This window comes from Paludibaculum fermentans (assembly GCF_015277775.1).
GTDB classification, from domain to species: domain Bacteria; phylum Acidobacteriota; class Terriglobia; order Bryobacterales; family Bryobacteraceae; genus Paludibaculum; species Paludibaculum fermentans.
Genome location: NZ_CP063849.1, coordinates 7,919,074 through 7,976,088 on the forward strand (window position 1 = coordinate 7,919,074; position 57,015 = coordinate 7,976,088).

Annotated in this window: 50 protein-coding genes (2 of these 50 cut by a window edge); 25 read left to right on the plus strand and 25 right to left on the minus strand. The window is 63.1% G+C overall.

Annotated features, from left to right (window positions below; translation table 11 throughout):
* The 6 genes from IRI77_RS31410 to IRI77_RS31435 form a co-directional block, all read right to left on the minus strand.
* A protein-coding gene (locus IRI77_RS31410) for a pyrroloquinoline quinone-dependent dehydrogenase (RefSeq protein ID WP_194448900.1) crosses the window boundary here: on the minus strand, positions 1-1,404 show its 5' portion. 471 nt of this gene lie to the left of the window's left edge; 1,404 of the gene's 1,875 nt are visible here — the first part of the coding sequence; it begins with the start codon at positions 1,402-1,404; its stop codon lies beyond the left edge, outside the window.
* A 31-nt stretch (positions 1,405-1,435) separates the two neighbouring features.
* Entirely contained in the window at positions 1,436-1,912 is a 477-nt protein-coding gene (locus IRI77_RS31415; RefSeq protein WP_194448901.1) for a hypothetical protein, read from the minus strand.
* A 15-nt stretch (positions 1,913-1,927) separates the two neighbouring features.
* A complete protein-coding gene (locus tag IRI77_RS31420) occupies positions 1,928-2,701 on the minus strand; it encodes a hypothetical protein (protein WP_194448902.1) in 774 nt (257 codons plus the stop codon).
* Positions 2,702-2,793: 92 nt separating this feature from the next.
* Positions 2,794-3,996 (minus strand): ATP-grasp domain-containing protein, encoded by a 1,203-nt coding sequence (locus IRI77_RS31425; RefSeq protein ID WP_194448903.1) that lies wholly within the window; start codon positions 3,994-3,996, stop codon positions 2,794-2,796.
* A gap of 5 nt (positions 3,997-4,001) precedes the next feature.
* Positions 4,002-4,229: a hypothetical protein gene (locus IRI77_RS31430; protein WP_194448904.1), complete on the minus strand. Its 228-nt coding sequence runs from the start codon at positions 4,227-4,229 to the stop codon at positions 4,002-4,004.
* Positions 4,226-5,416, minus strand: a complete 1,191-nt coding sequence (locus tag IRI77_RS31435; protein ID WP_194448905.1) for an ArsA family ATPase — start codon at positions 5,414-5,416, stop codon at positions 4,226-4,228. The genes IRI77_RS31430 and IRI77_RS31435 overlap by 4 nt, the downstream gene beginning before the upstream one ends.
* Before the next feature lie 86 nt (positions 5,417-5,502).
* On the opposite strand from IRI77_RS31435, the gene IRI77_RS31440 reads away from it, so the two are divergent.
* Complete coding sequence (locus IRI77_RS31440) at positions 5,503-7,170, plus strand: amidase (protein ID WP_194448906.1); 1,668 nt, start codon at positions 5,503-5,505, stop codon at positions 7,168-7,170.
* Between the two features lie 14 nt (positions 7,171-7,184).
* Complete coding sequence (locus IRI77_RS31445; RefSeq protein WP_194448907.1) at positions 7,185-8,597, plus strand: glycosyltransferase; 1,413 nt, start codon at positions 7,185-7,187, stop codon at positions 8,595-8,597.
* 16 nt (positions 8,598-8,613) lie between these two features.
* Here the strand turns inward: IRI77_RS31445 and dnaJ are convergent, their stop codons facing one another.
* The 3 genes from dnaJ to hrcA are packed head-to-tail and all read right to left on the minus strand — an operon-like array spanning position 8,614 to position 11,338.
* Positions 8,614-9,732: a molecular chaperone DnaJ gene (gene dnaJ, locus IRI77_RS31450; RefSeq protein WP_194448908.1), complete on the minus strand. Its 1,119-nt coding sequence runs from the start codon at positions 9,730-9,732 to the stop codon at positions 8,614-8,616.
* Positions 9,733-9,734: 2 nt separating this feature from the next.
* On the minus strand, positions 9,735-10,277 hold the full coding sequence (gene grpE / locus IRI77_RS31455) for a nucleotide exchange factor GrpE (RefSeq protein WP_194448909.1): 543 nt from the start codon (positions 10,275-10,277) through the stop codon (positions 9,735-9,737).
* 38 nt (positions 10,278-10,315) lie between these two features.
* Positions 10,316-11,338: a heat-inducible transcriptional repressor HrcA gene (gene hrcA / locus IRI77_RS31460; RefSeq protein WP_194448910.1), complete on the minus strand. Its 1,023-nt coding sequence runs from the start codon at positions 11,336-11,338 to the stop codon at positions 10,316-10,318.
* A gap of 29 nt (positions 11,339-11,367) precedes the next feature.
* Between hrcA and IRI77_RS31465 the strand changes: the two genes are divergently transcribed.
* Positions 11,368-12,861, plus strand: coding sequence for a sulfatase family protein (locus tag IRI77_RS31465; RefSeq protein WP_194448911.1), 1,494 nt, complete (start codon positions 11,368-11,370; stop codon positions 12,859-12,861).
* Here the strand turns inward: IRI77_RS31465 and IRI77_RS31470 are convergent.
* Positions 12,833-13,231, minus strand: a complete 399-nt coding sequence (locus tag IRI77_RS31470; protein ID WP_194448912.1) for a hypothetical protein — start codon at positions 13,229-13,231, stop codon at positions 12,833-12,835. The genes IRI77_RS31465 and IRI77_RS31470 overlap by 29 nt on opposite strands.
* 321 nt (positions 13,232-13,552) lie before the next feature.
* On the opposite strand from IRI77_RS31470, the gene IRI77_RS31475 reads away from it, so the two are divergent.
* The 4 genes from IRI77_RS31475 (at position 13,553) to IRI77_RS31490 (ending at position 21,496) form a co-directional block, all read left to right on the plus strand.
* Complete coding sequence (locus IRI77_RS31475) at positions 13,553-15,163, plus strand: glycosyltransferase (RefSeq protein WP_194448913.1); 1,611 nt, start codon at positions 13,553-13,555, stop codon at positions 15,161-15,163.
* Between the two features lie 373 nt (positions 15,164-15,536).
* Positions 15,537-18,998 (plus strand): outer membrane beta-barrel protein, encoded by a 3,462-nt coding sequence (locus IRI77_RS31480; RefSeq protein ID WP_194448914.1) that lies wholly within the window; start codon positions 15,537-15,539, stop codon positions 18,996-18,998.
* 68 nt (positions 18,999-19,066) lie between these two features.
* Positions 19,067-20,212 (plus strand): pyridoxal phosphate-dependent aminotransferase, encoded by a 1,146-nt coding sequence (locus IRI77_RS31485; RefSeq protein WP_194448915.1) that lies wholly within the window; start codon positions 19,067-19,069, stop codon positions 20,210-20,212.
* 3 nt (positions 20,213-20,215) lie between these two features.
* The gene (locus IRI77_RS31490) at positions 20,216-21,496 is read left to right on the plus strand and encodes a SulP family inorganic anion transporter (protein WP_194448916.1); all 1,281 of its coding nucleotides are present in this window, start codon (positions 20,216-20,218) and stop codon (positions 21,494-21,496) included.
* 23 nt (positions 21,497-21,519) lie between these two features.
* Here the strand turns inward: IRI77_RS31490 and IRI77_RS31495 are convergent, their stop codons facing one another.
* The 3 genes from IRI77_RS31495 to IRI77_RS31505 form a co-directional block, all read right to left on the minus strand.
* Positions 21,520-22,137, minus strand: coding sequence for a hypothetical protein (locus IRI77_RS31495; RefSeq protein WP_194448917.1), 618 nt, complete (start codon positions 22,135-22,137; stop codon positions 21,520-21,522).
* 231 nt (positions 22,138-22,368) lie between these two features.
* The gene (locus tag IRI77_RS31500; RefSeq protein ID WP_194448918.1) at positions 22,369-23,793 is read right to left on the minus strand and encodes a DASS family sodium-coupled anion symporter; all 1,425 of its coding nucleotides are present in this window, start codon (positions 23,791-23,793) and stop codon (positions 22,369-22,371) included.
* A gap of 94 nt (positions 23,794-23,887) precedes the next feature.
* On the minus strand, positions 23,888-24,577 hold the full coding sequence (locus IRI77_RS31505) for a metal-dependent transcriptional regulator (RefSeq protein ID WP_194448919.1): 690 nt from the start codon (positions 24,575-24,577) through the stop codon (positions 23,888-23,890).
* 180 nt (positions 24,578-24,757) lie between these two features.
* Between IRI77_RS31505 and IRI77_RS31510 the strand changes: the two genes are divergently transcribed.
* From IRI77_RS31510 to pdxA, 3 genes are read left to right on the plus strand one after another with little or no spacing between them, the layout of a single operon-like run.
* A complete protein-coding gene (locus IRI77_RS31510; protein WP_194448920.1) occupies positions 24,758-27,160 on the plus strand; it encodes a TonB-dependent receptor in 2,403 nt (800 codons plus the stop codon).
* A 32-nt stretch (positions 27,161-27,192) separates the two neighbouring features.
* Positions 27,193-28,173 (plus strand): four-carbon acid sugar kinase family protein, encoded by a 981-nt coding sequence (locus IRI77_RS31515; protein ID WP_194448921.1) that lies wholly within the window; start codon positions 27,193-27,195, stop codon positions 28,171-28,173.
* Positions 28,155-29,117 (plus strand): 4-hydroxythreonine-4-phosphate dehydrogenase PdxA, encoded by a 963-nt coding sequence (pdxA, locus tag IRI77_RS31520; protein WP_194448922.1) that lies wholly within the window; start codon positions 28,155-28,157, stop codon positions 29,115-29,117. Before IRI77_RS31515 ends, pdxA begins: the two co-directional genes overlap by 19 nt.
* Here the strand turns inward: pdxA and IRI77_RS31525 are convergent.
* On the minus strand, positions 29,107-30,195 hold the full coding sequence (locus IRI77_RS31525; RefSeq protein WP_323745247.1) for an acyltransferase family protein: 1,089 nt from the start codon (positions 30,193-30,195) through the stop codon (positions 29,107-29,109). The genes pdxA and IRI77_RS31525 overlap by 11 nt on opposite strands.
* Positions 30,196-30,221: 26 nt before the next feature.
* Between IRI77_RS31525 and IRI77_RS31530 the strand changes: the two genes are divergently transcribed.
* Together IRI77_RS31530 and IRI77_RS31535 are read left to right on the plus strand one after the other, a co-directional pair.
* Positions 30,222-30,536 (plus strand): hypothetical protein, encoded by a 315-nt coding sequence (locus tag IRI77_RS31530; protein WP_194448924.1) that lies wholly within the window; start codon positions 30,222-30,224, stop codon positions 30,534-30,536.
* Entirely contained in the window at positions 30,533-32,185 is a 1,653-nt protein-coding gene (locus tag IRI77_RS31535; RefSeq protein ID WP_228486419.1) for a M1 family metallopeptidase, read from the plus strand. Before IRI77_RS31530 ends, IRI77_RS31535 begins: the two co-directional genes overlap by 4 nt.
* A gap of 24 nt (positions 32,186-32,209) precedes the next feature.
* Here the strand turns inward: IRI77_RS31535 and IRI77_RS31540 are convergent, their stop codons facing one another.
* Together IRI77_RS31540 and IRI77_RS31545 are read right to left on the minus strand one after the other, a co-directional pair.
* A complete protein-coding gene (locus IRI77_RS31540; RefSeq protein ID WP_194448925.1) occupies positions 32,210-33,757 on the minus strand; it encodes an ADP-ribosylglycohydrolase family protein in 1,548 nt (515 codons plus the stop codon).
* Positions 33,758-33,821: 64 nt separating this feature from the next.
* Positions 33,822-34,223: a hypothetical protein gene (locus IRI77_RS31545; RefSeq protein WP_194448926.1), complete on the minus strand. Its 402-nt coding sequence runs from the start codon at positions 34,221-34,223 to the stop codon at positions 33,822-33,824.
* Between the two features lie 105 nt (positions 34,224-34,328).
* Between IRI77_RS31545 and IRI77_RS31550 the strand changes: the two genes are divergently transcribed.
* On the plus strand, positions 34,329-35,057 hold the full coding sequence (locus tag IRI77_RS31550; RefSeq protein ID WP_194448927.1) for a DUF542 domain-containing protein: 729 nt from the start codon (positions 34,329-34,331) through the stop codon (positions 35,055-35,057).
* Positions 35,058-35,060: 3 nt separating this feature from the next.
* Here the strand turns inward: IRI77_RS31550 and garD are convergent, their stop codons facing one another.
* Complete coding sequence (gene garD, locus IRI77_RS31555) at positions 35,061-36,596, minus strand: galactarate dehydratase (RefSeq protein WP_194448928.1); 1,536 nt, start codon at positions 36,594-36,596, stop codon at positions 35,061-35,063.
* Positions 36,597-36,608: 12 nt separating this feature from the next.
* Positions 36,609-37,499, minus strand: a complete 891-nt coding sequence (garR, locus tag IRI77_RS31560; RefSeq protein WP_194448929.1) for a 2-hydroxy-3-oxopropionate reductase — start codon at positions 37,497-37,499, stop codon at positions 36,609-36,611.
* A 114-nt stretch (positions 37,500-37,613) separates the two neighbouring features.
* Here garR and IRI77_RS31565 point away from each other — a divergent pair, with 114 nt between their 5' ends.
* Positions 37,614-38,573, plus strand: coding sequence for an aldo/keto reductase (locus IRI77_RS31565; protein ID WP_194448930.1), 960 nt, complete (start codon positions 37,614-37,616; stop codon positions 38,571-38,573).
* Here the strand turns inward: IRI77_RS31565 and IRI77_RS31570 are convergent.
* The 3 genes from IRI77_RS31570 to bshC are packed head-to-tail and all read right to left on the minus strand — an operon-like array spanning position 38,570 to position 41,483.
* A complete protein-coding gene (locus IRI77_RS31570) occupies positions 38,570-39,190 on the minus strand; it encodes a class I SAM-dependent methyltransferase (protein ID WP_194448931.1) in 621 nt (206 codons plus the stop codon). The genes IRI77_RS31565 and IRI77_RS31570 overlap by 4 nt on opposite strands.
* Positions 39,187-39,951 carry an HpcH/HpaI aldolase family protein gene (locus tag IRI77_RS31575; RefSeq protein ID WP_194448932.1) on the minus strand — a complete coding sequence of 255 codons (765 nt, stop codon included), beginning with the start codon at positions 39,949-39,951 and terminating at the stop codon, positions 39,187-39,189. Before IRI77_RS31575 ends, IRI77_RS31570 begins: the two co-directional genes overlap by 4 nt.
* Positions 39,948-41,483: a bacillithiol biosynthesis protein BshC gene (gene bshC / locus IRI77_RS31580; protein ID WP_194448933.1), complete on the minus strand. Its 1,536-nt coding sequence runs from the start codon at positions 41,481-41,483 to the stop codon at positions 39,948-39,950. Before bshC ends, IRI77_RS31575 begins: the two co-directional genes overlap by 4 nt.
* Positions 41,484-41,581: 98 nt before the next feature.
* On the opposite strand from bshC, the gene cyaY reads away from it, so the two are divergent.
* The 10 genes from cyaY to IRI77_RS31630 all read left to right on the plus strand — a co-directional run bounded on the left by cyaY (position 41,582) and on the right by IRI77_RS31630 (position 51,433).
* A complete protein-coding gene (gene cyaY, locus IRI77_RS31585; protein WP_228486420.1) occupies positions 41,582-41,911 on the plus strand; it encodes an iron donor protein CyaY in 330 nt (109 codons plus the stop codon).
* Positions 41,911-42,996, plus strand: a complete 1,086-nt coding sequence (gene hemW / locus IRI77_RS31590) for a radical SAM family heme chaperone HemW (protein ID WP_194448934.1) — start codon at positions 41,911-41,913, stop codon at positions 42,994-42,996. Before cyaY ends, hemW begins: the two co-directional genes overlap by 1 nt.
* Positions 42,989-44,026, plus strand: a complete 1,038-nt coding sequence (locus IRI77_RS31595; protein WP_228486421.1) for a threonine aldolase family protein — start codon at positions 42,989-42,991, stop codon at positions 44,024-44,026. The genes hemW and IRI77_RS31595 overlap by 8 nt, the downstream gene beginning before the upstream one ends.
* Positions 44,027-44,208: 182 nt before the next feature.
* A complete protein-coding gene (locus tag IRI77_RS31600; RefSeq protein WP_194448935.1) occupies positions 44,209-44,790 on the plus strand; it encodes a DUF3341 domain-containing protein in 582 nt (193 codons plus the stop codon).
* A 129-nt stretch (positions 44,791-44,919) separates the two neighbouring features.
* Positions 44,920-45,264: an STAS domain-containing protein gene (locus tag IRI77_RS31605; protein ID WP_194448936.1), complete on the plus strand. Its 345-nt coding sequence runs from the start codon at positions 44,920-44,922 to the stop codon at positions 45,262-45,264.
* 73 nt (positions 45,265-45,337) lie between these two features.
* Entirely contained in the window at positions 45,338-45,949 is a 612-nt protein-coding gene (locus IRI77_RS31610) for a TetR/AcrR family transcriptional regulator (protein WP_194448937.1), read from the plus strand.
* Entirely contained in the window at positions 45,946-48,105 is a 2,160-nt protein-coding gene (locus IRI77_RS31615; protein WP_194448938.1) for a 3-hydroxyacyl-CoA dehydrogenase/enoyl-CoA hydratase family protein, read from the plus strand. Before IRI77_RS31610 ends, IRI77_RS31615 begins: the two co-directional genes overlap by 4 nt.
* A gap of 9 nt (positions 48,106-48,114) precedes the next feature.
* On the plus strand, positions 48,115-49,245 hold the full coding sequence (locus tag IRI77_RS31620; protein WP_194448939.1) for a thiolase family protein: 1,131 nt from the start codon (positions 48,115-48,117) through the stop codon (positions 49,243-49,245).
* On the plus strand, positions 49,242-50,966 hold the full coding sequence (locus tag IRI77_RS31625; protein WP_194448940.1) for an acyl-CoA dehydrogenase family protein: 1,725 nt from the start codon (positions 49,242-49,244) through the stop codon (positions 50,964-50,966). Before IRI77_RS31620 ends, IRI77_RS31625 begins: the two co-directional genes overlap by 4 nt.
* Positions 50,966-51,433 (plus strand): AAA family ATPase, encoded by a 468-nt coding sequence (locus IRI77_RS31630; protein ID WP_194448941.1) that lies wholly within the window; start codon positions 50,966-50,968, stop codon positions 51,431-51,433. The genes IRI77_RS31625 and IRI77_RS31630 overlap by 1 nt, the downstream gene beginning before the upstream one ends.
* On the opposite strand, the gene IRI77_RS31635 is transcribed toward IRI77_RS31630, so the two are convergent.
* Together IRI77_RS31635 and trpS are read right to left on the minus strand one after the other, a co-directional pair.
* Positions 51,384-52,694: an MFS transporter gene (locus IRI77_RS31635; protein WP_194448942.1), complete on the minus strand. Its 1,311-nt coding sequence runs from the start codon at positions 52,692-52,694 to the stop codon at positions 51,384-51,386. The genes IRI77_RS31630 and IRI77_RS31635 overlap by 50 nt on opposite strands.
* Positions 52,695-52,701: 7 nt before the next feature.
* Positions 52,702-53,688, minus strand: coding sequence for a tryptophan--tRNA ligase (gene trpS / locus IRI77_RS31640; protein WP_194448943.1), 987 nt, complete (start codon positions 53,686-53,688; stop codon positions 52,702-52,704).
* 44 nt (positions 53,689-53,732) lie between these two features.
* Between trpS and IRI77_RS31645 the strand changes: the two genes are divergently transcribed.
* Complete coding sequence (locus IRI77_RS31645) at positions 53,733-54,932, plus strand: class I SAM-dependent RNA methyltransferase (RefSeq protein WP_228486422.1); 1,200 nt, start codon at positions 53,733-53,735, stop codon at positions 54,930-54,932.
* A 54-nt stretch (positions 54,933-54,986) separates the two neighbouring features.
* Here IRI77_RS31645 and IRI77_RS31650 read toward each other — a convergent pair whose 3' ends face one another.
* Together IRI77_RS31650 and IRI77_RS31655 are read right to left on the minus strand one after the other, a co-directional pair.
* A complete protein-coding gene (locus tag IRI77_RS31650) occupies positions 54,987-55,883 on the minus strand; it encodes a hypothetical protein (protein ID WP_194448944.1) in 897 nt (298 codons plus the stop codon).
* A gap of 21 nt (positions 55,884-55,904) precedes the next feature.
* Positions 55,905-57,015: the 3' end of a TonB-dependent receptor gene (locus tag IRI77_RS31655; RefSeq protein WP_194448945.1), read on the minus strand. The gene runs 1,880 nt beyond the window's last position; the window shows 1,111 of its 2,991 coding nt (coding positions 1,881-2,991); the start codon falls outside the window, past its right edge — the gene reads right to left on this strand; it ends in the stop codon at positions 55,905-55,907.

Below are 57,015 nucleotides of genomic sequence, written 5' to 3' on the forward strand. Positions count from 1 at the left end.
CGCCTCTTTAAAGTCGGCGGCCGGAATGAGCTTGATGACGGCGGCGAGGTTATTGATGGGCACGATGAGGGTGTTGTGATCGCGATCCCAGGCGAGTCCGCCCCACTGCATGCCGCCGACGTTGCCGGGGATGATGAGGGAGCCCTGGAGGCTGGGCGGCGTGAAGATGCCCTCGTTGCGGAGGGCGGCGATCTGGTCGCGGCACCAGGTTTTGTCGGTCTCATTCAGGCCGAAGGCTTCCTCGGCCGGGAGACTCTGGCGCGTCCAGGCTTTGGGCATCAGCGGCACGGGCTGGGTGGGCGAGGACTGCTCTCCGGGTATGTCGCTGGCGGGGACTTTGCGCTCCTCAACGTCGAAGAGGGGCGCGCCGGTGGTGCGGTCGAGCAGGAAGAGGTGGCCGGTTTTGGAGCCAAAGGCCACGGCGGGGATGCTCTGGCCGCGGCGCTGGAACGTGAAGAGAGTGGGCTGGTTGGCGACGTCGTAATCCCAGATGTCGTGATGGACGGTCTGGAAGCCCCAGATGCGTTTGCCAGTGGCGGCGTCGAGGGCGACGACGGAGTTGGCGTCGCGGTTGTCGCCGGGGCGGAGGCCGCCGTAGTAGTCGGGACTGGAGCTGCCGGTGGGGATGAAGACGAGGTTGCGCTTGGGGTCGGTGGAGAGGATGGACCAGGCGTTGGCGGCTCCGGTGTTGGCGGTGTCGATGGGGTGCCAGGTCCACTTCAAGGCACCGGTGCGGGCATCGAAGGCGCGGACCTCGCCCGAGACGCTTCTGGCGCGGTGGTTGTCGGCGATGGCGGAGCCGACGATGACCAGGCCGTTGATGACGGCTGGCGGGGAGGTCTCTTCGTACTCGCCTTTGTACTCCGGACCGCGCTTAAGGCCGGTTTCCAGGTTGATCTCGCCTTTGCCGGCGAAGTCCGCACAGGGGGCGCCGGTGGCGGCGTCGAGGGCGGTGAGGCGGGCGTCGATGCTGGAGAAGAAGATGCGTTGGCGGCAGGGGGCGCCTGCTTTGGCCTTGGGGTCGGACCAAAAGGTGACACCGCGGTTGGCGAAGTCGCCGTAGTCGCCCGGGATGATTTTGGCGTCGTAGGACCACTTCTGCTTGCCGGTGGCGGCATCGAGGGCGAACACGTGGCCGTAGGGCGTGCCGATGTACATGACGCCGTCGATCACGATGGGGGTGGCTTCGAAGGCGGGCGCCCTGCCCCGGCCGGGCGGCGTGAGGGGTTCACCGGTGGAGAAGGTCCAGGCGACCTTGAGTGAGGTGACGTTGCCGCGATGGATCTGTTTGAGTGGGGAGTATTTCGAGCCACCCTCGTCGCCGCCGTAGACGGGCCAGTTGGTGTCGCCTGCGGAGAGGATGGAGCACACAAGGAGGGCGGCCCAGCGCCAGTGGGTAGACATGAAGGCAGTGTCGCAGGTCTGTTGGTGGGGCTCAACCGCGGAGGAAGAGATCTTTGGTGGCCTCGATCCCCTCCCAGCCAGTGAGGAGGAGCGCTCCGGCGGCCCAGAGGTAGTGGCCAATGGCGGGCTCGATCTTCTCCTGCACAAAGAAGATCCAGGTGAAGATCAGGCAGAGAATGACCGGGTACAGCAGGAAGCCGCGCGATCCGCGCAATGAGCGGGTGAGGCGGGCTCCGAGATAGAAGACCGCCACGATGTTGAGGTAGCCGCTACTGAACGCCAGGAAGTTGAACTTCTCAGGCTCGCTGATGCTGGAAAGAGTGACGGCCGCACAGAGCCAGCCGGGGATGCCGGTGCCGCCTATGCGCACTGCCGGCAGAATGAAGCTCAAAACGAAGATGGCGGAGCCGATTGCCAGGCAGGCAGTAGAGCCGGCGCTGGGACCTGAATCCTGCGGTAAACCGTGGTCCGCCGGCGGCGGGGCGCCTTCGTCAGGTTCGGTGTCCATCGTCGTGACGCACGATCAGAGGGCGAGCTTGCCTTCGAACATCATGTCCTTCAGCTTGAACTTCCGTTTGATCGACAGTTCTCCGAGCTTGGTGGCGAACTCGACTTCCTTGTCTTCCAGCTCGATGAGGTGCGTGCGCGGGAAGCTGAAGCTGAAGGCGAACGAGTTGGTTTGTGAGACCTGGACGACCAGGGGCTGCAGCTTGTCGTGGGCCTTCCAACTGAGGCTGGTGGCTTCCTTGATCTCGGCTTCCACCCTAGGTGTGAGCTGACGAGGGCGTTCGGTGGCGGCTTCGTTCTTCCTGGGCGGGCCGGAGACGTTGATGACGTAGAACTGGTCTTCCTTTTCGAGGAAAGCCTTGGCTTGGGGTGACGTTGCGGCCTCCGCGCCCATCTTTGAGTAGACGAGAGCCATCTTCATGGGCAAGGCGCTCATCCAGCGAACGGTGTAGATGACGCTGGGGGCGGCCACTGGGCCGTCATTCGTTACGCCACGGCCGCCGCCGCCCGATTCCGTGGGCGCGCCGCCGGCGTCCGCTGTGGGCGTGGCTCCACCACCACCGCCGCGCCCGCCACGGCCACGGCCGCCGCCACCGCCGGACGGCATGGTGGAGCCTACTGTAACGGAGACTGGCTTGGCCCAGGGAGAATCGCTGAGGATGTGCTGGAGCTCCTTCTCATTCCATTCCGCGGGCTTTTTGGCCGCCCAGGGTTCCTCCGCCCAAGTAGGGATGGGCCAAGCGGCGGCGCCAAGCAGGCAGAGGGCATCACGACGATTCCAACCGGGCATACAGGACCTCCTGAGTACGATTCACTCAGAAGCATACACCAAGGCTGGCAGTCCCGCCAGCGGAGCAGCGGGTCCGATTGTCTCCGCTGCAATTATTCCGTGGGCGTGGACTTGGCGGGCGCGTAGGCCCAGAAGTCCTGCTGGACGCGGTCCTGCATCTCGCCGAGGATACCCTGCACTTTGCTGTGCGATTCATCCTTCACGATGAAGCCGACGTGGTGCTGCTTGTCCATGCGCCAGACGATCTCGGGGTATTGATAGGCGGAGGTATCGGGGCGTTCCTGTTTGGCTAGGGAGACGAGCAGGCCGGCGTAGTCGTTGCGCGCCGCGGGTACGTTGTATTCGCTTTTGCCGCCGGCGACTTCGATGCGGGCCCATTCGGCCCAGAGGTTGATGCCGGTGGCGGCCTCGACGAGTTCGGCGATGTGGGCGCCGCCGACGCGGGCCGCGGTCTCGAGGAAGTACACTTTGCCGTCGAGCTTGCCGATGATGTACTCGGTGTGGGAGACGCCGCGCACCAGGCCCAGGGATTTGAGCAGGTGCTGGTTGAGTTCGAGAAGTTCCTTCTCCTGCTCGCTGCCGCGTTCCAGCAGGCGGGTGGTGAAGATGCCGCCGCCCTGGGCGACGTCGAGGGGCGGGCGTCCGTAGCCGCTGGCCACGGCGAAGAGGATCTCGCGGTCGTTCACGATGGAATCGACGTGGAAGATGTCGCCGGGGACGTAGCGCTCCAGCAGGTAGTTGGGCGCGTTGTCGCCGAGTTCGTGGATGAGCGACCAGAGTTCATCGGCGGTTTCGACCTTGCGGATGCCGATGGAACCGGCAAAGCTGCGTGGTTTGAGAACCCAGGGGGCAGGGGTGCGTTCGACGAAGCGGCGGATGCGCTCGTGGTTCAGGATGTGGACGAACTCAGGCACGGCGATGGCGGCTTCGTTGGCGCACATGCGCATGGCGAGCTTGTCGCGGAAGCGGCGCACGGTGGTTTCGCCCATGCCCGGGATGCGGAGGTGTTCGCGCAGGGAGGCGGCGAGTTCGAGGTCGAAGTCGTCGAGGGGGACGATGCGGTCGAGGTGCTCAGTGCGGGCGAGGAAGGCGACGGCCTTGAATGTGTCCTCGCGGTTCCACACTTTGTTCTCGTCGGGCATGTAGAAGACTTCGTCGACGGCATCGCGCGGCCATTGGTCTTTGAGGCTGAGCGAGGTGAGGAGCAGGACGCGGGCGCCTTCGGCCTTGGCCTTGTAAAGGAAGGCATGGCCCTTCTGGTAGCTGGCGATAGCCAGGATCGTGGGTGGACGCATAAGGACTACTCGACCGGGACTTTCGTGCCCTTGGTTTCGGGCTGGGAGAGATTCTCGATGCGAGCGTCGATGAGCGCGCGAATGCCTTTCAGGAACTCGATACGCGCGGTGTCGAAGTGTTGTTTAGCGCCTTCGGGCGGGCCGATCTTGCGCAGGAACTCACTCATGGCTGGTCCGGCGCCGCCGCAGAAGCAACTGCCGCAATTTGCCGAATTGGTCTTGTCATCGATCATGGGCGCTCCTCCATCCTGACACTCAGGATGCCACCATCCAGCTTCGCGCGCACGGGGGTGAGCGCCATCATGGAGGCGGGCAGCCCGATGTGGCGGCGGATGGTTCCAATTTCGACGACGAGTTCGTCGCCTTTTTTGAAGAGACCCACCTCGCCTTTTTCGGTGAACGGGACGCGGAGGTGGACCTGATAATAGCCCTCGTGTTTGGTGAAGTCGTAGGGGCGTTCGGTGCGGGTTACAGCGGCCGGGTCGGCTTGGCCGTCGTAGAGGACGCGGGCCAGTTCCGTGATGCGGGGCAGGCCGAGCACCTCGTGGGGGAAGAGGGGAACCTGCGACACGGGGACTGGGGCGAAGTAGGTCACTACCTCGCCCAGGAAGTGCTGCTGGGAGGCGCGCCACTCCAGGAAATAGGCGTCGGTGATGGTGTCGGGCAGGACGCGATTGACGATGACCTGGTCGACGGTGAGGCCGTGCAGGGAGAAGTAGACGAAGGCGCGCTGGGTTTCGCGGATCACCATCTTCTCGACGTTGGTGACGAGGCGGACGCTGGTGATGTTGGGGTCCTCCATCAGGGTGTCAATGCCTTCAATTTTGTTGAAGAGCTCCTTGACGTTGGCGAAGTAGGAGTCGGGCGGCAGTTCGACGGGCGAGACGCGGTTGGCGAGGGGCCGGACGGCGCGCAGGATGCCGCGCTGCAGGGGGAAGATGTGCTTCATGTACCAGTCGAGCGTGGTCGGCATGGAGACGAAGCGGAGGCTCTCGGCGGTGGGGGCGCAGTCGAGCACGACGACGTCGTAGCGCGATTCGCGGCGGTACTGGTTGACGTACATCATGGCGCTGAGTTCTTCCATGCCGGGGAAGATCGCCATCTCTTCGGCCTCGACGTCGTTGAGGCCGGAGGTGCGCAGGACGCCGGTGATGTAGCCGGCGATTTCGGCCCAGTGGCGTTTGATCTCCTTCTGGATGTTGACTTCGTGGATGGAGAGGTTGGGGGCGATTTCCAGGGGTTCCGAAGTTTTGGCCTGGAAGAGGCCGGACTCCAGGTCGAAGGAGTCGGCCAGGGAATGGGCCGGGTCGACGCTCATCACCAGGGTGCGGTAGCCCAGTTCCGCCAGGCGGACGCCGGTGGCGGCGGCGACACTGGTTTTGCCAACCCCGCCTTTGCCGCTGTAGAGAAGAATGCGCATCTGCCTCTATGATGCGCCCGGAGAGCGCGGAGTGGGATTTTCCGCAGCGGATGGCGGGCGGGGGTGGTGGATTACCATGGACATTCATGGAGCGTCGCCAGTGGTTTCAGTTGATGGCCGTACTTTCGGCCGCGCAAGCCGTGCCGGCTCAACCGCCTGAGCGGCCGCCTGCGCCGAAATTCACGCCGGAGCAGGTGACGGCCGCCCTGAAGTTGCTGGGGCTGGAGTTCACGGAGGCCCAGGTGGATGCGATGCTGCCGGGGCTGGGGCGCGCGGCGCTGGATTATGAGCGGCTGCGCAAGATCGACGTGCCGCTGGAGACGGAGCCGGGGATCAGCTTCCATCCCGGGCTGCCGGGTAAACAGCCCAAGGGCGGGGTGTCGCGTTTCGCACCGCTGGTGAAGGCCGCACCGGTGAAGAAGACGTGGTCGTCGGTGGAGGAGCTGGCGTTTGCTCCGGTTACGGAGCTGTCGGCCCTGCTGCGAGCGCGGCTGGTGAGTTCGACTGAGCTGACCAGGATGTACCTGGAGCGGCTGAAGCGGTTCGGGCCGAAGCTTTTGTGTGTCATTACCCTGACGGAAGAGTTGGCCTTGCAGCAGGCGAAGGCGGCGGATGCGGAGATCCGGGCCGGGCGGTATCGGGGGCCGCTGCATGGAGTTCCTTACGGGTTGAAGGACCTTTTTGCCACGAAGGGTATCAAGACCACGTGGGGCGCGGAGCCTTTTCAGGACCAGGTGCCGGATTACGACTGCACGGTCTACACGCGGTTGAAGAAGGCGGGCGCCGTACTGTTGGGCAAGCTCTCGATGGGGGCGCTGGCGCAGGGCGGATTGTGGTTTGGCGGGATGACGAAGACGCCGTGGAACCTGGAGCAGACCTCCAGCGGGTCGTCGGCCGGTTCCGCCGCGTCGACTGGAGCCGGGCTGGTGGGGTTCGCGATCGGCACGGAGACGCGGGGATCGATTATCTCGCCGAGTATCCGTTGCGGCACGGTGGGGCTGCGGCCGACCTATGGCCGGGTGCCTCGCACGGGGGCGATGGGGTTGAGCTGGACGATGGACAAGGTGGGGCCGATTTGCCGCTCCGTCGAAGACTGTGCCCTGGTGCTGAATGCGCTGTATGGGCCTGACGGGCACGACCGCACGGTGACGGCGGCGCCGTTCCATTGGGAGCCGCGGCTGCCGCTGGCGCAACTGCGCATCGGGATCGCACAGAAGTCGTTCGACCAGATGGCGGCCGGCGAGTCGAAAGACGTCTACCTGAAGGCGATTGGGGATTTGAAGGCGGCCGGGGTGAAGATGACCGCGGTGGAAGTGCCGGATTCCATGGCCGGGGCGTTGGGGCTGATTCTGACGGCGGAAGCGGCGACGGCCTTTGACGACATCACGCGGGACGGGCGGGTGGGGCAGTTGAAAGGGCAAGGTGCGGGCGACTGGCCGAATACGTTCCGGACGGCCCGGCTGATTCCGGCGGTGGAGTATTTGCGAGCCCAGCGCGCCCGCACGCTGCTGATGGAGCAGATGGAGAAGTTCTTCCTGGATTGGGACGTGGTGGTGTGTCCGCCGTTCTCGAGCCTGGGGTCGACCAACCTGACCGGGCATCCGCAAGTGGTGGTGCCCTGTGGATTTTTGAAGGGCATGCCTCAAGGATTGAGCTTCCTGGGCCGATTGTGGGAAGAGGGGGCTCCGCTGCGGGTGGCTCTGGCCTATGAGCAGGCCACGAAATGGCACCTGCAACGGCCGCCGCTGGGTTAGGTTACAGAAGAACAATGCCTTTACTGTCCATCATCGTGCCCGTCTACAACGAGGAGGAGTTTCTCGGCGCCCTGCTGGGCCGGGTGCTGGCCGCAGCGTTGCCGGAGGGGTTGGAGCGGGAGATTGTTGTGGTGGATGACGGCTCGGACGACGGGTCGTGGGAGATCGCGACGCGGTATGCGAAGGATCATCCCGAACAGGTGCGCGCGTTCCGGCACGAGAAGAATCGGGGCAAAGGCGCGGCGATCCGGACGGGCCTGGAGCAGGTGAAGGGCGAATATACGGTAATCCAGGATGCTGATCTGGAGTACGATCCACGCGAGTATCCGAAGCTGCTGGCGCCGCTGCTGGTGGGCAAGGCGGATGTAGTCTACGGTACGCGGTTCGCGGTGGGGAACGAGCGCCGGGTGCTGTACTTCTGGCATTCGCTGGCGAACTGGTTCCTGACGAATACGGTCAATCTGTTCAGCGACCTGAACCTGACCGACGTGTGGACCTGCTACAAGGTTTTCCGGACCTCCCTGATCCAGAGTATTCCGCTGCGCAGCGACGGATTTGGGTTTGAACCGGAAGTGACGATCAAGCTGTCCCAGCGGCAGGTGCACATCTACGAGACGCCGATCAGCTACCACGGGCGCACCTACGAAGAGGGCAAGAAGATCGGCAAGTGGGATGCGCTGCTGGCGCTGCTGACGGTGCTGCGCTTCGCGTTCCTGCGGGACATCTACAAAGAGTCCGGTCCGGAGATCCTGGATACGCTCTCGGGCGCGATGCGGTTCAACCGGTGGATGGCCGACACGATCCGGCCTTATGTGGGGCAGCGTGTCCTGGAGATCGGTGCGGGGATCGGGAATCTGTCGCGGTGCCTGGCTCCGCGGCGGGAGTTGTACCTGGCGTCGGACATCGACGAGGAGCACCTGGCGCGGCTGCGGTCGCGGTTGTCGCACCGGCCGAATTTTCGCGCGGTGACGTGCAATCTGAGTCATCCGCCGGATTTCGACGAACTGGAGAACCAGGTGGATACGATTGTCTGCCTGAACGTGCTGGAGCATGTGGAGGCCGACCGGACGGGCCTGCAGAATATGTACCGGGCGCTGACGCCTGGCGGGCGGGCGATCGTGCTGGTGCCCGAAGGCATGTCGGTGTACGGCGAACTGGACCGCGTGTTGGGCCACTGCCGGCGCTACTCGGAAGCCGAATTGCGCGAGAAGGTGCTGACCGCGGGGTTCGAGATCGAGACGCTATTCGGGTTCAACCGGCCGACACGTCCGGGCTGGTGGTTCAATGGGCGCATCCTGCGCAAGCGCAGCTTTTCACGGTTCCAACTGGCGGTGTTCGACCGCATGGTGTGGCTGTGGAAGCGGATCGACGGCTGGCTGCCCTGGTCGCCCACGTCGCTGATTGTGATTGCGCGGAAGCCGCGGTAGGGCGCGGCTCCGGCGGCTACATCAGGTAGTCTTTGAGCTTGTCGAGGATGCTTTTCTCCTCGGGTTCGTTCTCGGCGGGCAGGGTTTCGCGGAGCTGTTCCATGAGTTTCCGCTGTTCCCGCGTGAGTTTGCGGGGGGTGCGGACCTCGACATGAACGATGAGGTCGCCGCGGCCGCCGCCATTGACGAACGGGACACCTTTGCCGCGCAGGCGTAGGGTTTCGCCGCTCTGCACTCCTTCGGGCACCTTCATGCTTTCCAGGCCCTCAAAGGTGAGGACGTGGATTTCCGTACCCAAGGCCGCTTGCGCGAAGTTGACGGGCACGATGCAGTGGAGGTCGTACTCCTTGCGTTCGAAAACCGGATGGGCTTTCACGCTGAGGAAGACATAGAGGTCGCCCGACGGGCCGCCATTGGCTCCGGGTTGGCCTTCTCCGGTGACGCGCATCTTCATGCCGGTGTCGACGCCGGCGGGGATCTTGACCTTCAGCTTTTTGGAGGTCTGGATGTAGGCCTCGCCCTTGCATTGGCGGCAGGGGCGCCGCAGGATCTTGCCGGACCCGCCGCATTGGCCGCAGGTCTTTCGGATCGAGAGAAAGCCCTGCTGATAGAAGACCTCGCCGCGGCCGCGGCAGACGCTGCAGGAAGTCCAGCCGTCTTCGCTCTCGGCGCCGGTGCCTTTGCAGGACTGGCAGGCTTCGAGGCGCGGGACCTGGATTTCCGCTTCCAGGCCGCGGATGGAGTCTTCGAACGAGATCTCGAGGTCGTAGCGGACATCGTCGCCGCGCTGGGCACGACTGCGGCGGCGTCCACCGCCTCCGCCGAAGAGGTCGCCAAAGCCGAAGAAATCGCCGAAGATGTCGGCGAAATCCGAGAATGCGTCGGGGTTGAAGCCCTGCTGGCCGGCGCCGCTGACGCCCTGGTGGCCGTAGGTGTCGTAGGTGCGCTTCTTTTCGGGATCGCTGAGGACGCTGTAGGCTTCGGCGGCTTCCTTGAATTTCTCTTCCGCCTCGCCATTCCCCGGATTGCGGTCGGGATGGTATTTCAGCGCAAGCTTCCGGTAGGCGCTTTTCAGCTCCTGATCGCCGGCACTCCGCTCGATGCCCAAAACCTCGTAATAATCGCGCTTGCTCACGTTCAACCCTTCACCGCGACTTTCACCATGGCCGCGCGCAGCAGGCGGCTCTTGAAGATGTAGCCACGCTGATACTCAGCAACGACGGTGTCGACGTCGACATCGGGGGATTCGCAGCGGTCGATGGCGAAGTGAATATTGGGGTCGAATGGCTTGCCTTCGGACTCAATGGGTTCCAGGCCCAGTTTGCGCATCGCTTCCGCCATCCGCTGGTAGATGAGCGCCATGCCGCGCGCATACTCCGAGTCGGCGACTTCCATCTTCTGGGCGCGTTCGAAATCGTCGAGCACGGGCAGCAGCGCCTTGAGGGCGTCGTAAGAGCCATACTCAATCGCTTCCGCTTTTTCCCGCTCCGTACGCTTGCGGAAGTTGTCGAATTCCGCCGCCAGCCGAAGCAGGCGGGCGTTCAATTCGGCTTTTTCCTTTTCCAGTTGATCGCGCTGGGCAACCAGAGCCTCAAGCTGCGCGGAGGCATCGCTAATGGCGGCCACATCCTCTCCATCGAGTGTGGGCAGAGCCTCGGCGTTGGTTGTATCTTTCTCCATCTTTTCTTCCAAGTTTCAGGGTATCAGGCGTCTAACGTCTATTGTGGCAGAGTTTTTAAAACAAGCCCGACGTGCGTGACAGCCGCCAGCACGCGGGGGTAGTTCATCCGCATGGGACCCAGAACGGCCATTTTGGTCTGCAGGCCGCCCGGCATCTCCACGGTAATTCCGATGAGTGAGAAGTCGCGCATGGCCGGGTGGGCGTCGCCCAAGCCGATCTGGACTTGAATCCCGTCGGAGCTGTCGGCGAGGAACTGGTCCAGCAGTTCCATCAGCCGTTTCTTCTCCTCGAGTGCGCGGAAAAGGTCGCGCAGCCGCTCCTTGGTGAGGTGCAGGTCGATGCCGACCAGATTGGAGGCGCCTTCGAGGTAGATTTGCGGCACCATCCCGACCTGAAGCAGGCCTTGCGAGTACAGAATGGTGAGCTTGCGCAGCAGCGAGTCGTAGGTGGCGCGCTCTTCCAGCAAGCGGCGGCCGAGTTCGCGGCGGATGTCCTGCAGGCTCCAGCCGCCAAACTCCTGGTTCACATAGTTGCGGATGGAGTTGAGTTCGTCGGGCGAGACGGGTTCCGTCAGATGCGCGACCTGGTTGCGAACGAAGCCATCGCTGGTGACGACGACCATCAGGACCCGCAGTTCCGAGAGGGGCACCAGTTCCAGGTGATCGAGGCACTGGCTGATGGCGGGGATGGCGGCAACAATCCCTACGTTCCGGGTAAGTTCGGTGAGCAGGTGCGAGCTGTGCTCGGCGCGCTCCTCCAGGCTATTGCGCTGGACGAGTTCCTCGCGCAGGCGGTCGAGATTGGCGCCGGGTACACGGGAAGTGGCGATCCCCTGGGCGAAGTGCTTGAACGCCTTGGGTGTAGGGACGCGGCCGGCGGAGGTGTGGGGCTGGTCGAGATAGCCGAGGTCCGCCAGGTCGGCCATGATGTTGCGGATGGTGGCGGCGCTGAGGTTGTCTTTACGCAGACGGGCGATGCTGCGCGACGCAACAGGTTCTCCGGTCTCGATGTACATCTGCACTATGGAGTGCAGCACTTCGATGGTTCGAGGAGACAACATACCCCTATCACCAGATTATAATCACGACTGTGCTGACGCGACGTGCCTTTGCGGCGGGAATCGCTCCGGCGGTGATCACCCGGGGCCAGTCGAAGAGGCGGCCCAACCTGCTGTTTCTGATGGCGGACGACCACGCAGCCTATGTCATGGGGTGCGATGGGAACCGGCAGGCGCTGACTCCGAACCTGGATCAACTGGCCGCCGAGGGGGTCCGCTTCGCGGCCCACCACTGCAATTCTCCTGTGTGTACGCCGTCGCGGCAATCGCTGTTGACGGGGCAGATGCCGCATGCCGCCGGAGTGACGGTGCTGAGTACACCATTGTCGACGGATAAGCCTACCCTGGCCAAGCAGTTACGCACGGCGGGCTACCAGACGGCGGTGTTCGGAAAGATGCACTTCAACCGGGCGGCCGAGCCGGGGTTGCATGGCTTCGACGTGGTCTCGACCGAGGATGTCATCGGACGCGAGTGGCAGCGTGCCGTGAGACCGGCGGCGGTGCCGGACGGGATGCGGACGAAGGCTTTACCGTGGCGTCCATTCCAGACTCCAGCGCGGGAGTGGCTGAATGCCGCGAAGCTCCCCTATCCCTGCCGGGATGCGGAGATGAAGGGAACTTTCATCATCAATCAGGCCATGCGGTACCTGGAAGAGAACGCGAACAGGCAGTTTGCCTGCTGGGTGAGCCTGATGGAGCCGCATTCGCCGTTCGACTTTCCGATCGAGGACGCGGGCGCAATGGATGCGTCCCGATTCCATGTTCCGGAGGTGGGGCCGCGGGATGGGAGCCAGATTCCGCTGATCTTCCGGGACCTCTCGTCGGCGGAGAAGCAGGGGATCGCCGCGGCCTACTACACTTCGGCGCACTTCCTGGACCGGAACATGGGCCGGGTGCTGAAGAAACTGAAGGACTTGCGGCTGGACGAGAACACCCTGGTGGTCTATACGGCGGATCACGGGTACGACTTGGGCCAGCACGGCCGGTTCGAGAAGCATTGCGGGTACGATCCGGCGCTGCGCGTGCCGCTGATCCTGAGGCATCCGGGGAAGATCCGGCCCCGGGTGGTGAGAGAGTTCACGGAGCATTTGGACCTGGCGCCCACGCTGCTGGAGCATCTGGACGCTCCGCCTTTGCCGGTGCAGCACGGGCAGTCGCTATACAAGGGCCGGAAGTTGATTGTCAGCGAGTATCTGGAGAATGAGGAAGTCTTTGTACGGACGGAGCGCTGGAAGCTGTTGTACGGCAGCGGCCGGCGAGCCCGGACGGACGGGTATGTGACTGATAATCCGACCCAGGGACGCAGTACTCGTTTGTTTGACCTGGCGGCGGACCCTGGCGAATTCCAGGATGTCGCCGCGGCGCAGCCGAAGCCGGTGGAAGCATTGAAGAAAGCAGCGTTGCAGCGGTTTCGCGATACGCATCCGGAGGCGGCGCGGGAGCCTTCGCAGGGTGGGGTGGACGATCTGCTGGACTTCTACCTGGTGCCCCGGGACGCTAAGCCTGTACCACCGCGGCCTGCTTGAACATTGCCTCGGTCTCCGGTTTGAGCAGGACCCAGAAGCTGTAGAGTGAGACGGCGGTGCCCAGTGGGAAGTGCAGCAGGTTGATGGCGGCCAGGACCAAGCCCAGGATGCGCGCCCAGGGGCGCACGTAGTAGAGGCCAAATCCTAACACCAGGCAAGGCAAGGACATCACGAGGATCAACGTGATGACGATGGTGGACACCACCTGGATCAATTCGACGGGGATGGCTGCGGCTTCGTCGACTACGTTGGCCAGGAAGACGTGGAGGAATGAGGCTCCGGCGAAGGTGAACACGGCGGCGAGTACGCCGATGCCGCCCAACACGATATTGAACCAGGCGAGTATCCTAACGTGTGTTGCTAAGGGCATGGCGGTTCCTCCTCGGAGACTACACTGTCCATCTTACGACCGGAGAGGCCCAGTCGTTCCCCGAATGTATGCCCTAAAACGGCGGGATAAATGTAGCAGCGGCCGGAGGCGGCGGCATGGGCTAGGACATCCGGACCAGCCGGGTAAGGACAATTCTGAAAGAACAGAATGACATCCTTTGATGTAAAATGTTGGAGTTGCGAGTAATTGCAGAATCGTCCAGACCGTGCCGTCCGCAGGTGCAGTGCACGTATCGCCAGCACCGGCGTCCTCCGATGAGTCGCAACGGCAATCGCGGTTAACGGGAGCGGGCGTAAACCTATGGATTTAATTGGTTCGCTGGCACTTTTCCTGGCCCCTTCGAAGGTCGATCGCTGGACTCGGGCGCTGACTGACAACACGTTTTCCGGCATCCACCAACTGGGTTGGTTTGACTGGCTGCTGCTGGTGCCGTACTTCGTCCTGCTGACGATCCTGGCCATCTATGGGGCGCACCGGTATGCGGTTGTCCGCGGCTATCTAAAGTACAAGCACCGTGTTCCGCTGGTGCCCGAGACCAAGTTTGCAGCACTACCCCGCGTGACGGTCCAACTGCCGCTCTTCAACGAACGGAACGTGGTGGATCAGTTGCTGGAGTCGGTGCTGAAGCTGCGGTACCCCAAGGAACTGCTGGAGATCCAGGTTCTGGACGACTCGACCGACGACACGCATCCTTATACGGAAGCGCTGGTGGCCCGGTTGAAGGCGCAGGGGCATCCGATTGAGTACATTCACCGGACGGATCGGACCGGATTCAAGGCGGGCGCGCTGCAGGCCGGGATGGCGCAGGCAAAGGGTGAGTTCATGGCCGTGTTTGACGCCGACTTCATCCCGCCGGAAGACTTTCTGGAGAAGACGATCCACTTCTTCTCCGATCCGAACATCGGAGTGGTGCAGACCCGATGGACGTATCTCAACCGTGATTTCAGCCTGCTGACGGAAGTGCAGGCGCTGATGCTGGACGGGCATTTCGCGCTCGAGCATGTGGCGCGCTTCGGGCAGGGTTTGTTCTTTAATTTCAACGGGACGGCCGGGATTCTGCGCCGGGTCATGATCAACGATGCCGGCGGCTGGCAGCACGACACGCTGACCGAAGACTCGGACCTGAGCTACCGGGCGCAATTGAAGGGCTGGCGGTTCATCTACCTACCGTGGATTGAATGCCCCAGTGAGCTGCCGGTGGACACGTATGGTTTCCAGGTGCAGCAGCAGCGCTGGGCCAAGGGCCTGACTCAGGTGGCTTTGAAGTTGCTGCCGGCCATCTTCCGCGCGAAGATCGGCTGGCGGGAGAAGGCCGAGGCGTGGTTCCACCTGACGCCGAACCTGAGCTACCCGCTGATGGTGATCGTCTCGGCGCTGATGCTGCCGGTGATGATTGTACGGTTCTATATTGGTTGGGGCCAGATGCTGCTGATCGACGCGCCACTGATCGTTTGTTCGTTCTGGTCTGTCGTCACCTTCTATCTTTTGGCTGAGCACGAGCTGTACCCGAACAATTGGAAAAGGGCGATCTTCATTCTGCCCTTCCTGTTGGCGATGGGGGTGGCCCTGACGATCTCGAACACCAAGGCGGTGATCGAGGCACTGATGGGCAAACAGTCCGCGTTCGTGCGGACGCCGAAGTATGCTCCGAAGGCTGCGGGCAGCCTGGGTGCGACGGCATACAAACGGAAGTCGGGATGGCTGCCCTTTGCCGAGATCGGCATGGGCTGCTTCTTCCTTTTCATGGCTTTGTACTGCATTGAAGTCATGAACTTCTTCGCTCTTCCTTTCCTGATGATCTTCGTCAGCGGGTATTTCTGGGCCGGATTCTCCACGCTTTGGCAGGAGCATCAGGCGCGTCTCCGCTATCAACGCGACTCGGCAAAGGTCGAAGTCGAGGCTATCAGTTAAGGGCCGTCCTACCCGGCACAGAACCGCACGCAGGGAGCCTCTCGCCATGTGCTCCAGCGACGGGTCCGCGCATACGTACGGCGGGACCGGATGGTTTCTTTTTTCGTCAGATCAATTTTTTCGATAGCGTGACAGCTCAGTTCTCGCTTACAATCACAGATCATCAGGCAGTAAACCGAGAACCGATTCTCCCGTCACGGTTCTCCCCGCACCTCCCTCAAAGCAGTACATCGCTGCGTAGCGATACAAGCGCTCTCAAGTACTGAGCCCACCAAACTCAATCAGTTCAGTTCCGGGTTTGAATGCGCCCGGGGCCCGAGTTACGTGACTTCAGGGGAGATACCACCACATGCAGTTCAATAAGTCTCTGGTAATGAGCGCATTACGGGGCATGCGAACATTGCCGCTTCTAGCGGCCATGCTTGCGACCACTTTTAACGTTCAGGGGCAGTCGATTTATGGGAGTCTTCGGGGCCTGATCGCCGATAGTTCAGGGGGGACGATCGCCAACGCGAAGGTTTCCATTATCGATGAGGGGACGAACCAGTCCCGTGCGGTGATTTCGAACACCAGTGGCGAATACAGCTTTGCGTCGGTGACCCCGGCGACATACAAACTGGTGGCGGAAGCGCCTGGTTTCAAGAAGTTTGAACGGACGGGCATCTCCATCGCGACGCAGCAGTCTGTCGGGCTGGACGTGAAGATGGAAGTGGGCGCAGTGACTGAGAGTGTGATGGTGACGGAAGAGGTTCCGCTGCTGGAAACCGCTACCGCATCCCAGGGCCAAGTGGTGGACCGGCAGAAGTTGACGGACCTGCCGAACCTGGGCCGCAACCCCTTTATGATGTCCCGCCTGGCGCCAACAGTGGTGCAGGTGGGCAATCCCGCGTACAACCGCATGCAGGACCAGTCCGGTTCCTCGCAGATCTCGATCAACGGCGGTCCGGTACGCGGCAACAACTATCTGATTGACGGTGTGCCGATTACCGATTTTTCGAATCGCGCCATCATCATCCCCTCGCTGGAAGCGGTGTCGGAAATGAAGGTCCAGTATGCGACGTATGACGCGGAGATGGGGCGGACGGGGGGTGGCGTTTTCAACACGCTGCTGAAGTCCGGATCCAACCAGGCGCACGGTTCGCTGATGGGCTACATGCGCCAGACCGACTGGCTGGCCAACACCTTCTTCAACAACCGCAACAAGATTGGGATTACGGACCAGCCGTTCCGTAACTATGGCGGATCGTTCGGTGCTCCGGTGTTCATCCCGAAGGTTTACAACGGCAAGAACAAGTCGTTTTTCTGGCTGGGGTTCGAAGGCTACCGCGATACGCAGGCGGCCAGCCGCGAGCAGTACACGCCGACCGCGCTGGAGCGCATTGGCGACTTCTCGCAGACAAAGAACAGCGCGGGCGGTCAGCTCACGATCTACGATCCGCTGACGACCCTGGCTGACGGTTCGCGCACGGCCTTCGCGGGGAACGTGATTCCGCTGAGCCGGCAGGACACGGTAGGCAAGAACATTGCCGCCACCTACATGATGCCGAACAAAGCATCGGGCGGGAACTACTACGGTCAGAACAACCTGGCGGGCGCCGGACCGCTGGCCTCCAAGGCGGATCAGTTGTTCGGAAAGTTTGACCAGCAGCTCACCACCTGGTGGCGGGCGAGCCTGAGCTACATGCGCTACAACTCGGCGGAGCCTGGTGAGAACCCGTATCCGACGATCTCGTCTCCGGACCAGTGGCTGCTGCGGCGGTATGTCGATGCGACGGCCATCAACACGACGATTACGCCCTCACCCACCTGGGTGGTGACGGTTCGTTACGGCTTCAACCGCTTCCCGAATATCGGCACGCAGAAGTCGCAGAATTTCAACCTTGCGACCCTCGGCTTCAGCAACGCGTTCATCAAGGACGTTCCTTCACCGACGTTTCCGAACGTGACGATGCAGAACGCGTATTCGCTGGGCACGAACAACAACTTCAACTACGTACATCATTCGAAGAACTTCAACGCTTCGGCCGCCAAGTACCTGGGCCGCCACAGCCTGAAGTTTGGCTATGACTACCGCAGAATGCACGACGACGGGCTGGATTTCGGCAACAGCGCCGGCGCCTTCACCTTCGCCAACACATTCACGCGAGCCAATTCCAACTCCTCGACCAGCGCTTCGGGCGCCGATATGGCGGACATGCTGCTTGGCGCTCCGGCTGGAGCCACAGGCTTCATTCCGACGAAGCTCTATCAGTACGTCGATTACCAAGCCCTATACCTGCACGACGACTTCCGCGTCAGCACCAAGCTGACCCTGAACATCGGCCTGCGGTGGGAGCGGGAGACCGGCCTGAAGGAAGTCAACAATAACCTGATCACCGGGTTCGACCCGAACGCCACCAACCCGATCACCGCCACTTCCGGTGTTACGACGAAGGGCGTGTTCCTGTTCGCCGGGCAACCGGGCGCCAGCACGACCACCGGCAATCCGAACCTGAGCAAGTGGTCACCGCGTGTCGGCCTGGCCTACCAGTGGAACTCGAAGACCGTGATCCGTGCCGGCTACGGCATGTTCTGGGCTCCGAACTTCGCGCTGGGCTCGCCGTATAACAGTGAAGGCATCACGGCCACCTCGGCGCCTTCCGCTTCGAATGACGGCAACAAGACTCCGCTGATTTCGCTTTCCAATCCGTTCCCGAACGGCCTGGACAAGCCGGTGGGCAATTCCCTGGGCGGCCTGACCGGTATCGGCAAGCCGATGACGATCTTTTCGCCGACGGCGACCTCGCCGCGGGTGCAGCAGTTCTCGTTCGATATCCAGCGCGACTTGGGTAGCGGCTGGGTGACCTCCATCGGCTACTCCGGTTCGCGTTCGGCCCACCTGACCTGGACGACCGCCGCGGAGAATATCAACCAGTTGGATCCCAAGTACTTCAGCATGGGTTCCGCGCTGAACGCCGCGGTGGCGAATCCTTACTACCAGAAGGGCGGCGTGGCGGCTATCGGCGGCGCCACGGTGGCGGCGAACCAGTTGCTGCGGCCTTTCCCGCAGTTCGCTTCAGTGAATTACACGAACAACGACAACAACACCGCGCAGTTCGACTCCATGGTGATCCGGGCCCAAAAGAGCATGTCCAAAGGCCTGACGCTGGTGACGGCTTACACGTGGTCGAAGAACTTCGACATGGGTGGCGGCGGTCCCGGCAACAACCTGAACTCCGGCAACGGCGGTCCCCAGGATGTTTACTCCATGGGCGGCGAATACGGCCTGGCGTACTCAAGCTCCCCGCATCGCTGGACGAATGCGGTGACCTACGAATTGCCTTTCGGCAAGGGCAAGCAGATGTTGTCCGGTGTTTCCCGCACCATGGACTATATCGTTGGCGGCTGGTCCGTCAACGCCATCTCGACCTTCCAGACCGGCTACCCGCTGATGATCTACATGAACAACAACGGCAACTCGGGTCTGGGTGCGTCGCGGCAGCGTCCGAACGCGACTGGCGTTTCTCCGGAAGCGTCCGGCAGCTTCGGCCAGCGGATCGACGGCTGGATCAACAAGGCAGCCTTTACGGACGCGGCTCCGTTCACGCTGGGCAACGTATCGCGCACGATTTCGATGCGTGGTCCGGGGCAGGCCAACTGGGACATCTCGGTGTTCAAGACGGCGCAGATCTTCGAGAGCCTGAAGGTCCAGTTCCGGGCCGAGGCGCTCAACGCCATGAACACTCCGCTGTTCCGCGGGCCCAACACGGCCTGGGGCAGCGGTTCGTTCGGCACCATCACTTCGCAGGGCAACTTCCCACGCATGCTTCAGTTGGGCATGCGCGTGTACTTCTAACTATTAACCGCGGGCGGCGGGACCTGAGTCGCGCTGCCCGCATTGAAAGTCAGTCTGGGGGCAAAACAATGACTAACCTTCTCTCGCACGAACAGAAAGTCGAACTAATCAAGCGCGGATTCAGCCGGCGCAGCATGGGCCGTCTTGGCCTGCTTCTGGGCGCCGGATCGTCGCTGCCCTTTTTTAACGAGCCGGCGCTTGCGCAGCTCTCCAACATCGGCCGGATTTCGGCGGATGCGGTAAAGATCAACGCCAACGAGAACCCGATGGGTCCTTGCCCCGAGGCGGCGGAGGCGATTCACAGCGTCGTCCAGAAGGGCGGCCGTTATCTTTACGAAGAGACGTTCGACTTTTCGAAGACCCTGGCGGACCAGGAAGGCGTGAAGCCGAACTACGTGATGCCGTTCGCGGGCTCCAGCGATCCGCTGCACCGCGCGGTGCTGGCGTTCACCTCGCCCACCAAGCCTTTGGTGATGGGCGATCCCGGATACGAAGCCGGCCAGCGCGCCGCCGCTTTCATTGGATCCAAAGTGATCACGGTGCCGCTGACCAAGACCTATGCGCACGACGTGAAGGCGATGGTGGCCGCGAGTCCCGACGCCGGTGTGTTCTACATCTGCAACCCGAACAACCCGACTGGCACGATCACAAAGAAGTCGGACATTGAATGGCTGGTGGCGAACAAGCCGGCCGGCAGCATCCTGCTGCTGGACGAAGCCTACATCCACCTGAGCGGCGAAGCCTTCGGGACGGACCTGGTGGCGGCCGACAAGGACGTCATCGTTCTCCGCACGTTCTCGAAGCTGTACGGCATGGCGGGCCTGCGTGCCGGCGCGGCGATCGGCCGTCCGGACCTGCTCTCCAAGATCCAGCACTACGGGGCGGGCGCGCTGCCGGTGACGGGTATGATCGGCGCCCACGCCAGCCTGAAGGTGAAGACGCTGGTGCCCGAGCGCCGGAAGATCATCGCCGACATCCGCAACGACACGTTCGACTGGATGACCAAGAAGAACTACAGCTTCGTGCCCTCAGTGAGCAACAAGTTCATGGTGGACGTGAAGCGGCCCGGCCAGGAAGTGGTGAAGGCGATGGCGGCCGAGAAGGTCTACATCGGCCGTGTCTGGAAGGCGTGGCCCACGCACGTTCGTGTTTCGGTCGGGACCAAGGAAGAGATGGCCAAGTTTAAGGTGGCGTTCGAAAAAGTAATGGCTTAAGCCATGCAACTACCCAAACTCCGCTATACGTGGAAAACGATGGCGGGCGACCTGAGCGGCGGCTTCATTGCCGCCCTCATCGCACTGCCGTACGGACTGGCGATGGCAGCCCTGATGGGGCTGCCGCCGGTCCTGGGTGTCTTCACATCCCTGCTCACTTCACCGATCACGGCGATTCTAGGTAGGAATCCGGTCCTGATCGGCGGAACGTCTTCGGTCACCGTCCCATTCATTGCTGAGGCCGTGCGGTTGCACGGGTTGGGTGGCGCCGCCAAAGTAAGCCTTGTCGCTTCCGTTTTCATGATGGCCTTTTCTCTTATGCGGCTCGGGCGGTATGTCTCCATGGTGCCTCACCCGGTGGTCACGGGCTTTTCCTGTGGCATCGGTGGCATGATGGTGGTTTCTCAGCTGTTCACAATTACCGGAATTAAGGGTTCCGGCAGCGGCTCGATGGTCGAGACTCTGGTGGTCATCGCACAGCGATTGACGGAGGCGCGGTTTCAACCACTGTTGCTCTCGCTTCTCGTAATTGGGGTGTGCGTGCTGATCGCCAAGCTCTGGCCGAGACTGCCCGCGCCGCTGATCGGGGTCGGGGTGGCCCTGCTGGCGGCGAAGGTATTCGCATTCCGTGAGGCCCAGGTGGGCGTACTCTCCTTGGAATTGCCGCCGTTCGCCGGGTTCGCGTGGGCGCCGAAAGATGTCTTTTCGGTTTTGCCCACCGGGTTTGCACTAGCGTTCGTATCCAGCGTCAACATCCTGATCACGTCGCGCGTCGTGGAGCACTTCCGCGGCCGGCACATCAAGATGAAAAAGGTGGATGCGGATGTGGAGTTGGGTGCCTACGGCATTTCCAACGTGATCGCCGGCATGTTCGGGGCGCCGATGAGTGTCGGGATTCCGGCGCGCAGCCTGGCGAGCATCCGCTGCGGCGGGACGACCCGCATGTCGAACATCTTTCACGCGGCGGTTCTGGCTGCCGTGATCGGTTTCGGCTCAGGTATCCTGGCGCAGATCCCGCTGGCCGCACTGGCCGGGGTGACCGCCTGGATGGGCTTCTGCCTGTTGGACTGGTCGGCGTGGCGCCGCATCCCCCGCATGAAGGCGGTGGATGCAGCGTCGTTCCTGACGACGGCCCTGCTGGTGCTGTGCGTCAACGCCGTGGCCGCAGTGGCGGTGGGCTGCTCGTTCTACGGGGTCGAATACCTGTGGAAGAAATGGAAACTGGCCGGCGCCGACGCTGCCCTGGGGGAGCTTCAAGCCGAGGCCGGCAAACAGCGCGGCTGAGGCGGCCGCAGAGACAGTGAGGACTAGCGTGCGCCGCGGTGTTGAAGGGCGTGCTCGCCGAGGACGTCGAAGTCGATGCGGTCAGCGATCAACTGGGCGCCGGTGAGCGAGCGCCTGGAGACACCTTCCTTGGTGTGCCCTTTGGTGTTCCCGGCGATGTGATAGATCTCATGGGCCAGGACGCGAGCCATCGCGCGGCCCATAAGCGTATTGCCCTGGGCGATCTGTCCGCCGTGCATCGCGCTGCGGGCGGCCACCCGGACTTTGTCGCACAGAACTTCGCTGAAGGGGAGAACCTCTCCATCGGTGGTATGGGTGAATGCGAGCGGACCGCGTTCATCCAGCATCACCGGTTCGGTCTGCATGCGGCAGTTGCCGCGGAACTTGACCAGCACCAGATCCGAAACTTCGGTGCCTTCCTTCATCTCCTCGCGAAGGCGCCATTCCACCTGAATGGAGGACTTCTGCAGCAGAGTGTTCAACTCGCGCCGCATCTCGACAAGAGACTCAGCCGGGGGTTGATTCTCATACTGTACAACTAGGGTAAGTGGGGCGTTGAGGGACGGGAGGCCTTCAAATCCCCAGGCGAGGCTCGTCGTCATGGCGACGGTGATCAGGCAGTTCACATTCAGGAAGCGCACAGGGCAACCCTCTAGACCGGCCACTCTCTCGGGAGCCAGTCCACCTACAGTATATTCAAGATTCCGGTGAGCGCAAGGGCCCGATCCGGACCTTTGACTCTGATATCGAGCGAATTGCGCGTGAGCTTTATGCTCAAGCTGGCTGGAATGAGCTGGTCCTGAGGGGGCGCGCTGGGAGCCTTGATGCTCCCTAGTCCATTGATTCAAAGCTGGTTAGATGAATCTCCAGGCCTACCAAAGGCCGAGGAGTTTCCACCAACCGAAGCCGACTGTGCCCCACACCAGGAGGTGGCACAGGGAGATCACAAAACCGATTCGCCACCAATCCTTCATGGAAACGTAGCCTTGCGCGAAGAACATCGGGGCCGGGGTGGTGCCATAGTTGGTCAGGCCGGCGCTGAGATTGAGGAAGCAGGCGAGGCTGAACACGACGAGGCCGAGCGGTGCTCCGCTGTGCGCGAGCAGGACCAGGAATGGCGCGTACATCGCCAGCATGTGGGCCGTGATGCTGGCGAAAAAGTAGTGGGAGTAGTAGAAGATGAGCACCGCAATGACAAGGAGCGGGAACCAGTGCAAACCCTCGAAGCGGGCCCCAACTGCCTTGGCGAAGGTCTCGGTCACTCCGTTTTCGTTCAGGGCTTTGCCCAGCCGGAGCAGGCCGCCATACCAGAGGAAGATGTCCCAGGCGGCGTGCTCGCTGATGATGTGCTCCCAATCGAGGACGCCGGTTACCAGCAGCACCATGCTGCCCAGGAGGGCGGCCACGGTGATGTCGATCCCGGTCCAACTGGAGGAGACCCAGGCTCCGCAGACTCCAGCGAAGACGACGGACAGGAGTTTTTCCTTGGAGGAGAGCGGCCCCATCTTCTCAAGCTCGGCGCGGGCGAATTCGGCTGCTTCCGGAGTACGCCTGACCTCGGGCGGGAACAGCTTCATGACCACCCAGGGAACGAGCGCCAGTGAGATCAGCCCGGGGACGATGCCGGCGACGAGCCATCCACCCCAGGTGACACGGTAGCCCAGGTTTCCGGCCATCTGTGCGGCCAGCGGGTTGCTGGCCTGGCCGGTGTAGAACATGGCGGCGGTCACGCAGATCGCCTGGTAGACGCCGGCCATCAGGAAGGCCCCTACGCGATTCGCGGTGGCGCCCGGCGTGGATCCATAGAGTTCAGCGATGGACCTCACAATGGGCAGGATTACGCCGCCGGAGCGGGCGCCGTTGGAAGGGATGATGGTCGCCAGCACCATATCGGAGAGGGAAAGGGCGTACGAGACGCCGAGAGTGCTGTGTCCGAACAGGCGGACGAAGCCAAGCGCGATGCGGCGGGCGAGTCCGGTATTGATGAGTGCGCGCGAGATGAAGAAGGCGGCCTGGACGAGCCAGACGGTGGAGTCGGCGTAGCCGCCCAGCGCGTCAGAGAGCTTCATCGTTGTCAGCAGCGGCGTGAGGGTGATGGCCAGCAGGACGAGACCGCCGCCCGGGATGGGCCGGATGATGAGGCCGGCGACGGTGGCGAAGAAGAGGCCGGTCAGGTGCCACGCCGAAGCGGTGAGAGAGGCGGGCCCGGGGAAGAGCTCCGTGATGATCAGGTAGATGGCGATGAGAACGGCGAAGCCCCACACGGTGCGGCGCCAATTCTGTTGGGGCGCTGACACTAAGCCGCGCTCCGCGTGAGCATCTCAGGGGCGGAGCGGTGCGTGTGCCAGAGGGGCCGGAGCATAGCTCACAGTATATGAAGTTTCGAGTGGATTACTGGCTGACGTAAACCGCGCTGGAGAGGCGGACCGTCAGGGATATGTCCTGCGTAGCCGGGCCGATGCGGACGCGCATGGGACGGCTGCCTGCGCGGCGTTCCGTCACGGTGAGCTGGGTGCGGGGCACGATGCCGAGATGCTTCAATTCGCGCAGGACGTCGGGGCGGCGGTCCGAGACGCTGGTCACCACGCCCGCATTGCCCGCGGGTAGTTCAGCGAGGCAGACTTCGCGGCGTTCCGGCAGGCTTCCGTCCTTGCGGGGAATGCCGTGGCCGTGCGGATCGATGAGCGGGTCGCCCAGCTTGGCGGCGATGCGCTCCTCCATGCGTTCCGAGATGAAGTGTTCCAGCCGTTCGGCCTCGGCGTGGACCTCGTCCCAGGGGTAGTCGAGGATGTCGTGCAGGAAGAGTTCGATCAGGCGGTGGTGGCGGATGACCTCAAGCGCCCTGCGTTTGCCGGCGGCGGTGAGACGCGCTCCGCGGTGTTTCTCGTATTCGACCAGTGGCGTCTCCTGGCCGGACAGCTTCTGGAGCATGCCCGTGATGGAGGCCGGCCGAACCTGCAGGTGCTCCGCCAGGGCGTTGCTGGTGACCCGGTCTTCCTGGGGGCCGCCAATGGTGAGGATCGCCTTCAGGTAATCGTCGGTCGATTCGCTGTTCGCGCGTGTCGTGCTCTTCTTTGCCACTCAACCTAAACCTAGCCCATGGCGGCGGAGAGCCGCAACCTGTCCGATGACAGCGGAAAAGTGGCCATTCCCCACTGGAATTGGCCCGGATGCGGGAATCGCTTGCCAAACCAGCCCAATCCGCTTAGAATTCAATTTAGGCACACCTAAATTCTGGGGACGGGGACAACTTAACACTGCATGCGCCACCACTTTCGCTGGTTTTGGCCGGTCTATTTCTACGTCTGTTCGTGCGCCTTCGGGCAGAGCACCGCCTCAGTGGCGGGCACGGTGCACGACCAGACTGGCGCTCCTGTATCCGGAGCGCACGTGGTCGTGAAGAGTCCGCTGACGAACTTTGAGCGAAGCTCGGTGGCCGACGCGGACGGCGCCTTCCAGCTCACAAACATCCCCGCCAGGAACTACGAAGTGCGTGTCGAGGCGCCCGGATTCCGGCCCTTTGAAACGACGGTCACGCTGACCGCGCGACTGACGGCGGAGTTGCAGGTGAAACTCGAGCTGGCCGCGAATGAGACGCATGTGAGCGTGACAGCCAGCGATCGGGCGCTGCTGGTGAATGCGGAAGAGACCGGCACACGTGCCCAGTTGAGCGAGACCGACATTGGCAAGATGGCGCTGCAGGTGGGCAATCGGGGACTGGAGGCAGTGGTCGTCAGCTTCCCCGGGTTCGCGCAGAATGCGAACGGCGCGATCCACCCACGGGGCGCGCACAATCAGATGTCGTTCATCATCGACGGCATGCCGATCACGGATCAGCTCACCGGCGCCTTTGCCAATTCCGTGGACCCCAACATTGTTCAAAACGTGGAACTGTTCACAGGCAACATCCCGGCGGAGTTCGGCAACAAAGTCTCGGCGGTGGTGAACGTGACGAGCAAGACCGGACTGGGTACGGGCCGGCTGTTGGGGGGATCCATCGCAGTCAGTGGCGCGGGATTCGATACGTTGTCGCAGGTGACACAGGTGGCCGGTGAGAAGGGCCGGCTCGGGTTTACCTTTTCGCTGAACACGATGAAGTCCAACCGCTACCTGGACCAGGTTTCGCTGGACAACCTGCACAACGGCGGCAATTCGCAGCGAGCGTTTTCCAGGTTGGATTACCAGGCCGGCGCGCACGACGTGCTGCGGTTGAATCTGCTGGCCGGACGTTCGTCCTTCGAACTGGCAAACCTGCGGTCGCAGCAGGCACGGGGGATGGACGAGCGGCAGGAGTTGCGGGATGTTTCCGCTGCCCTGGGCTGGGTTCATACATTCAACGCGAACACTTTGTGGAGCAGCAACTCTTCCTACCGGACGACCGTAGCCCAGCTGTTCCCGAGTGCCGGCGATTTTCCTGTCACCGCTGCGCAGGCGCGGCATTTGTCGACGGTCACGCTGCTGAACCAGTTGGGCATTGTGCGCGGGCGGCACAATATCCGTTTTGGCGCCGATATCCAGCATTTTCCGGTGAGCGAGAACTTCTCGTTCGGCATTACGGATCCAGCGTTCAACGCGCCGGAGTCCGCGAGCTACCTGCCGAACCTGTTGGCCTTCGATCTCAGCCGCGGCGGCCGCCTCTTCCAGTTCTCCAAGCGAGCTTCGGGTTCGCTCTACTCCAGCTACCTGCAGGACGAAATCAGCCTGGGCAACTGGCACGTCTCCGCCGGGCTGCGCTTCGACAACTACCGGTTTCTGGTGCATGGCAGCCAATTCCAGCCGCGGCTGGGCCTTTCCTATAACATTCGCGGGACGGGTACGGTGTTGCGAGCCTCCTACAACCGGCTGTATCAAACGCCTCCCAACGAGAACCTGTTGATTTCGAACTCTGATGAATCGAGTGTGCTGGTGGCGCCCGACATCCGGGCGACCGTGGGCAGCGCTGTCGTGCTAATCCGGCCTGAGCGGCAGAACCTGTATGAAATGGGCCTGCAGCAGGCAGTGGGGCGGAAGGTCAGTCTGAACGCGTCGTTCTACCACAAGGACGCGAAAGACCAGCAGGACAACAACAGCTTCTTCAACACGCCCATTATTTTCCCGATGCAGTTGAAGTCGATCCGTGTGAATTCGGTGGAGGGCCGGATGGTGGTGACTCCGGTAAGCGGCTTCTCGGGTTCGCTCAGCGTGACTCATGCTCGGGCCATCTCCACGCCGCCATTCACGGGCGGCCTCTACATCGGCAATGGGGACGTCGCGCTGTTGAATTCAGGGCCGTTCGTGATCGATCACGACCAGGTGCTGAGCCTGCAGACGATTGTGAACTACACCGGCAAGAAGGGGTTCTACGCTACGTGCTCGATGCGTTACGACAGCGGATTGGTGACGGCCGCCGTGGATCCGGCGCAAGTGCGGAACGATCCGGATTACGCGGATCTGCTGCCGCTGGTGAACCTGACTTCGGCTCCACCGCGCACCCGGCCTCGCGCCGTCACCGATCTGGTGTTGGGCTACCAGCATCTGCGCGGAGAGAAGCGGCACTGGGAAGCTTCCCTGCAGATCTCGAACATCAGCAACGAGCGGGCACTGTACAACTTCCAATCCGCTTTTGTCGGCACGCGGCTGGTGCAGCCTCGAACGGCCGGGGTCCGGCTCACCTGGTTCTTCTGACAAGCCGGTGCGTTTCCATGTATGTATAAAGGGTGGGCAGGCTGCAGGTGTTGGCACTGGCCGATGATCTGACGGGCGCGCTGGAAGCGGGCGCCCGCTTCCGTGACTCCGCCGTGCTGTTGAAATCGCAGGCGGACCGGGCCGAGAGCGTGTTGGTGCTGGATACGGAGTCGCGCCACCTGGCGCCCGATGTCGCGGCGTTCCGGCTGCTTGGCGCCATGGAGAACCTGGTCTCGGACATTGTGTACAAGAAGACGGACTCCACATTACGCGGCAATATCGGGGCGGAGTTCAAGGCACTGCTGGGCGCGTATCCCGAGTCGGTGATCTGCTATGTGCCCGCGTATCCCGAATTGGGCCGGACCGTCCGCAGTGGAGTATTGCTGGTGGACGGGGTCCCGGTTCATCTGACCAGTTTTGCGCGGGACCCGCTCAACCCGGTGACGGAGAGCCATGTGTGGAAGGTGTTGGCCGCACAGGGCTGCGATCTGGAGCGGATCCGCATCTTTGATGGAGAGACGCCGGAGGATGTCCGTGCGGCGGCGGACGAGGCACTGTCGGCGACGCGGCCCGTGGTGGCCGCAGGTCCGGCGGCCCTGGCCGGGGCTCTCGCACAGGCCCTGGGGATAGTGAGCAAGGCCCCGGAACGGTGGCCGCAAATCTCCGATTGTGTAGTGATCAATGGGAGCGCGCACCCCGCTTCGTCCGCGCAGGTGGAGATGGCGCGGCAGCAAGGCATCCCATGGGCGTTTGACCGGGCGGCTGGCGCGCACGACACGCTGATCATCTTTGGCGGTGATACGGCGCGCGGGGTTCTGCATCGGCTCGACGATCCGGTGCTTCACCCGTTGGGCGAAATATTGCCGGGGGTTCCGGTGTCGTTGTTCGAGCACGAAGGGCGGCGGCGGGTGCTCATCAGCAAAGCCGGCGGTTATGGTGCGCCGGATCTTCTGCTGCGGTTGTACGCACGGCTCTGCCAGACTGAGAAGGAACCATGGAACTGCTCGGCATAACCATGGGCGACTCCAGTGGAGTCGGCCCGGAGATCCTCCTGAATGCCTTTCAGCGAGGTGAGATCACATGTCCGTTCGTCGCCTACGGCGACACGGCGGCACTGGAACGCTACAACACACACGGTGTCGAGTTGCGCTCCATCACGCAGCCGGACGAGTACCGGCCGGGTGTCCTGAACGTAGTGAACGCGGGGCTGATGAGCGGAGCGGACGTCACGCCGGGCGCGATCAATGCGAAGTCGGGCCATGCCGCGCGGGAGTATGTGATCGCGGCCACGAAGGCTGCCCTGGCCGGCCAGATCACGGCTATGGTCACGCTGCCGATGAACAAGGAAGCCACGCAGCTGACGGACCCTGGTTTCACCGGTCACACCGAGTTGATTGGCGCGCTGTGTGGTGTGGAGGACGTCACCATCATGCTGGCGTCGGACCAGTTGATTGTGACGCACGTGAGCACGCATTGCTCGCTGTCCGATGCGATTGCACGGGCGAAGTTCGACCGGATCTGCACGATCATCCGCATGACCAGCGAGGCGGTACTGCGGCTGAAGCCGGAGGCGAAGATTGCGGTGGCGGGCCTGAATCCGCATGCCGGCGAGAATGGACTGTTTGGCGAGGAAGAGATCCGCGAGATCCGGCCGGCCGTGGAATGGGCGCAGGCGCAAGGGATGCCCGTCGAGGGGCCGTTTCCTCCGGATACGGTCTTTTTCCTGGCCGTTAGGAAGAAGCGCTACGACGCCATCGTCTGCATGTACCACGACCAGGGCCACATCCCGCTGAAGCTGCTCGATTTCGAGGCGGGTGTGAATGTCGCTTTGGGGCTGCCGATCATCCGGACTTCCGTGGACCACGGCACGGCCTTCGACATCGCGGGGCAGGGCATCGCGTCGACGGTCAGCCTGCTGCGCGCCATCGAATTCGCACAGCGCCTGATCAGAACTTGAGGAACCACTGTTTGCGCCACAGCGCCCAGGCGATGAGATAGAGGATCAGGACATTCGCCAGGGCGTAGAGCAGGCTCGCGTTGATCGGCGAGGTGACAGCGAGGCAGACGTTCTGGTGGAACGAGGCTCCGGCTCCGCTGCGGAGGGCGATCTTGGCCAGGGCGCCGCTCAGCAGGAACATCAGGATCGCGTTGGAGCCAAAGATCTCGAAGGGGCGGAACCACTGGCCGAAGCCGCGCACGTCGCTGAGGTAATACCAGGCTCCGAAGAGGAGTGAGGCGAGTCCGGCCATCAGCACGGAATAGGACGTCGTCCACAGGTTCTTGTTGAATGGCATCCAGATGGCGAGCACATAGGCGAGAGCAAGCAGCGCCGCGCCGGAGCCGAGCAACAGGCGCAGACGTTGTAGAGGTTCGGAGAAGCGCCGCAGCAGGTGGCCGGTGAGGATCCCGAAGAAGACCGTCCCGATGGCCGGCAGGGTACTGACGATGCCCTCGGGATCCCAGACTTTTGTGACGCGCCACATGTGGCCGCTGAGGAACTGGGTGTCGACGTAGCGGGCGAAATTGCACTCCTTGGTGAGTGAGCCGGGGCCGCACTCCGGGGTGGGATAGAGCGTCATGAGGCCCCAGTAGAGGGCGTTCAGGCCGACGAGCCAGGCGATCTGTCCCCGCACCTTCGTGAACAGGAAGATGACGCCGGCGATCAAATAGCAGACCGCGATGCGCTGCAGGACGCCGGGAACTCGAATGGTGGCGAAGTCGATGTTCGGGAAGGGGCCCATCAGGAAGCCCAAAAGGAAGATGATGACGGCTCGCTGGATGGTGTGGCGGAGCAGCGCGCCGCGATCGTCTCCACGTTCCATGCGTCGGGCGGTGGACAGGGTCATGGCCACGCCCACGATCCACAGGAAGAACGGAAAGACAGTGTCGGTGAACGTCCAGCCGTGCCATTCGGCGTGTTCCAGCGGTGCATAGGTGGGGCCGGGCCCGGGATTGTTGACCAGAATCATGGAAGCGATCGTCGCGCCTCGAAACAGATCGAGTGCCTGGAGTCTTGCTCTCGGGGCGGTGGTCATCTCAGTGAGACGCTACCATATCGGACATGACCGAAGAGGTGGGGCTGTTGGTGTGCGGCGACAATCACTTCATTGTGCGAGGGCCGCGGCCGTCCTTGCAGGAGGCCCTGGCGCTTGCCCGGCGGTGGTCAGTGATTACCATCGGCAGCGGCATCGTGGCGACCGGCGAGCAGCTTCCCTGGCGGGTGTCGACACGCGCGTTCCGCGAAGAGTTGAGTTGGGCCGTCCGGGTGGACGGCAGCCCGCCGTCGGAAGCCGTGGCCCAGTTGTTGAGGGAACTGGAGCAGCGCGGAGTCGAGATCCGGATGCCCAATCGCGCTAGCCTAAAGACAGAATCGTGACCGACATCCACTCCTATTCGAATCCCACGGAATCCCGTGTGCGCCACGTCGAGCTCGACCTGGCCGTCTCCTTTGCCGAGAAGAAGCTGCGTGGGGCTGCGACGCTGACGCTGGACCAGGCCGGCAAGACGCTGGTGCTGGACACGCGCGATCTCCACATCCTGCGCGTGAACGGTTCGTCGTCGGGCTTTATGCTCGGGGCGAGGGACAAGTTTCTGGGCGCTCCGTTGACGATTCCGCTGGCGCCGGGTGTTCGCAGCGTGGTGGTCGAGTACGAGACTGCTCCGGAGGCTTCTGGCCTGCAGTGGCTGGAGCCGCCGCAGACCGCGGGGAAGAAGCATCCCTTTCTGTTCTCCCAGTCGCAGGCGATCCATGCACGGTCGTGGATCCCGATTCAGGATTCACCTGGTGTCCGGGTGACCTACTCGGCGCGGATTCATGCTCCAGTGCCGCTGACCCCGCTGATGTCGGCGCGCGTGGTGCGGCCCGGCCACTTCCATCTGCCCGAGCCGATTCCGCCCTATCTCATCGCCATCGCGGTGGGCGATTTGCAGTTCCAGGCGATTGGCCAGCGTTGCGGCGTCTGGGCCGAGCCCTCGGTGCTGAAGGGCGCGGCGTGGGAATTCGCCGACATGGAAAAGATGGTAGCGGCCGCGGAGAGCCTCTACGGGCCCTATCGCTGGGGCCGCTACGACCTGCTGGTGCTGCCTCCTTCGTTCCCGTTCGGCGGCATGGAGAACCCGTGCCTGACCTTCGCCACGCCTACGGTGATTGCGGGCGACCGGTCGCTGGTCTCGCTGGTCTCGCATGAGCTGGCGCATTCGTGGTCGGGCAATCTGGTGACGAATGCGACCTGGTCTGACTTCTGGCTGAACGAAGGGTTCACCACCTACATTGAGCGCCGGATCCAGGAGGCGCTGTACGGCCGCCGCCAATCCGAGATGGAGTTCGCCATCGAGGTGGGGGAACTCAAGGATGAGATGAAGGACCTGCCCCCGGCCGATCAGCATCTGGCGGTCGACCTGAAGGGCCGGGATCCGGATGACGGCATGACGCAGGTGCCGTACGGAAAGGGTGCGCTGCTGCTGCGGAAGCTGGAAGAGAAGTACGGCCGCGAGAAGTTCGACGCCTGGATCCGGTCGTATTTCGATCACTTCGCGTTTCAGTCGATCACGACGGACCAGTTTGTCGCGTACCTGCATCAGTCGTTTCCCAACGAGAACCTGGACGCCTGGATTCATCATCCGGGCTTGCCGCCGGACGCTCCGAAGATCAGCTTCGACTTCGAGACGAAGCCGCGCAAGGCCTGGGTCACGGCGGAATGGCTGCACTGGCTGCGGTCGCTGGCCGAGGATCTGAGTGCCCCGAAGATGGCCGATCTGGATCAGCAATGGGACTTCACCCATGCCGGCAACAGCGAAGTGGCGGCCCAGTGGCTGCTGATGGCCGTGCGTGCGAAGTATGAGCCGGCCTATCCCCGGCTGCAGGAGTTCCTGGTGCAGGTGGGGCGCCGCAAGTTTGTGAAGCCGCTGTTCGAGGCGCTGGTGAAGACACCGGACGGCCGAGCCCGGGCGCAGTCCATCTATCAGCAGGCTCGGTCCGGCTATCACCCGATCACGCAGGCCACGGTGGACGCGATCCTGAAGTAGGCCGCGTCCACGCTCGACGTGAGGTTAGCGGAAGACTACGAGGTTGCTGAGGGCGATTTTCGCCCCCTTGGATCCCTGGTACGGCTCGCCCTTCACCACCAGTTTCAGAGTGTGCTTGCCGGGCTTGAGCGCGAAGTCGTGGTAGACGCTTTCGCCGCCCTTGCTCGCATCTTCATCGGGATAGACGTCGACTGTCGAGGCGAGCTTGCCATCCATATACACGTCGGCAAGGCCGCCGTCCGGCAGGTAGAGGCCTACCAGGATGACACCGCGGCCCTCGAAGGAGATCTCGGCGGAGGCGCCCTTCGTGGATGAGATGCGCGATCCCGTATTGCGGCTCGATTCGTCGGTCCAATGGCCGTTCCACTGCCAGCGGGGGTCGTTGATCGCCACACGCTCAGCGGGCGAGCCGTAGTCGTCCCAGACCTCCAGTTTCGGGGCTTTCGCCGCCTGGGCAGGAACCGTCAGCTTGTCGCCTTCCACCTTGCCTCCGGCTCGCTTGACCACTGCCAGCGCGCGGTTGTAGGTGCTGTCGACGATGGTCTCGAAGGTGAAGTCGGTGTACTGGAACTTACGATTGGCAAGCGGCGGGATGCCGCTCTTCCACTGATCCGGAATTCGATTCCAGCCCAGCATCGTGCCCAGCACGCCCGCGGCCGAGGAGGGATTGCAGTCGGAATCCTGCCCGGCGCGAGTCGAGATCTGGATGGTCTTGGTCATGTCGCCATCGCCGTACAGGAGGCCCAGGGCGATGTAGGCTCCGTTGATCTTGGCATCAATGTTGAAAGGCTTCAGGGCGCCTTCGGGGCAGGGCTCGCGTTTGTTCCACTTCTCCTCGATGAGGTGCCACGCCTTCTCCCAGTCGTTCGGGTTCTGCTTGTGCCAGGTCATCAGGTCCGAAATCAACTGGCCGTAGGGGCTCTTGGCCGGGATGCAGGCCAGGCCGGCTTCCACTACCTTGTGGGGGTCGGATTCAAAGAACGCGTCGGCATACATACAGCCCACGAACATGCCGCCGTAGATGCCGTCGCCGTAGTTCATGACGCGGCCGGCGCGCCAGGCGATGTCGTTGGCGACCTGTGGGAGTCCAGGCGTCATCAGGCCGATGAAGTCGGCTTCGATCTGGAAGTCGATGTCGTTGGCGTGGGCGTTGTATTTGGGAGTGCCGGACAGAGTGGCGGGCACTCCGCGCTTCAGGGCCCGGCGGGCGGCGAGGTTCGCATGCCAAAGGTTGTAGCGCGCGTTCTTGAACATGGCGCCGAAGTCGTCCGTGGTGGCGTCGAGGCCCTTGTCGTCCAGAACCTTGGCGAACGTCATGTCGACATAGAGGTCGTCCTGGTTCAGGGCGTTATCGACCTTGGAGGGTTTCCACTCGGGCAATTTGTCGACCGGGATGATCTTTTCGTTGAAGCGGAACTCGGTGGGCGCGCCGTAGCTGACGCCGAACATCTGCCCGGCCCAGCCGCCACGGATGCGGTCTTTGAGGTCGGCCAGGGAGATCGTCCTGGTCTTGGCCGGCTGGGCGGCACAAAGGGAAATTGACAAAATAAAAGCAGCACTGAACCGGTTCATAGCTTCTCCGTCCCAAACAGTATCACTCGTGCTCCAGCGGCGTCAAAGCAGAGCCTGGATGAACTCACGCGGCACGGAACGAGGGCTTGCCGGCCCTCAGCCAGCCGCCAAGGCAGACCGCGGGCGTCCACAGGATCAGCAGCCCGACCTGATACCACAGCTGGGTCTGACCCCACGTGAACGCGGTGGACACAAAGCCCAGCAACTCACCCCACAGGATGAGGCCCAGGATGTGGTGCCAAGGCTTGAACGGCGCCAGCCGTGCCGTCACCCAGCCGCCGGCGACGGACCAGATTGTGCTGGTGGCGAGGCTGATCGCGGCCAGGGAATCGGGGGGCAGGCGGCCTGCCACATAGCGGTCGGGAAACACTGCCATGAGCAGACCGTCGGTGGCGACCACCAGAGCTCCGACTGAGGCCCAGCCAGCCAGAACGGAGAGAACGCTGCGGACCGTGGTGCTTGCCATGCGGAGTATCTTACCCGGCGGTTAGCATATTTCCAAGCCGATTGTGATATTGGTCACAGACCGGCAAGGGCCGGCGGGTGGAAACTGGCATCAGGAGAACGACCGATGATTCAAACCGCCGCCGCTACTGTTGGAGACTGGACCGCCCGCAACTTCCGTTGCGTCGTGGTTGTGGAAAAGTATGGCATCGACTTTCACCAGGAAGCTGATGTCCTCATCGACGAAGCGTGCCGGCAGCGCGGGCTGAACCTGGAAGCCGTTCTCAGTGAGTTGCAGGCAGCGGCGGCGCCCAGGCAGGCCGTGTCCGGTGACTGGGCGAACATCTCGCTGCGCGAGCTGACGAAGCACATCAACGCCCGCCATCACGAGTACCTGAAACTGGAGTTGCCCCGGCTGCGGCAGCGGCTAGACCGCATGGCCACGCGCCACGGCGAGCGGGACGGCGCTTTGCTGAGCCGACTGCACGCTGTCTACTGCGGGTTGCAGGAAGAACTGGAGCTGCATCTCCACAAAGAGGAAATGATCCTCTTCCCGGTCATCAACCGCTATGACTCGGCTGCGGAGACGGGCTACCCCATTGGTGCGCCGCCGTTCGGCACCGTGCGCAATCCGATCCAGATGATGCTGCGCGAGCACGACGGAGCCACCGACGCGCTGAAGCAGATGCGGGCGATCACCCGCGACTACGTGCCGGCCGACTATGCATGTGCGAACTTCCGGGCCGTGTTTGCTTCCCTGGAAGAGCTGGAAGCCGACCTGCTGGAGCACATCCGCGTCGAGAATGAGTTTCTGTTTCCCCGCGCCGCCGAACTCGAGAAGGCACTGTTGGGGTGAGCCTCAGGTGACGGGGCCGGGGTTAAAGAGGGCCGGGGCGTTGTGCAGTTGCCACGTCTCGGCCCATGTCTTTTTGCGGCCGCTGGCGACAGCCAGGATGAGGTCAAACAGCTCCTGGCCCACCTGCTGGATCGAGGCGTCTCCTGTCGCGATGCGGCCGGCGTTGACGTCGATTAGGTCGGGCCAGCGCTCGGCCAGGGCGGTGCGTGAAGAGACCTTGATCACCGGAGCCATCGCTAGTCCATAGGGTGTGCCTTCGCCCGTCGTGAAGACGTGCATGTTCATACCCGCGGCGAGTTGGAGCGTGCCGCAGATGAAATCGCTGGCGGGCGTCGCGGCAAAGACAAGGCCCTTCGTGGTGACGCGCTCGCCCGGTCCGGCCACCCCCATTAAGGCTGTAGTGCCCGCCTTGGCCACGGAGCCCAGAGCCTTCTCGACGATGTTTGCCAGGCCTCCGCGTTTGTTGCCCGGCGTGGGGTTGGCGCTGCGGTCGGCGAAGCCGCGTTCCAGATACTCGTCATACCAGGCCATTTCCCGGATCAGCGCCTGGGCCACTGCTTCGTTGATCGCGCGCGGCGTCAGCAGGTGGACGGCGTCGCGTACCTCTGTCACTTCCGAGAACATCACTGTGGCGCCGGCGCGCACCAGCAGGTCCGCCGCATGGCCGACGGCCGGGTTGGCGGTGACTCCGGAGAAGGCGTCGCTGCCGCCGCACTGCAGTCCGACACTCAGCTGCGAAGCAGGGCAGGGCACGCGGCGGCGGCGATCGAGTTGCTCCAGGCGCTTTTCCGCGAAGCGCAGGATCTCCGCGATCATGTCCTGGAAGCCGTGCTGGTCCTGCAGCCGGACGATAAACGGGTCTTCGTTCTGCAGCACCGGCAGTCCCGGTGAGGTAGGGAAGAGCTTCGCGGGCTGCAGTTTCTCGCAGCCCAGGCTCACGATCAGCGGCGATTCGCCCAGATTGGGATTCAGCGCGAGGTTGCGGATGGTGCGGATGGGGACAGCAGCTCCGGGCGCCTGGATGGCCACGCCGCAGCCGTAGGTGTGGGTGATGGCGACCGCGTCGTCCACGTTGGGGTAGCGCGGCAGCAGTTCCTGCTTGATCCGCTTGACCGCGTAGTCGACCGTGGGCGCGACGCACTGGACGGTCGTGGTGATGCCCAGGATGTTGCGGGTGCCCACGGTGCCGTCGGGATTGGGATAGCCGTCGAAGGTGATGCCTTCCAGCGGAGGCAGGGAGTCTGGGACGGCGGTGGCGAGAGGCAGTTGATCGAGGGCCGGGGCGGAAGGAAGGCTCAGTAGCTCTTCACGAACCCAGGACCCCTGTGCGATGGTCCGGCGGGCCAGTCCGATGACTTCGCCGTACCGGACCACGGGTTCGTCCGCACCGATCTCAACTAAGGCCACCTTGTGGGCCTGTGGGATGAACTCCGTCAGGGTCAAGCCATCGGCGAAGGATGTCCCGGCCGGCAGCCCCTCTGGGTTCACGATGATGGCGACATTGTCGCGCGCATGGACGCGTACGTAGAGAGGCTGCATCGGCTTTGTTCCTTATTCGGGCTTGCGGACCTGGCACTGCGCCATGTCTTCGATGATGTTGACGATGGCGGAATGGTCGAGGTCGCCGCGGCCGTTGTTCATCGAGGCCACGAGCATCTGCTGCACCATGCTGGTGAAGGGCAGGGCGACCTTCATCGACTCGGCGGCCAGCAGCGCGTTGCGCAGATCCTTCTGGTGCAGGCGGATGCGGAAGCCGGGTTTGAAGTTACGGCCGATGACCATGGGCGCCTTGGCGTTCAACACCGTGCTGCCCGCGAGCCCGCCTTTCACCGCGTTGAAGACAACCTCCGGATCCAGGCCTGCCTTGGTGGCCAGGACGAGTGCTTCGCCCATTGCGGCGATGTTGCAGGCGACCATGATCTGGTTCGCCAGTTTAGTCACATTGCCGGCGCCGACAGGGCCAGTGAGGGTCGCGCTGGAGCCCAGGGACTTCAACACCGGTAGCGCCTTGTCGAACGTGTCCTGGCTGCCGCCCACCATGATCGCCAGGGTGGCGTCGATGGCCTTTGGTTCACCGCCGCTCACCGGCGCATCCAGGAACTCCACGCCCTTCTCCGCGCAGGCCGCTCCCACTTTCTGGGCCGTTACGGGGTTGATGGAGCTCATGTCCACAATGATGGAGCCCGCGGCTGCGCCGTCCAGCACGCCGCCGGGGTTCAGCACGGCGGCTTCGACGTCCGGTCCGTCCGGCAGCATGGTGATGGTCAGTTCCGAGCGCGCAGCCGCATCGGCGGCCGAGGAAGCGGCTTCCGCGCCGGCGGCGGTCAGCTCTTCGACCGATGCGGTGACGATGTCGTACACGGTCAGCTTGTGGCCGGCCTTCAGGAGATTCTTGGCCATGGGCTTGCCCATGATGCCGAGTCCGACAAATCCGATGTTCATTTTGTAGTGAATGCCTCGCTTCGAACAGAGTATCGGAACCGGGCATCCCCCGGTGGGCTGAAAGCCCAAGTGTTCCATGCGGTGGGGTCTCTACGGGGTATAACGAAATGAGCGATGCAGACAAAACAACTTGGCAACAGTGACCTACATATCACCCCGCTTGGCGTCGGAGCCTGGGCCATGGGGGGCGGCGGCTGGGCGTTTGCCTGGGGTCCGCAGGACGACAGCGAATCGATTGCGGCCATTCGCGCCGCGCTGGATGCGGGCATCAACTGGATTGATACCGCCGCGGTGTATGGCCTCGGCCATTCCGAGGAAGTTGTGGCGAAGGCGCTGGAAGGCCGGACGCAGAAGCCCTATGTGTTCACCAAGTGCGAACGCTGCTGGGATGAGAACCGCCAGATCTACAAGAGCCTCAAGAGCGACTCCATCCGGAAGGAGTGCGAGGCTTCCCTGCGGCGGTTGAAGCTCGATGTAATCGATCTTTATCAGATCCACTGGCCCGAGCCCGAGGAGGACATCGAAGAGGGCTGGGAGACGATGGTGCGGTTGAAGGAAGAAGGCAAAGTCCGCTGGGTGGGAGTGTCGAACTTTAATGTCGCGCAGATGAAGCGCATTCAGAAATTCGGCCCCATCACCTCGCTGCAGCCTCCCTACTCGATCCCCTCGCCCGATGTCGAAGCCGCGGCGATGCCTTACTGCGCCGAGAATAATATCGGCATGATCGTCTACTCGCCGATGAAGTCCGGCCTGCTAACCGGGAAGATGACCCGCGAGCGCATCGAGAATCTGCCCGCCGACGATTTCCGCAAGAACGCCCTCAGCTTCAAAGAGCCGCACCTGACGCGCAACCTGGCGCTGGTTGAACTCATCCGCGAGATCGGCAATCGCCACGGGCGGATGCCCGGAGAAGTGGCCATCGCCTGGGCGCTGCGGCGTCCCGAGATCACGGCGGCCATCGTCGGATTGCGGTCGCCGGCTCAACTGGAAGGTGTGATCGGCGCGGCTACTTTCCGCCTGTCGCCGGAAGAGATCGCGGAGATTGCCGCGTTCATGACCGCGAATCCGGTCTAGCGGCCGGTTTTCGGCTTCTGCAGCCACACGTAGCAGTGATTGCCCAGGCGGGCTGCGTGTGGCGAGTTCATCAGCCAGGGATCCAGGTAGCGTAGCGGCCAAAGCAGCAGCCCGAGGACGCCGTGCGCCAGGATGCGCCACCAGCGCCAGGGCAGCAGCATCTTCGCGAACTCCATGGTGAAGAGGATCCAAGTGGCTGCAGGTCCCGTGCGCCAGCCGGTCTTCACCACTTTCAGGCCGCCGGCCATCGAGGCGAGACCATCGGGCGTGAAGCGCCGGTAGTCCTTGGGGTATTCGTGAAACGGGTGGCAGAACGGTGTCACGACATGGGCGAAGCCGCCCGGGGCGAGCACGCGTTCGATCTCCCGCATCACGCGCTGCGGCATGTACACGTGCTCCAGCACGGCGTCGCACTCCACGCGTTGGAAGACGTCATCCGGAAAGGGAAGCTCGTGGGCGTCGGCCAGGACGTCGACACCCGGAGTGGCCAGGATGTCGAGGTTCACATAACCGGGCACATGACGGCGGGCACCGCCGATGTACAGGTTCCAGCGCCCCAGCGGTGCGTCAATCCGCTGTTCGTCAGGATTATGCAGGTAAGGGTCGGGTAGCTTCACCGCAGCGCGTTCGTGATTTCCAGCCCGCGCTCGTAGAGCATCGCGGTCTCGCTGCTGCAGCCTACGAAGAGCATGCCCATCTTCTTCCAGCGTTGGGCAAGGGCAAGATTCCGAGCCTGCGCACCGGGAGCTACGCCGTGTGCAATGCAGCTCTCGATGATCTTCTCCACGGTCGCGAGCATCCTGGGATGCTCAAATTCGCCGGGCACACCCAGGCTGATGGTGAGATCGACCGGGCCTATCATGACCGCGTCCACGTTGGCGACCGAAAGCAGTTCGTCGCGGGCTTCAAAGGCCTTCACGGTTTCAATCTGCAGCACCACCATCTGCTCGCGGTTGAGGTGCTCCATCATCTGCGGGATGGTGACGGGCTCGAAGTCGAACGACATCGTCGTCAGGCCCATGCCGCGCATCCCGACAGGCGGAAACTTGGTCCAACTGACGGCCTTCTCGAGCAGAGCCGGATCCTCGACGCGGGGGAAGATCACGCCCTCAGCGCCGCAGTCCAGGGCTCGGGCGACGAGCGAATACTGGAGGTCCGCCACGCGCACGATGGGGCTGAGGCCCACCTTCACGGCAATCCGGCACAGATCCTGCAGCGTCTCCTGATCGAAGCCGCCGTGCTCTCCGTCCAAAAAGGCCCAGTCGAAGCCGGCTGCCGCCAGGATGCGGGCCACGTCCTGCGAACGGAGTTGGGCGAAGGCCGTGCCGAGTTGGAGCCTGCCCTCGCGCAGGGCCTGTTTGACGGAGTTGGTTTTCATACGGTCAACAACAGATGGTCCGGACAGCCGCGGTGGACGTTCTCGTAAAGGGTATCGATCAGATCGAAGCCATGCCGCGCCAGGAAGGGCAGCAGTGAGAACAACCGCTCCTGCAGGTGGCGCTCCGGGAACACCAGGCCGCTGAGGTGGGCGGCACCCTCGGTCACCTGGAGGTTGCGGCGCATTGCCTCACGCGAGGTCTTGCGGCGGTTCTTTTCGAGCTGATAAAGGATCTTCGCCCGGCTCTTCACCAGGGCGGCGCCCAACGTGGGGTCGAAGCTCTGCAGTTCACGCTCCAGGCGCTCCAGCGAACTGCGGACTTCGCTCGTGACGTCTTCAAACGTAGCGCCCAGCGATTCAGGAATGAGGCGCGAAGCGATCCGTTCCTTGAGGGAGTCGGCCCCGTGGAAACAATCCGTCAGCGTGATATGAAACTTGTCCATCAGCGTGTGGGCGCGCTCATCCAGCAGGGTGAATCCGCTGCGCGGCACGGCCATGGGCATGCGGCCCAGCAGGGTCTGGTAGAGCACCTGCGACTGGGCGAGGTAGGCCAGTTCCGCCGGCCCGCCTATGTAGGCCGCGGTGGGCAACAGGTAGTCCTGCATCACCGGGCGCAGGAGCGCATTCGGCGAGAGCGAAGCGGAATCGGAAGGTACCTCGTCCGGCGCGAGCTTCAGCCGGCGGCCGCCCTCCAGCTTGAAGAACAGAGACGTATCTTTGTCTACGAGGACCTGCGAATGGTAGCCGGCGGCTTCCAGTTCCTTGCCGCGGGCGATCAGCGCCTGGGTGAGCTCACCGCGCCGTTCCAGGGCGGCATGCAGCATGGGCGCAGCCACTTCCCGCAGGGCCGGTTCGAGAGGATCCAGGAAGACCAGGCCATGTCCGGCGAGCAGGCGTTGAATCAGCAGGCGGAACGCCTCGCCGAACGTGCGGCCGGGCTGATAGGCGTCATCCACCAGCTCCATCACTTCGTCGGCATAGAGGAAACCGCGCAGTGTCTCGCGCAGTTGGTCCACCGGAGCGGTAGTGATGGGAATCGAACCCACCGGTTGACCGGGTTGGCCGGCGCCGGTCGCCTCCAGGCGGGCCGCCCGCTGCCGGGGGTCGAACATCCACGCGTGCTGGATCTCCTGAAAATCGTGATCCTCGGTGGCCAGCCAGAAGACGGGCACCGCCCGGATGCCGGAGTCAGTCAACTGGCGCGCCAGTTTGGCGGCTGTCAACGCTTTGTAGACGGTGTACGCCGGCCCGGAGAAAAGGCCCACCTGCTGGCCGGTGACGATGGCCACGGTGTCGGGGAGTTCCAACTGGGCCAGCGAGGCAGACTCGCCGTTGATCTTTCGCAAGGCCGCGACGACCTTCTGCCGCCGCTCGTCGGGGATGCCCGCCGCGTTGGCCGCCCGGCGGATGGACTCCGGATCATGCGGGTTGTGCGCGTAGAACTTCGCCACGCGTTCAAAGCGGTACAGATAGTCAGCGAAAAGCGCGCTGGTACCCGGCAGTTCGGTATGCGGAATGCAGGTGCTTCTCATGCCTTGCTCCAACCCAGACTAGCAAATCCGATCATTGCGTCTCCTTCAACTGCGCCTGCCGCGCTCCGGTTGTCCCCGCACAAGCGGCTAAACTGTAGATGATGCTTACCGACCAGGAATTCCAGCAGCGGGTCGATCAGACCCTGGAAACCGTCTTTGCCAAACTGGCCGGAGCCAGCGACGACTACGATTTCGACGTGGACATGAACAACGGAGCGCTCACCGTCGAGTTCGAAGAACCACGTGAGCGGTTTGTCGTCAGCCCGAACAGCCCCGTGAAACAGATCTGGGTATCGGCTCACGTCCAAAGTTACAAGTTCGACTGGAAGCCCGAGGCTGACGCCTTTGTCCTCCCCGACTCCGGCCAAACGCTGGAAGATCTGATGGTTTCCGCCATTCAGAAGCGGATTCCGGATTTTCATCTCTAGTGGCCGGCGTCTACATCTCCTGGCCGTTCTGTGCGCAGAAGTGCACCTACTGCAATTTCGCCTCCGGGGTGTTCCCGCGTGAATTGGAACAACAGTATTTGGATGCACTGACCCGCGAAATCCGCTCCACAATCTGGGGGTGGACGCCGGAAACAGTTTACCTGGGCGGAGGCACGCCTGCTTCGATGGATCCCGCGATGCTGGGCGCCATCCTGGGGCTCGTCCCGGGCAATCCCTGGCCCGAGGCGACGATCGAGGCAGCCCCGGGCGCCATTTCGCAGCAGCAGGCGCAGTCCTGGCTTCGTTTGGGGCTCAACCGTGTCAGCCTGGGCGTGCAGTCCTTCGTCGAAACGGAGTTGCGGCGTACCGGCCGCAAGCACACCGCCGCGAATGTGGCGGAAGATGTAGCCATGCTCCGGTCCGAGGGCTTCTCCGAGATCAATATCGACCTGATTGCCGGTTTGCCCGGCCAGACTGCCCGCGGCTGGGAGAGTTCGCTTGCCCACGTGGAGAGCCTGGATGTACCGCATGTCTCCGTCTACATGCTGGAGGTGGACGAGGATTCGAGGCTGGGCAAGGAAATGCTGCTGGGCGGGGTGCGGTATGGGGCGATGGACGTACCCGGCGAGCAGCAGATAGTGGAATGTTACGAGCAGGCGGTGGATCGCCTGGCGGAGATGGGCCTCCAGCGTTACGAGATCTCCAACTTCGCCCGGCCCGGCTCGGAGTCCATGCACAATCTGAAGTATTGGCAACTGGAGCCTTATCTTGGGTTTGGAGCAGATGCCCATTCTTTTGACGGCCGCCTGCGCTGGCAGAACGTGGAGGCGCCCTCTGAGTACGCAAAGGCTCCTGATCCACGCTTGAGTTCGGTCGAGGCGATCCTCGCCGAAGAGCGGTTCTTCGTTGGTTTACGCCTGATGAAAGGCATCCAACCCACCCCGGACGAGTGGGCGGAGCACCGCGCTGTCATCGATCAGTTCGTAAGCGATGGCCTGCTGGCCACAGACGGGCAGACCCTGCGCCTCACGCCGCGCGGAATCCTGCTCTCCAACGAGGTGTTTGAGGAATTTATTCATGCCTGAGACCATGATCGACCTGAGATCCGATACCGTGACGCGGCCCACGCCGGAGATGCGCCGGGCGATGGCGGAAGCCGAGGTAGGCGACGACGTCTATCGGGAAGATCCCACCATCAACCTGCTGGAAGCGCGAGCCGCCGAGACGTTTGGCAAGGAAGCGGGCCTGTTCGTGCCCACCGGCACGATGGGTAACACCATTGGCGTCAAGTGCTTGACGACGCACGGCCAGGAGGTGATTTGCGACGCTCGCGGCCACCTGCTGAACTACGAGCTCTCCATGACGTCCTGGTTCTCGGGTTGCCAGATCCGGGCGATCCACACTGAGGATGGAATTCTGACCTGGGATGCCATCCAACGGGAAATCCGCCCTCTCGGTCCGCATGCCGCCGATACCGGGTGCGTTGAGCTGGAAAACACCCACAACATGGCGGGGGGGACGGTCTATCCGCAGGCGGTGATCGACGACATTTGCGATCGCGCCCATGAGCGCGGCATTGCCGTCCACATGGATGGCGCGCGCATCTTCAATGCCGCAGCCGCCTCGGGCATCGGCGTCAAGCAGATGTGCGCCAAGGTCGACACGGTCCAGTTCTGTCTTTCCAAGGGGTTAGGCGCTCCGGCCGGATCGATGATTGTCGGATCGGAGGCGAACATGAAACGGGCGCGTCTCTACCGCAAGCGCCTCGGCGGCGGCATGCGCCAGGTGGGCATCCTCGGCGCCGCGGGGTTGATCGCACTGGAGACCATGCCCCACCGGTTGTCGGTGGATCATGAAAATGCGCGCACACTGGCGGCCGGATTGGCGGAGATTCCCGGGATTCGCGTCATCACTCCGGTGCCCGCCACCAACATTGTGATCTTCGATGTTTCCAGTTCGGGCAAGGAGAGTGCCGCCATCAGCGCCGCCCTGAAATTGCGGGGTGTTCTGATCAACGGCATCAATCCCACCACGATGCGAGCGGTCACCCACTACGATGTTTCGGCGGGGCAGTGCGTGCAGGCGTTGACGGTCTTGGCCGAGACCCTGGCCTGATTCCGATGAATGGGCGAAGACCGTCAGGCGAATTTTCTGCCCGGCGGGCGGGAAGAATTGCCTGTTTGCTGCTGTAACGGGCGGCAGGCGCGCCAGTTGGTTTCGCAAACCGAAGAAAATAAAAGTTTTGAAGTAATGGCTGCAGGCTTGCTTATGTTTTCCTGTGTAAGGAGAACAGCCCTATGGCAAGCAAGAATATGGCAGTGATGGCCACCTACGTATCTCTCAACGATGCGGAAAACGCCCTGAATCTCCTCCGCCGCGCCGGATTTCGCAGCACCGATCACTCCCTCCTGCTCTCCATCAATGAGGGCACGAAGGACTTGGTCCACGTGAAGAGCAGCAAGGCTCCGGAAGGCGCCGTCGCGGGTTTCGCGGCAGGCGCATTTGTCGGCGCCGTGATTGCCTGGGTGCTGGCCGGCGGATCCATTCATGTCCCTTATCTCGACGGCTATCTGGCCGCCGACGTCGTGCTGGTTGTTCTTGCGGGGATGAGCATCGGTGCCGTCATCGGCGGCCTTGTTGGCACAATCGCCGGATGGGTAATTCCGGAATATGAGACAAGGCGCTGCGGCGGCCGGCGGCGGCGCGGAGCGATCCTGCTTTCGGTTCACTGCGACAGCAAACAGTGGCGGAACCAGGCCGTCTCGCTGTTGCGAACCTCCGGTGCCGACGACATTGGGTGCGTGCGGGAAGCTAAAGCCGATTTCGCGTCCACCGACAAGCCCATGCCCCGCAATGTCGAGCACGAATCAATCGTCTAAAAATCAACGAGTTAACGGCAGCGCCGGGCACGGGGCATAGAAATTGGCACAATCCCCGGCCCGGCCGCCCCAACGGGGAGGGGTTCCTTTGCTACGATGAGTTTTCTCCCGCAGGAGGAACTCTGTCTCATGTCCGTCCACATTCAGACTCGCGAAGTAAACGGCGTTACGGTGATGGCCTGCACCGGCACCATCACATTAGGGGAATCCACTAGTCTGTTTCGCAATACTTTGCGCGAATTGCTCCAGAAGGGAACCCGGAAGCTGCTGCTCGACCTTGGCGGCGTGACCTACCTCGATTCGACCGGCATTGGCGAACTGGTGGGCGCTTACACCTCGGCCCGCAACGTCTCCGCCCAGATCAAACTGGCCCGGTTGCCCGAGAAGATCTACAACCTGCTGCAGATCACCAAGCTCATCACCGTCTTCGAGATCTTCGACGACGAGGCTGAGGCCGTGAAGAGCTTCAAATAGACTTTCCTCCGCCTGATTGTGAGGTTTCAGCCTGTGCTGGACTTCCCCCATACAGTGATGTATGGTACTCACAATGCTTATCCACAGCAGCCCTGACCTGGGTGTCAGGAGCGTGCACGCCACCAAAGCCGCGTCGCCTGGCCCGCTGAGTCCCACTGACTGGCTCAAGCACGGTCTGTTCGCGCTGGCCGCCGGAGGCCCCCGTGCCCTGCGCGCCGATGCCCTGGCCCGCGAACTGGGCGTATCGCGTGGATCGTTCTACTGGCACTTCCAGTCGCTGGACGACTTCCACGCGCAATTGCTCTCTTTCTGGACCCACGTTGCCGTCGATAAAATGATCGACCAGCACGAGCGCGCCGCCGCCTCTCCGCAGGCACGCTTGCAGGCGATCGTTCTACACGCTTTCACCACCGATCTACGCTTCGAACGCGCCATGCGGGCCTGGTCGCTGGAGGCTGAGCGCGTCGCCTCCGCCCTGGCCGAAATCGACGCCCGGCGCACGGAGTATCTCAGCCGCCTGCTGCGGTCCGCCGGGCACAGGCAGAAGAGCGCGGACTCCCGCGCCCGCGTCATGTATACGGCCTTTGTCGGATTCGTGGTGCGGCCCGCGCCCGCCGAGACGGACGGCGAGCAGCTCGCGAATTCCATTCTTTCCACGCTGTTGAAGAGGACTCCCACATCATGAAGCCAATCCGCCAGGTCGCGGTGCTCGGCGCCGGAACCATGGGCGCGCGCATCGCCGCGCACTTCGCCAATGCGCGCATCCCCGCCCTGCTGCTCGACCTGACCACCGCGCTCGCCGCCAAGGGCATCGAAGCCGCCCGAAAACAGTCTCCCGGCGCGTTTTATACCGAGCAGGGGGCTGCCCTGGTGACGCCCGGCAGTTTCGACGAGCACCTGTCCCAGCTCAGCGGCGTCGACTGGGTCATCGAAGCCGTGACCGAGAACCTCGAGGTGAAGCGCTCGCTCTGGGCTCGAGTTCTGGAGCATGCCCCGGCCGCCGCGATTCTCACCACGAATACCTCCGGCATCCCCCTCCGGTCGATCTGCGAGGGTTGGCCCGAAGACCGCCGCAGGCGCTTTCTGGGTACGCACTTTTTCAATCCGCCCCGCTATCTGCACCTGCTGGAACTGATTCCCGGTCCGGCCACCGAAGAGCCGCTCCTGAAGGACATCGGCGCCTTTGCCGATCGAGTCCTTGGCAAGGGCGTGGTGGTCTGCAAAGACACCCCCAACTTCATCGCCAACCGCATCGGCTCGTTCTTCGGCGCGACGATCTATCAGCTGATGCAGAAGCTGGACCTCACCATCGAGGAGGTCGATGCGCTCACCGGCCCCGTGATCGGGCTGCCTAAGTCCGCCTCGTTCCGCCTGCTGGATATCGTGGGTCTGGACGTCTGGAACCTGGTCTCCAAGAACCTCTACGACCTCGTGCCGGACGATCCGTGGCGGGAACGCTTCCTGCCGCAGCCCTTCCTGGGCGAGATGCTCAGCCGCGGCTGGCTGGGCGACAAGACGGGCCAGGGCTTCTTCCAGCGGCGCGGACCGAAGAAGGAAATCTGGGCGATCGACTGGAAGACCTTCGAGTACCACCCGGCCGCGAAGGTCAAACTGCCGGCGCTGGAGAACGCGAAGCTGATTGAGGATCTGCCCACGCGCCTGCGCACGCTCTACGCTGATAGCTCCAAGGCGGGAGAGTTCTACCGCGGCCTGTTCGACGACGTGTATGCGTATGCCTCCGCGATGCTGCCGCAGATCGCACATTCGGCCGACGACATCGACCATGCCATGCAATGGGGCTACGCGCACACCGTAGGTCCGTTCGGCATCGCCCGTATCCTGGGGCTGAAGCCGCCTCCGCCCGAGCCCGTGGAAACGCCGCGGCCCGGAATCGTGGTGCTGCGGCAGCAACCCGTGGTTCAAGCCAATCCCGGAGCGTCCCTGCGCGATCTCGGCGACGGTTGCCTCTGCCTGGAGTTCCACTCCAAGATGAACTCGCTGGGCGACGACGGCATCTCGATGATCTACTCCGGCCTGCAGCGGCTGGAGAACGATTTCGAGGCCCTGGTGATCGCCAACCAGGGCGAGAACTTCAGTGTCGGCGCGAATCTCATGATGGTGCTGTTGGCGGCGCAGGAGCAGGAGTGGGATGAGCTGAATGCCGCGATCCACCGCTTCCAGCAGGCCAGCATGGCCATCAAGTACGCGGTGAAGCCGGTGGTGGTCGCCCCCCACCACCGCGCGCTGGGCGGGGGCTGTGAACTGGTGCTGCACGCTCCGCGCGTCCAGAGCGCGGCCGAACTCTACATGGGCCTGGTGGAAGTAGGCGTCGGTGTCATTCCCGGGGCCGGCGGCTGCAAGGAGCTCATCGCCCGGCTCAAAGATCCGCGCAAAGTCTTCGAGCTGATCGGTATGGCCAAGGTCTCCAGTTCTGCGGAGAATGCCCGGGATCTGGGGTTGCTCGACAAATCAGCGGCGGTGACTATGAACCCGCGGCGGCTCATCGGCGACGCCAAGCAGGCTGCGCTGTCGATGGTCTCCTCCTACCGGCCCGGCAGGCCGCGCAACGACATCAAGGTCGGCGGCGATCCGGCCTTTGCCGCCTTGCGCATTGGGGCCTGGCTCATGCGCCAGGCCGAATACATCAGCGATCACGACATGTTGATTGCCGAGAAGCTCGGGCGGGTCCTCACCGGCGGAGAGCATCCCGGTGAACGCCTCGTCTCGGAACAGTATCTGCTCGACCTGGAGCGCGAAGCGTTCCTCAGCTTGTGCGGCACTGTCAAAACACAGGAACGCATCGCCTTCATGCTCAAGAACGGGAAGCCGCTCCGCAACTAGGATCTCCACATGACCACGCCCGTCATCATCGACTGTTTACGAACCCCCGCCGGCAAGGCGCCCAAAGGTGCGTTGCGCCAGATGCGGCCTGACGATATGGCTGCCGCTGTCTTCCGCGCGCTGGCCGCCCGTTACCCACAGGTGGCGCTGGAGTCCATCGACGACGTGATCCTCGGCTGCGCCATGCCGGAAGGCGAGCAGGGCATGAATGTGGCCCGCATCGCCGCGCTCGCGGCCGGACTGCCGGTCACCGTGCCCGCCGTCACCATCAACCGCTTCTGCTCCTCGGGTCTCCAGGCCATCGCCATGGCCGCGGAGAAGATCACCGCGGGCGGCGCCGACATTGTGCTTGCCGGCGGCGCTGAGTCCATGAGCATGGTGCCCATGGGCGGCTACAAGTTCGCGCCCAATCCGAGGCTCGCCTTGGAATGGCCCGAGATCTACATCTCCATGGGGCTGACCGCGGAGAACCTCCAGCGCCAGTACGGTATCAGCCGCGAGGATCAGGACGCGTTCTCCTATCGCTCGCACCAGAACGCACTGCGCGCCCAGCAGGAAGGGCGGTTCGACGACGAACTGGTGCCAGTGAGTGGTCTGGCGAAGGACGAAGGCCCGCGCGCCGACACCTCGCTGGAGGCGCTGGCGAAGCTCAAGCCGGTCTTCCACGCGCGGGGTTCGGTGACCGCCGGTAATGCGTCCCAGACCTCGGACGGCGCGGCAGGTGCGCTCGTCATGTCGGAAGCCAAGGCACGCGAACTTGGGCTGAAACCGATGGCCCGGTTCGTCTCCTTCGCGGTGGCGGGCTGTGCGCCCGAGGTGATGGGTATAGGTCCTGTGTACGCCATCCCGAAGGCACTGAAGCGGGCCGGCCTGCGACTCGAAGACATCGATGTGATTGAATTGAACGAAGCATTCGCGGTGCAGGCCCTGGCGGTGATGCGGGAAGCGGGCTTGGATCCGGATCGGGTCAATGTGAATGGCGGGGCTGTTGCACTGGGCCATCCCCTGGGCTGCACCGGTGCAAAGCTGACGGCCACGATCCTGCGGGAAATGAAACGCCGTGGCGCGCGCTACGGCATGGTGACTATGTGTATCGGGGGCGGCCAAGGCGCCGCGGGCATTCTGGAGAACATGCAATGAGCACCATCGCACCAACTACGCCCACATTGAAGGGCGGCGAGTTTCTCATCCGGTCAGTGGACGCCCGGGAGATTTTCACACCCGAGGACTTCACCGAAGAGCATCGGGCCATCGCCAGGACAACCGATGAATTCTGGAACAAAGAGGTGGTGCCGAACCTGGAGGCGATCCAGCACCAGGATCATGAGGCAGCGGCGCGGGTCCTGAAGAAATCGGCCGAACTGGGCCTCACGGCTGTAGTGGTGCCCGAATCCTACGGCGGCATGGAGATGGACCTCATCTCCGCGATGATCGTCGCCGAAGGTTTGGCCAGGGACGGCTCCTACGCCGGCTGGCACGGCGCTCATGCCGGCATCGGCACACTGCCGCTGCTGCTCTTCGGCACGGAGGACCAGAAGCAGAAATACCTGCCAAAGCTCACTTCCGGCGAGTGGATCGGCGCCTATGCGCTGACAGAGCCGCATGCGGGTTCGGATGCCCTGGCCGCCAAGACCCGGGCCGATCTTTCGGAAGACGGCTCGCACTACGTGCTCAACGGCTCGAAGATGTGGATCACGAACGCCGGCAAGGCCGACCTGTTCACCGTCTTCGCCAAGGTGAATGGCGAGCAGTTCACGGCATTCCTGGTCGAGCGCAACGTCGCCGGGCTCACGGTGGGGCAGGAAGAGAAGAAGATGGGCATCAAAGGCTCATCCACGTGCGCCGTCTACTTCGACAATGTGCGCGTGCCGGCTTCCAATCTGCTGGGTGAGACCGGCCGCGGGCACATCATTGCCTTCAACATCCTCAACCTCGGACGCCTGAAGCTCGGCCCGTTCGCTGTCGGCGGTTCGAAGAATGTCATCCAGTCGTGCATCAAGTACGCCAAGGAGCGCAATGCGTTCGGCGGACCCATCGCCCGCTTTGGGGTCATTCAGTACAAGCTGGCCGAGATGATGATCCGCACGTTCGCCGCCGAGACGATGAGCTACCGCGTGGCCGGAGAAGTCGAGCGTCACGGTGATGTCCTCAAGGGCGCTGAAGAATTCGCCATCGAGTGCAGCTATGTGAAGGTCTTCGCTTCGGAAGTTCTCGACTACGTGGTCGATGAGGGCGTGCAGATCCACGGCGGTTACGGTTATCACCAGGACTACATGGTGGAGCGTGCCTATCGTGACTCCCGCATCAATCGCATCTTTGAAGGCACAAACGAGATCAACCGCCTGCTGGCCACGGGCATGTTGTTGAAGCGGGCCATGCGCGGACAACTTCCACTGGTGGCCGCCGTCAAGCAGGTGCAGGACGAATTGCTTTCGCCCTCGCTTTCTGCCGGAGCGCCGGACCTCGTGGCGAACGCCCGCAAGATCACGCTCATCGCGCTGGGCGTCGCCTTCCAGCGCTTCCGCGAAAAGCTCGACGAGCAGCAGGAAGTCGTCGCCGCGCTGACGGATTGTGCCATGAACACCTTCGCCATGGAGAGCGTGGCGCTACGCTGCGAACGGCTGCAGTCCACCCCGAAGGCCGCTTTCGCCGCCGATGTGCGGGATGTGTTCCTGCGGGATGCCCTGAACACGGTGGAAGACAGCGCGCGCATGGTGCTCTCGGCAGCTTCCGAGGGCGATGCGCTGCGCACGAACATGGCCGTGCTCCGCCGCTTCGCCAAGTACGACCCCGTCGACTCCGTGACGGCCCGCCGGCGGTTGGCCACGCGGATGCTGGAAACCGGCCGGTACCTCTTCTAATGCGCCTTCTGATCCTTGTGGGCTTGCCTGCTTCCGGCAAGTCCACTTGGGCCCAGCAGAACGGCTTGCCCGTGCTTTCCTCCGACGCCGTGCGCGAGCTCCTCACTGGCGACCCCACCCATCAGGGCGTGAACCGCCTCGTCTTCCGCACCCTCCGGCAACTGGCCGCGGCCCGCGCGCAGGCCGGAATGCCGGTCACCTGCATCGACTCCACCGCGCTCACGGTGTGGGAACGGCGCTGCTGGGTTCGTTTCGCGCAGCTTCACCACTGCACGCCCGAGGTGATCTACTTCGACATCCCGTTGGAGGAGTGTAAGCGTCGCAATGCCGCGCGGACCCGCACCGTTCCTGACCATGTGATGGACTGGATGGCTGCGCGCCTGCAACAGCCCGCCGTGCTGGAAGGCTTCGAGCGGATCACGATTGTCCGCCAGGAACCGGGGCTTCCTGCCAGCTCTTCTGCATAAGCAGCCAGATGCCCGCCGGCACCAGCCCCAGGCAGCCGCTGATGAGGGCAACCGTGCGCACGGAGAGACCCAGGTCGACGGCCTGCGAAGCCAGGAAGCTCATGCAGCTCATCACCAGGAACAAGCCGCTGAAGTCCGCTGAGAAGACGCGGCCCCGGTAACGGTCTTCCGTCATCCCCTGCAGCATTGTCGTGGAGAAGACCCAGGCGATGGAAGTGCCCGCATGGCCCAGCGCCACGGCCGCACACGCCAGCGCCAGTGTGGGTGCGGCGCTCAACAGGCAATAGGAAGCGGCCGCGATCAGGAATGCGAACAGGATGCCGGAGCGCATCCGCTTCTCACTGTTTCTGGCCCAGTAACCTGACGAAAACGAGCCGATCAGCGACCCGATCCCCCGCGCGCCCAGCAGCAGGCTCATGCTCAGGGTGCCGCCGCGCGCCAGGTCGGCGCCGTGGCTGGTCATCGGAAAGACGCGCTCTCCATAAATAGGCAGGATCACCCAGTGCGCGCCCAGCAGGCCCATGCCCGCTTTGACCATCAGTGTCGCCGTTAGCCGCCTATCGCGCCGGATATACCGGATGCCCTCCATCACTGGAGTGAAGTCGATCATGTCCTTCAGGCAAAAGGCCGGCAGGTGCGCCGCATGAGTCTCCTTCACCTTCATGGCTGCCAGTAGCAGTGCGGAGACGACGAACGACAGCGCGTTCACGGCGAACAGAACATCCCGCCCGAATTTGTAGGCAAGCAGGCCGCCCAGTCCGCTGCCAATGGCGAAGTTGATGGCCCACGTGGTGGACGAGAGCGCGTTGGCGACCATGACTTCTCCCTCGTCCCGTGCAATGTTCGGGACGATGGCGCTGCGGCCGGGCTCGAACAGCGCCCACATGATGGTCTCCAGGAACAGCAGGATCCACACCAGCCACACCATGCTGGCCGACTTCACGAACACCATCGCCAGTACGATGAAGAACCGGCAGCAATCGGCGAAGATCATGATGGTGCGGCGGTTCAGCCGGTCGTTCAGCACCCCGGCCGTGGGCGCCATGAATACCTGCGGCAGCAGTTGCAGTACCACGGCGAAGCCCACTGATTTGGCCTCGCCCGTGAGTTCGAGCAGCAGGCTGTAGATGGCGACCGCATACAGCCAATCGCCCATCTCGCTCACCACCTGGGCGAACCACAGCAGGCGGAAATTGCGGTTCTCCCGCAGAATCCGGCCGTAGGCCGCGAGCGAGTACGATCTGGCTTCGCCCGCGCTCATGGCCGCGCTAGTCCGTGTAGATGCCCATGCGCTGTTTCACCAGGCGCACGGTATCGTTGGCGACCGGCGCAACGCGCTCGGCGGCCTCTCGCAGGACACCCTTCAGATAGGCGGGGTCGGCGGTAATCTCCTTGTAGCGCTGCTGGATCGGCTCCAGGCCGGCCACCACGGCCTCGGCCACGGTCTTCTTGAGGTCGCCGTACCGCAACCCGGCAAAGTGGTTCCTGATCTGATCGTCCGTCCAGCCAGTAAAAGACTGGTGGATGGCCAGCAGATTGGCGACGCCTGCTCCCATGTTGTCGAAATCGACCCCGGTGCCGGAATCGGTGGTGGCCCGCATGAGCTTCTTCCGGATCACGGAGGGCTCGTCCAACAGCGCGATCGCATGGCCGGAGCCGGTCTCCGACTTGCTCATCTTCTTCGTGGGGTCGTCCAGGCCCATGATGCGCGCGCCGACGCTGGGCAGTTTCGTCTCCGGCATCACAAAGGTGTCGCCATACTGCGCATTGAAGCGCTGCGCCAGGTCGCGGGTCAGTTCCAGGTGCTGGGACTGATCGTCGCCCACCGGCACCGCATTCGCTTTATAGAGCAGGATGTCGGCCGCCATCAGTACCGGATACTGCAGCAGACCATCGCTGATGCTCTCCTGCTTCGCGGACTTATCCTTGTACTGGGTCATCCGCTCCAGCCAGCCGATCGGCGTCACGCAGGTGAGCAGCCAGCAAAGCTCGGCGTGGGCGGCCACCGTCGATTGCACGACGACCGAGGAAATCCTGGGATCGATGCCGGCCGCCAGGAAAATTGCCGCCGTCTGTTCGATCTTCCGGCGCAACTCCGCCGGCTCCTGATAGAGCGTGATCGCGTGCAGATCCACGATGCAAAACACGCATTCGTAGTCGTGCTGCATGCGGACCCAGTTCTTCAGGGCGCCCAGATAGTTTCCGATGTGGAGGCTTCCAGTGGGCTGGATTCCGGACAAGACTCGTGGTTTCATGCTGAACTGATAGAGAAGAGTAATTTTTATCGTAAGGGATGCGCATGGCTGAAGTGAAGATCGAGAAGTGGGTTTACGGCGGCTCGGGCCTCGGCCGCACAGACGGCCAAGTCACGCTTGTGCCGTTCGTGATGCCCGGCGAGCAAGTGCGCGTCGAGCCTGTCAAGCAAAAGACGGGCATGGTGGAAGGTCGCGCGGTTGAGTGGTTGGAACGCAGCGAGGCCCGGATTGAGCCCGCTTGCCCCTATTTTCAAAAATGCGGCGGGTGCCACTACCAGATGGCGCCCTATGACATGCAGGTCGCCCAGAAGGCGGAGATCCTGCGCGAAGTCCTGCGCCGCGTGGGCAAGATCGAGGCTCCCGAGAAGATCGAGACCATCAGTGCCGAGCCGTGGGGTTATCGCAATCGCAGCCAGTTCCACTTTGGCCCCCAACACTCGTTGGGGTTCAAGGCCTCCGGCAGCGATCGCGTCGTCGACGTGGACAAATGTCCCATCTCGGCTCCGCTGATCAACGATGCACTGAAGAAGCTGCGCGGCCTGCGCCGTGACAAGCACTTCCCCCGCTTTCTCAAGGAGATAGAGCTGTTCACCAATGGGGAACAAACCATGGTGAACGTGCTGTCGACGGAAGGCAGCCGCGGCGTCGCCAAGGGCTTCTTCGACTGGCTGGGCCTGCAGATTCCCGGCGCTTCAGAAGGCGCCTTGGAGTATGCGGCGGCCGGTGAGAAGTTCCGTGTCAGCCACAAGTCGTTCTTCCAGGTAAACCGCTTCCTGGCCGATGAAATGGTGAAGTGCGCGCTGGAAGGCGCAGAAGGCAAGACCGCGCTCGACCTCTATGCCGGCGTGGGTTTGTTCACCCTGCCTTTGGCCCGCCGGTTCGAGAAAGTCACCGGTGTCGAGAGCGACGGCTCGGCCGTGCGCGACCTCGAGTTCAACGCGGAACGCAGCGGCGTTAAGGCCAAGGCCCTCCGCCTGCAATCCGAGCAGTACCTGGAGAATCTGACGGCCACGCCCGACTTCGTCCTCGCCGACCCGCCCCGCAGCGGCCTGGGCAAGGCGGTCGTCAAGCACCTCGTGCGCCTGCTGCCCCCGCGCATCAGCCTTGTCTCGTGTGATCCAGCCACGCTGGCCCGCGACGCCGCCGTCCTGGTGGGCGCCGGCTACCGTTTCGAGAAGATGACCATGATCGATCTCTTCCCCCAGACCTATCACATTGAAACCATTGTCCTAATGGTTCGCTAGATAGTCCGGAATCCTGCGGCCGCCCGGGCTTCGGCTCAGGCGGCCGCATCGTTTCTAGAGCTCCAGTTTCCCGCCGACGAGCATCTCGGACAGTTTGAACTTCCGCTTCACTAGCATGGGGCCGACACTGGTGACAAACTCGACTTCCTTGTCGTCCAGGCTGATGGGATCTTCCTTGGAGAATAGGAAGTAAATGACCCGCGGACCATCCCCGGTGGGCATCAGCACATCTACCGGATGCAGCGGTTCGCGTCCCTTGCGGTTGAGTTGCGTTTGAGCTTTGAGCCGCGCCTTCATCTGCTCGGGATCGGGTCCGCGCCGTTGGCCGCCTTCCTGGCCGGCCTGCGGGGCGCCCGCCTGAAACTGCTGCTGCTCCATGCCCGGCCGGCGGCCTCCTCGCATGCCTCCGCCCATCATCGGCAAACCCTCCACGGCAATTACATAGTTCTTGCTCGGCTCCGCTAAAGTGGCCTTGGCCGTCTTCGCCTGGTCGGGCTCGGAGGTGGATTTGAGTTGGACCATCGCCTGGCGCACGGGCAGGGAACTCTGCCAGCGGACGACCGCTGACATGGCGGTGGGCGAGCCGCCCATACCGCCGCCGGGGCCGCCCATGCCGCCGCCGCCGGGTCCGCCCATTCCGCCCCCGCCACCCATTCCTCCTCCACCACCCATGCCGCCACCCCCGCCTCCGGGGCCGCCCATGCCCCCGCCTCCGGGTCCACCCATACCGCCACCACCGCTGGGCCGGCCCATGCCGCCCTCGCCGGTGTCGCCGACGCCGCCACCGAAGGTGACGTTGGCGTTCCGGGCCCATGGGGAATCCGTCAGCACCCGCCGGGCCTCTTTCTCCGTCCACTCGGTGTACGGTTTCTTCTCCCAAAAGTCGGCCGCAAACAGCAGGGCGGCCCCCGTGAGGAGGCCGCCGGTCACTGCTACGATTTTCAATCGCATGGTAATACCCTCGAACAGCGTTTAGAACGAAAGTCGCAACTGGAGGTCGATCCGGCGATTCCCGGCGCCGCCACCGCCGCCCATTCCACCTGGGCCAAAGCCGCCGCCAATGGAGTTGGATTCACCGAACAGCGGGGAGCTCAGGTTGCCGATGGGCGACCCATAGTTTACGTGGTTCAACAGGTTCCGCGCGGAAGCGGAAGCGGTCAGGCTGAACCGTTTGCCGGATGACGAATCGAACATGCCGCCGGGACCGCCAGGGCCGCCGCCACGCATGCCGCCGCCGCCACCGCCGCGCATTCCGCCACCGCCGCCACCCATCGGGCCCATGCCACCGCGCATCGGGCCGTCTCCGCCGGCCTGTGTCGTGGTGCCGGAGGTCCGTTCACCGAAGCCCCAGGTCCGGCTGGCCCGCAGGTTCACCGTGAACTGTGCCGGCCCGCGGCCGTAGTTGCGGGGAATCAGTACGTCGTTTTGGCCCGGTGTCAGGTTGAACACGCCGAAAGCGGTGCTCACGATGTTGGCGCCCGTGGCGCCCGCCGCCGCGAACGACGGACGGTCGTTGAACAGCGTGTCGCCATTGTTGTCGCGGCCGGTTGTGATGTTGAACGGTGAGCCGGAGCTCGCCATGATGAACGGATTGAACGAGATACCCCACTTGGCGCGGATCGAGCCGCCCAGCATCATGCGGTGGCGCACGTCGTAGGCCGCGTTTCCATATTCTGAGGTCAGGTTGTATTGGTTCACAGGGAACGAACCCACTCCGTCCGTATCGCTCTTCGCCTGGCCCAGGACATAGAAGCCGAACAGGGTGAAGTACCGGTTGAAGCGGGAACTAACATTGATCATCAACTGCTTCTGCGTCAGGAAGCCGGTGGATTCGTATTGGTAGACGTTGCCGATGTTGCCCATCGGGAAAGTGCCGTCGGCCAGCGGCGCGTTGACATTGCGAGTGCGCAGCATGTGCACGCCGCGGGAGTAGATGAAGTTCGTCGAAACCGAAGTGTTCTTCGGCAATTGGCGGTCGACCCCGAAGATCGTCTGGGCGATGTAGGGCGCGCGGATGTCATTCACCAGGGTGCGGCGTGTGGGATCCACCAGATTCGAGGCCAGTGTGGCGGTGTCCGGGATA

Excerpts from the sequence above, each read along its gene's own strand:
- IRI77_RS31645 (WP_228486422.1), top strand. The coding sequence starts at position 53,733 with ATGGCTGAAGTGAAGATCGAGAAGTGGGTTTACGGCGGCTCGGGCCTC.
- IRI77_RS31650 (WP_194448944.1), bottom strand. The coding sequence starts at position 55,883 with ATGCGATTGAAAATCGTAGCAGTGACCGGCGGCCTCCTCACGGGGGCC.
- hrcA (WP_194448910.1), bottom strand. The coding sequence starts at position 11,338 with ATGTTGTCTCCTCGAACCATCGAAGTGCTGCACTCCATAGTGCAGATG.
- IRI77_RS31445 (WP_194448907.1), top strand. The coding sequence starts at position 7,185 with ATGCCTTTACTGTCCATCATCGTGCCCGTCTACAACGAGGAGGAGTTT.
- IRI77_RS31530 (WP_194448924.1), top strand. The coding sequence starts at position 30,222 with ATGACCGAAGAGGTGGGGCTGTTGGTGTGCGGCGACAATCACTTCATT.
- IRI77_RS31415 (WP_194448901.1), bottom strand. The coding sequence starts at position 1,912 with ATGGACACCGAACCTGACGAAGGCGCCCCGCCGCCGGCGGACCACGGT.
- cyaY (WP_228486420.1), top strand. The coding sequence starts at position 41,582 with ATGATGCTTACCGACCAGGAATTCCAGCAGCGGGTCGATCAGACCCTG.
- IRI77_RS31545 (WP_194448926.1), bottom strand. The coding sequence starts at position 34,223 with ATGGCAAGCACCACGGTCCGCAGCGTTCTCTCCGTTCTGGCTGGCTGG.
- bshC (WP_194448933.1), bottom strand. The coding sequence starts at position 41,483 with ATGAGAAGCACCTGCATTCCGCATACCGAACTGCCGGGTACCAGCGCG.
- grpE (WP_194448909.1), bottom strand. The coding sequence starts at position 10,277 with ATGGAGAAAGATACAACCAACGCCGAGGCTCTGCCCACACTCGATGGA.
- IRI77_RS31525 (WP_323745247.1), bottom strand. The coding sequence starts at position 30,195 with ATGACCACCGCCCCGAGAGCAAGACTCCAGGCACTCGATCTGTTTCGA.
- IRI77_RS31485 (WP_194448915.1), top strand. The coding sequence starts at position 19,067 with ATGACTAACCTTCTCTCGCACGAACAGAAAGTCGAACTAATCAAGCGC.
- IRI77_RS31540 (WP_194448925.1), bottom strand. The coding sequence starts at position 33,757 with ATGAACCGGTTCAGTGCTGCTTTTATTTTGTCAATTTCCCTTTGTGCC.
- IRI77_RS31470 (WP_194448912.1), bottom strand. The coding sequence starts at position 13,231 with ATGCCCTTAGCAACACACGTTAGGATACTCGCCTGGTTCAATATCGTG.
- IRI77_RS31575 (WP_194448932.1), bottom strand. The coding sequence starts at position 39,951 with ATGAAAACCAACTCCGTCAAACAGGCCCTGCGCGAGGGCAGGCTCCAA.
- IRI77_RS31430 (WP_194448904.1), bottom strand. The coding sequence starts at position 4,229 with ATGATCGATGACAAGACCAATTCGGCAAATTGCGGCAGTTGCTTCTGC.
- IRI77_RS31630 (WP_194448941.1), top strand. The coding sequence starts at position 50,966 with ATGCGCCTTCTGATCCTTGTGGGCTTGCCTGCTTCCGGCAAGTCCACT.
- IRI77_RS31475 (WP_194448913.1), top strand. The coding sequence starts at position 13,553 with ATGGATTTAATTGGTTCGCTGGCACTTTTCCTGGCCCCTTCGAAGGTC.
- IRI77_RS31595 (WP_228486421.1), top strand. The coding sequence starts at position 42,989 with ATGCCTGAGACCATGATCGACCTGAGATCCGATACCGTGACGCGGCCC.
- IRI77_RS31420 (WP_194448902.1), bottom strand. The coding sequence starts at position 2,701 with ATGCCCGGTTGGAATCGTCGTGATGCCCTCTGCCTGCTTGGCGCCGCC.
- IRI77_RS31435 (WP_194448905.1), bottom strand. The coding sequence starts at position 5,416 with ATGCGCATTCTTCTCTACAGCGGCAAAGGCGGGGTTGGCAAAACCAGT.
- IRI77_RS31610 (WP_194448937.1), top strand. The coding sequence starts at position 45,338 with ATGCTTATCCACAGCAGCCCTGACCTGGGTGTCAGGAGCGTGCACGCC.
- IRI77_RS31605 (WP_194448936.1), top strand. The coding sequence starts at position 44,920 with ATGTCCGTCCACATTCAGACTCGCGAAGTAAACGGCGTTACGGTGATG.
- IRI77_RS31615 (WP_194448938.1), top strand. The coding sequence starts at position 45,946 with ATGAAGCCAATCCGCCAGGTCGCGGTGCTCGGCGCCGGAACCATGGGC.
- IRI77_RS31440 (WP_194448906.1), top strand. The coding sequence starts at position 5,503 with ATGGAGCGTCGCCAGTGGTTTCAGTTGATGGCCGTACTTTCGGCCGCG.
- garD (WP_194448928.1), bottom strand. The coding sequence starts at position 36,596 with ATGCAGCCTCTCTACGTACGCGTCCATGCGCGCGACAATGTCGCCATC.
- IRI77_RS31480 (WP_194448914.1), top strand. The coding sequence starts at position 15,537 with ATGAGCGCATTACGGGGCATGCGAACATTGCCGCTTCTAGCGGCCATG.
- IRI77_RS31425 (WP_194448903.1), bottom strand. The coding sequence starts at position 3,996 with ATGCGTCCACCCACGATCCTGGCTATCGCCAGCTACCAGAAGGGCCAT.
- IRI77_RS31620 (WP_194448939.1), top strand. The coding sequence starts at position 48,115 with ATGACCACGCCCGTCATCATCGACTGTTTACGAACCCCCGCCGGCAAG.
- IRI77_RS31635 (WP_194448942.1), bottom strand. The coding sequence starts at position 52,694 with ATGAGCGCGGGCGAAGCCAGATCGTACTCGCTCGCGGCCTACGGCCGG.
- IRI77_RS31550 (WP_194448927.1), top strand. The coding sequence starts at position 34,329 with ATGATTCAAACCGCCGCCGCTACTGTTGGAGACTGGACCGCCCGCAAC.
- IRI77_RS31625 (WP_194448940.1), top strand. The coding sequence starts at position 49,242 with ATGAGCACCATCGCACCAACTACGCCCACATTGAAGGGCGGCGAGTTT.
- pdxA (WP_194448922.1), top strand. The coding sequence starts at position 28,155 with ATGGAACTGCTCGGCATAACCATGGGCGACTCCAGTGGAGTCGGCCCG.
- garR (WP_194448929.1), bottom strand. The coding sequence starts at position 37,499 with ATGAACATCGGATTTGTCGGACTCGGCATCATGGGCAAGCCCATGGCC.
- IRI77_RS31510 (WP_194448920.1), top strand. The coding sequence starts at position 24,758 with ATGCGCCACCACTTTCGCTGGTTTTGGCCGGTCTATTTCTACGTCTGT.
- IRI77_RS31490 (WP_194448916.1), top strand. The coding sequence starts at position 20,216 with ATGCAACTACCCAAACTCCGCTATACGTGGAAAACGATGGCGGGCGAC.
- IRI77_RS31565 (WP_194448930.1), top strand. The coding sequence starts at position 37,614 with ATGCAGACAAAACAACTTGGCAACAGTGACCTACATATCACCCCGCTT.
- IRI77_RS31600 (WP_194448935.1), top strand. The coding sequence starts at position 44,209 with ATGGCAAGCAAGAATATGGCAGTGATGGCCACCTACGTATCTCTCAAC.
- trpS (WP_194448943.1), bottom strand. The coding sequence starts at position 53,688 with ATGAAACCACGAGTCTTGTCCGGAATCCAGCCCACTGGAAGCCTCCAC.